Here is a 57,671-nt window from a genome sequence, read left to right as displayed (position 1 = left end):
GTCTTGCCCTCTTTTCTTAGCTTACAAAATAGATCAAGTATGATCCTCTCATTTGCCTCGTCAAGGTTACCAGTTGGCTCATCTGCTATTAAAATTTCAGGGTCGTTTATGAGCGAGCGCGCGATACAAAGGCGTTGTTGCTCACCACCACTTAGCTGACTTGGTCTGTGTGTTAGCCTGTGAGAGAGACCAACTGCCTCAAGCGCCTTTTTAGCGTCCTCTTCATCGACTGAGCTGTGATAATACTGCGCTATCATCACGTTTTCAAGCGCGCTAAGATATGGCACTAGGTGAAACTGCTGAAAGACAAGTCCGATCTTTTCACGTCTAAATTTAAGCGTATCATCGGCATTTAGGTTGCTCGCATCATCGCCGCCAAGCATATAAACGCCGCTACTTGGAGTATCCATTAGAGAAAGGATATTTACAAGCGTACTCTTACCACTACCGCTTGGTCCCATGACGCTGACCCACTCGCCCTTTTTAACCTCAAAACTTATATCATCAAGTGCTTTTACATCGCCAAAAATTTTACAAATATTTTTAAGTTCTAGTGCATTTTGCATATCATTCTCCTCTTAGTGTATCTGCCATTTTGTTATTAAGTGCCCGCTTAATCGGGTAAAACGCTGCGATCGCTGCAAAAAGAAGTGATATGACCACAGCTACTGGGATGCTTAAAATTCTAAAATCAATACTAGAATCAAATATCGCATAACCTAAAATTTGAGCTAGTAGATAACCTAAAAACGCTCCGACTAACGCTGAGATGAGCGCTGTCACAAATGTTTCAAAGCCAAATAGCCTTAGCACGTCTTTTTTGCTTGCGCCTATGGCTCTAAGAAGCGCGATCTCCTTTGAGCGAGAGAGCAAGATAGCACTAAGCGTTGTGTTTACGCACATTGAAGTAATGAGCAAAATAACAAGGCTAACAAGAGCCATTAAAAGTTTGATCTTTTCTAAGATATAGCCCTCAGACTTTGAGACCTTTGCCACTGGTTTTGCAGCTATTTCATCATTGCTTATAGTCTTTGCAAGCGATGTTATCTCGTCAAAGTTACCAAGCACAACAGCTTCAGCATAGTTTATTTTGCCAGCTTTATTTGAAATTTTCTGAGCCAAAGATAGCGATGTGATCAAAAGAGCATCCTCTTTGTCGCCACTTGCCACTACGCCTTTTATCTTTACATTTATGCTCTCATTTGAGCCAATGGCACGAATTTCTATATCATCGCCTGCTTTAAAGCCAGCTTGACGAGCAAGATCGACGCCTATTAGCACGTTTTTATCGTCAAAATCAACATTTATCATAGTTCCATCTCTAACATCTAAAAACGGCTTAACCTTTTTTAGATTGCTAAATTTTGTCCCCATGACGATGGCATTTGTCGGACCGATATTTGCCTGAGCAAAGAGATAACCGCTCTCGCCTAAAAGCTTGTCTTTTGGCACTTTAGCGATCATTTCGTTATAGGTTTTTTCGCTCATATCATCACTTGTCGCCATATCTTTTGGAGCAAAGATCATATTTGCACCATAAGTTTTTAGCTCGCGTGAGACCTTTGAGTCGATGTCCAGATAGACATTGACAAATGCCGCACACACGCACGCTCCAAGCAAGATCGAGATCACGATGACCATAACCCTTGATGAGCCATTTTTTAGGCTTTTGTAGATAAGGTTGTAAAAGAATTTGCTATTTGCGGTCATATAGCACCTCCGCAGGTAGTAAATTTATGACGTTTCTCATTGGCATTAGCGAGCCAACGACTGAGATGAGCAAGGCAAACGCCACGCTAATTGGCAGCACGATCCATGCTATGCCTATGCCGTGAGAGAAGATAATGTAAGACATCACGTAGCTTAGCGCGTATCCTAAAAATGCACCAGTTATGCCTGCAAAAAAGGCAACCACAAGGCTCTCGCTAGCAAAAAGGGCGTAAATTTCAAAGTTGCTTGCACCAATGGCTTTTAAAAGGCCGATCTCTTTTTTACGGCGGTAAATTTCACTTGTCATTAGCGATGTTATGCCGATGGCTGAGACCACAAGAGCGATGATACTAACGATACCCATTAGGCTTTGAATTTTCTTTACGATATTACTCTCAGCGTCGCTTACTTGAAGGCTAGCTTTTGCGCTAACGTTTGGTAAATTTTCTTCTATCTGAAATGCGATCGATCCTGCATAAGCTGAGCAGTACCATTTGTCGTACTCTGCGCTATCAAGGTTGTCTAAATTTCTTCTTGCTTTTAGCGATAGGTCATTTTCTGGGATCGTCATGGCTGAGACCTCAGCTTTTGTGTATGAGCCAGCGTGTCCTGAGAGATCGCCAGCAAGTTTGAGCGAGCCTATTAGCTTATGTGCCTCATCGCTTGCTCCTTTTAATATACCAACCACGCTAACCTCTTTTGTGCCGTTTTTGCCTACAAGGCTAAGCTTGTCGCCAACTTTTAAATTTTTAGCCTTTGCAAGCTCATCTCCTACTAAAATTTCATCCATGCTCTCATCTTTTGGCCAAGCGCCCTCAACACCCCAAAATCCATACAAACTCTTAACGCCTGTGCTAAATTCTGGCTCATCTTTTAGTCCGATATTTTTATCAAAATATGTCCCCTCAAAGCTAAACTCATCGCCCTTAGCGTCTTTTACCTTTGTCTCTAAAAACGGAGCAAAAGCGACGATATTATTTCTCCAAAAGATCTCTTTTATCTTGTAGATATCAGCCTCTGGGAGTAAATTTTGTGATTTTAGTGGGGTGAAATTTTTACCCTCGATCTCGATGCTTAGGCTCTCACCGCGTGGTAAAACGACGATATTTGAGCCATATCCTCTAAGCTCGCTTGCCACTTGATCGCCGATTTTTAGCGTGATATTTAGCATGCAAGCTATCAAAAGAGCAGCTAGCAAGATGGTGATAAACGCCATCGTCTTTTGCACCTTTGAGCCAGTGATCGAGCTTTTTATCATTCTTAGTTGCATATTTTTCATTTTAACGTTCCATTTGTTTCTACATATTTTTCTGGATTTGCTTCAAATTTCGCCTGAGTTTCGTTGCTCTCAAAGAAATATGTGCGTCCATAGTATAAATATGATCTTGAATCAAGATTGCTCACCTTTTTGTGACTAACTGGGTCAAGCACCATCTTTTCGACAACCTTGCTAAAGTAGTTTGCTCCTGCGACGATCGTTTTGTAATCAACTATGATATTTTTACCATCGAAGGTAAATGCCATAGGGATCGGGTTACAACCGCCCTCTTTGCCAACTGACGGCAAGAAAATTCTAACATTACAAGAGATACAAATAAGATCATTTCCTCTTTTTATATAGCCCATATCGCCACAAATCATACACGAGTCAAAGACGATGACAGGAGATGGGCGGTCGCTAAAGCGGTTTAGCAAGAAAAATCTTATCTGCTTGCCCTCATCTGTGATGTAGGCAAATCTGTGAAGTTCGTTATCTTTTAACATATCAACATCAAATATAAATTTATCTCCCACTGGCTCAACCAAGACTGGCTCTGAAATTTGAGGTGGGCGAGATGCGTAAAGGTCATAATAAAGCGAAAAGCCAAGCGCTATTAAAACGCTGCAAAATGCAAATTTTGCATTGTCAAAGACATTTTCTCTAATGGCTTTTGTAAAGCGGTATTTGATAGAGCCAAACGTGCTCTTATCGATACTTTTTGGCATAAAGCAAAGTGCGATGATGCATAAAAGTAGGATCACAACTATATAAAAATAGGCACTAAATTCTGTGACATAGATGCCTTTTGCGCTGATAGATAAAATTTGAGAATTTAACTCGCTACTTATCTTTAAAGCGCCTGCACGTAAAAGCTCGAGTGCAGTTTGCGAGCTTCTATCGACTAGCAAAAATACTAATGTGATAAGAGCTAAAATTTTAGCTAGTGATGATGGGATGCTTGCTTTTAAATTTGAAATGAAGAAAAATAAAAACAGCATCAAGATCATCGCAAAGATCATCAAAAAGAAGCTAATGACTGAAAGCGTGTCAAGCAGCTCGCCGCCAAATAGTGGGAACAAAGCGCTACTTGAGCTATAGCCAAAGCCAAAGCCGATGCCTAAAATAAAAAATGTTACGATTTTTGCTATCTTAAGCTCGAAAAATATCCATAAAACGCTAATTAGTAGAAAAACCAGTGTCACTGAATCTATAAAAATTTTAAACTGGTCATCAACAAGCGCATGACGAGCAGCTTTAAAGATAAGCACACCAGCAACAACGCCAAGAAATGATGGTAAAAAGATCGTTTTTAAACTTTTGCCATTGTTATTTAAGGCAGCAAAAAGCGTAAATCCAAGGAGGGCTAAAAAGACCTGATAGAAGTAAATTGACATAACTAAACCCTATGAGAATTTTTAAAAAGGGGCGAAAACGCCCCAAAGTGATTATTTAACAGGACCACCTGTCCATTGAAATTTATAAGTTGTTGTGAAAGGTTCAAACCATTTACCAACACCAGTCTCTTTGTCAGCGTGGCGACCAAAGCCTTGTTTTTCTGGATTGTCGATGTGGAATTTAAGCTCATAGTTACCAACGCCTGTATCCATTTTTACGTTAGCGCCGTAGTGTGGGCCATCGCTTGCAACCATTGGCATAAATGTACCTTTTTTAGTTTTACCATTATCAAGGTTTTTTAGTTCATAGTTGATCTTTAGATATGGGATCCACTCGCCTTCGCCAAAGCCGTTTTTGTTGCCTTTTATAGCGTGGATGTCAGCCTCTAAGTGAAGATCAGCCAAACTTGGAGCTAGATCAACGCCTTTTGGCTCCATGTCGATTGGCTCAAGATAAACTGCAGCTATCTCCATGCCATTAGCCTCTACAGGCTCGCCGATTGGGTGCTCTCCAGCAAGTGCAAAACCAGCTGCTAGACTAAGTGCTAGAGCTGAACTAAGAATTTTATTCATTTCCTCTCCTTTTAATAAGATTAGTTTTTATTTTGTTTTGATTTCATAATAACGATGCCTATAATTAGGGCAAGCACCATAATGATCTGAGGTACTAAGCTCTCGTAATATGGCATAAGTCCTAGCCAGTCTCTCATCCAGTCAGGAAAATTTAGTCCTTTTATGATAGTTGGGATGAAAATTTTGCCCTCAACTAGCTCACCAACGCCCTTGCCAACAAAGACGATCGACATGTAAAAGATGATAGCTGATGTAAATATAAAAAATGGCTTAATAGGAATTTTAATAGCGAAAATTTTAAATAAGAAATAGACTATTAAAAGAACGATAAGACCTACAACAAAACCAGCTGCGATCATTGAGTAGCCAGCTGAGTCTTTTGCGTCAAAGATAAGCGCTTGATAAAATAGCACTGTCTCAGCGCCCTCTCTAAATACCGCTAAAAATACAGTCCACCAAAGCATCGTGCTTGAGCCACTTGAGATAGACTCAGATAAGTGAGATTTGATATAGTCGTTCCATTTTTTAGCGCCAGCATTTGAAAGAAGCCAGAAGCCAACATAAAATAGAAGTCCCACTGCAACAAGCATCGTGATGCCTTCCATAAGCTCTCTTTTTTGACCTGCTGCCTCGCCAAAGATGATGTTCATTATCCAAGCCATAACAAAGCTTAAGATGACAGCCACGCTAACTGAGCTATATACGACCTTACCCATAGCTTTTGCATTGCCAGTTTTTACAAGATATGCAACGACGGCTGCAACGATGATAAGAGCTTCAAAACCCTCTCTTAAGATGATAGTTAGTGCCCAGATAAATAGTGTCCAAGGTGAGCTTGAACCGCTAGTTTTCTCAAGTGCGGCTGCTAGCTGAGATGACATCTTGCTTGCACTCTCTTCAAGTGTTTTTTCGTCTGCACCTGATTTCATAAGGGCTACAAGGTTACCAAATGTAGCTTCAATAGCTGTTTTTAAATTTACATCTATCGCACCTACTTTGTTCTCCATGCCGCTACCTTCAAACTCATCAAAGTAGATGTCTTGGATATCGCCCATAGCTTTAGCGCTATTGCCACCTTTGTAAAGCGCGATGGCTGCTTGAATTTTGTCATTTATGTTTTTAACAGTTTGAGTGTAGTCTGTGCCGCTATCTTCGCTGCTATCGCTAGATGCTGCGCTACTCATATCAACTTTTGCTAGTTTTACTGTTTCAGCTGGGAGTTTTGCAACGGCATCATAAGCTAGTTTTTTGATCTCTTCTAGTTTTGTTTTAAAATCATCTTTTGTTATGCCATTTGTGATGCCACTGATCGCTTCACCCATCTTTCTTTGGATGTCAGCATCTATGCTTTTGCCATTTTCTATATATTGGCGAACGGCGATTTCAAGTTGAGTGTTTCTATAATCATTAAATTTAGCATCTTGGACAGAATTTTTAGCATCATCTTGTTTATCGCCCTCGTAGCTTGCTATGGCTTTATCCAAAGTAGCTGATAAATTTTCAAATGCCACCTTCCACTCAGGGATAAATTTAGAAGTATCATAGCCACTTGCAGCAGCTTGTGCTGGGGTGTCTGAGTACTCGCCAACAAGCTTATGTCCATTTAAAATAACTGGCAAAACTTCAGCGATTTCGCTATTTATCTGATCTATTCTTTTTTGCACATCATCTGGTGCTTCGCCAGCTTTTATCGCCTTTCTGATCTCGCCAAACTGCTTCTCCATAGAGTAAGCTTTTTTCTGACCTAAATTTATTCTGATGCCAGCTTCGACATCTTCAAACAGACCAAAATAAGCATTTTGAGTATCGCTAACTGCTTGCTCGACGTTGCCAGCTCTATACTCTGTTATTACTTTTTGTAATGACTCTTTTATCTGAGCTGCGACTTGTGTGTAGTCGTCATTTTTTGCCATCAGCCAAACTGGCAGTAGCATGATAAGCATAAATTTAAAAAATTTATTCATTAATTAAACCACCTGTGAGATTATTTTAAAGCGAAATATTACCAAGGCTTTACTTTGATTAAAATAAAAACGATTATCATAAAAGAATGTAAATTGAAAGCACAAATAATATTTTTTACAATCTAATAATCAACTTTACGTAAATTTAGGGCTTTAAAAGAGTAGATCAAAATTTCATATCGAGATAAAAAAGTTATATATTTTTGCTAATTTTAATAGATAAGAAAAATTATTGATGAAATTTTAGATTATAAAAATCATAAAGATAATTTAAATTTTATAAATTTAAAAGGAGAGCAAGCGCCCTCCTTAGTGTTATACGTTTAGTCCTGTATTTCTTAGCATAACGCGTTTGCGATATACATTTGAAACCTCAGCAGCGTCGCCAACTAAAAGTGCGTTTGTAGCACAGATAGCCGCACACATAGGCACTTTGCCCTCAGCCATTCTGTTTTGACCGTAAAGCTCTCTCTCCTCGTGTGAGTTAGTTGGCTCTGGACCGCCTGCACACATAGTACATTTATCCATTACGCCTTTTACGCCAAATGCCCCGTCTTTAGGGAACTGCGGCGCACCAAATGGACAAGCATATAAGCAGTATCCACAGCCTATACACTTGTTTTTATCGTGAAGCACGATACCATCAGCTCTAATATAGAAGCAATCAACCGGACAAACTTGCTCACAAGGCGCGTCGGTGCAGTGCTGGCACGCGATAGTGGTTGAAACCTCTTTGCCCTCGATACCATCGTGAAGTGTGATAACCTTTCTTCTATAAATTCCTACTGGAAGCTCGTGAGCAGAAGAGCAAGCGACTTGACATCCATAGCAGCTGATACATCTATTAGTATCTACAAAAAATTTCATTCTTGCCATTTTTCTCTCCTTACTCTTTACCTAAGGCGTCTCTCTCGCCATACTCGTGATAAAACGATGTTTTAAAGGTATTCTCTTCAGCTTTTTCTATGCGGCAAAGACCTGCATTAAATTCTGAAATTTGAGTAACAGGGTCAAATCCGTAGTTAGTAACTGTGTTAAAGCTCTCGCCAATAACATAAGGCTTAGTGCCCTCTGGGTAGCGAGCTGAGAGATCGACACCTTGCATAACACCAGCGAAGTTGTAAGGCATACAAATTCTATCTGGAGTTACCATATAGCTGTGATAGCATCTTACTTTGATCTTCGTGCCTTGTGGGCTGTGGATCCACATCATATCGCGATCTTTTATGTCGTATTTTAAAGCAAGCTCAGGGTGAACGTTAGCAAACATCTCAGGCGTGATAGCTGAGAGGTATTTACTAGTTCTTTCTATCATTCCCGCACCACTTAAATTTACGACGCGTTGCGTGCTAAATACGATAGGAAACTCTTTTGACCAGTCTTTTGCTTGTTGCTCTGACTTAAATTTAGTAGAAACACGGAAATTTCTAGCTTGATCATCAAATGTCGGATACTTTTGGACAAGATCCCAGCGTGGTGAGTGGATAGGCTCTCTATGTTTTGGGATAGGATCAAGAAATTCCCAAACGATAGCCCTAGCCCTTGCATTACCATACGGCACGACGCCTTTTTCACGGCATTTTTCTAAGATGATACCGCTGTAGTCCATGCTCCAGCTTGGTCCTATCTTAGCCCTCTCTTCTTCTGTTAGGGTGATGCCTAGGACTTTTTCTATATTATCTTTTGTGATTTGTGGGTAGCCACCTTTTATAGCTGAGCCAACAAGCGTGCTCTCTTCGCTAGCTAGCTGACTAACGCCGTTATGCTCTAAGCCAAAGCGGTTTCTAAAGCCAGAGCCACCCTCAGCATAAGGCTTGCTCATATCATAAAGTATCGGTGTGCCAGGGTGTTTTTCATCCCATGCTGGCCATGGCTTGCCGTAGTACTCGCCTTTTACCTCGCCACCAAGACCTATTAGCGTATCTGGGTCAAATTTATCCCAGTTTGCTTGGTGACGTCTAAACATCTCAGCAGTTCTGCCGCCATAACCGATAGAATTTCCAACCCTTGCTATCTCGTTTGTCGCATCATCTGGCCATACAAAGTCATCTTTTACTTGTTTTAGCTCTCTATCTACGACAGCCATCTTCATGCCTTTTACGTATTCATCGTAGAAGCCAAATTTCTTAGCAAATGCAAACATAACTTCGTGATCGCCCTTGCTCTCATAAAGTGGATCAACGACTTTCGTTCTCCACTGACCTGAGCGGTTTGTAGCGTTTAGGTGACCTTCGTTTTCAAAGGCAGTTGCCACTGGTAAGATATAAACGCCATCTTTTCTATCTGAAAGGATAGAAATTTCATTTACAAATGGCTCAGCAACTACGATCATATCTAGTTTTGAAGCTGCTTCTTGGATTTTAGCTAGGTGTGCCATAGATGTAAGGCCAGTTCCTTGAACCCAAAGAACTCTTAATGCGCCACTGCTAAATGTATTTTCCTCTTTTAAGACGCCTTGCCACCATTTTGAAAGTGACCAGCCTTTTTCATTTCTCCAGTTTCTATCCTCTGGATTTTTAGGATCGTGGTAATAATACTCTTCAAAAACAGTATTTTTAACTGGTGTGCCGCCTTGTTTTGGCTCTTTAGTTGAGACTGCAAAGCGTTTGATAAACTCGTCATAATCAACACCCCAGCCTTGGCAGTAGTACTTCCAAGATGCGTCAGTTAGTCCGTAATACATCGGCAAGCTATCTGAGAGGTTACACATATCGGTTGAGCCTTGAACATTGTCGTGACCACGGATGATGTTACAGCCACCACCTGGTTTGCCCATGTTGCCTAGGATTAGTTGAAGTATAGGTAAAATTCTCGTATTTGAGCTACCAACTGAGTGCTGTGTGATACCAAGTGCCCAGATCACTGTGCCTGGTTTTGTGTGAGCTAGGATATTTGCAGCCTCTATCAGCTTATCAACTGGCACGCCTGTAACGTCAGATGTGACCTCTGGTGTCCAGTGCTCAGCCTCTTTTGCTATCTCGTCGATGCCGTAAGTTCTATTTTTTATAAATTCTTTATCTTCCCAACCATTTTTTAAGATAATGTGGATAAGTCCATAAACAAGCGCTATATCAGTGCCTGATCTTTGTCTTAGGTATAGATCAGCGTGTGCGGCTGATTTTGTAAAGTTTGGATCAGCTACGATCACCTTTGCGTTGTTTCTATCTTTTGCTTGCAAAGTGTGCTTCATACCGCCAACTGGATTTGCCACAGCTGGGTTTGCACCTATTATAAATATACATTTTGAATTTGCAGCCATATCTCCAAAGTGGTTTGTCATCGCGCCATAACCCCAAGTATTCGCCACACCGGCGACTGTTGCGCTATGTCAAATTCTTGCTACGTGGTCGTTGCTGTTTGTGCCCCAAAACGCAGCAAATTTTCTAAAGTAATATGCTTGCTCGTTGTTAAATTTCGCAGATCCTAAGAATATAACGCTATCAGGACCATCTTCTTTGCGGATCTGAAGCATCTTATCGCCGATCTCATTTACAGCTTGATCCCATGAAATTCTCTGCCATTTGCCATCAACCTTTTTCATAGGATATTTGATGCGTTGTTTGCTGTGTGTAAGGTCGATCTGATCGATACCTTTTGAGCAGTGTGAGCCTTGAGATATCGGGTGAAACATCGCCATATCTTGGCGAACCCAAACACCATCTTGTACCTCAGCCTCGATACCACAGCCTGCTGAGCATATAGAACAAATAGTTCTAACCTTTTTTGAGCCAGGGAAAGGATCTTTTATCTCCTCTGCGCTAGCGTGTCTTATCGTATCATTTTGTCCAAAAGCCATTGTGGTGCCAGCACCTAGTGCGGCTAGCTTTAAAAATGAACGTCTTCCTATACGTGCATCACTCATGGTTATCTCCCTTAGTATGCGATTTTATAGTAGGTTTCCCAGTTCTTGCTTTTTTTATAAAGCACCTCTTTTTTGTTAGACTTGCCTACGACAACGCCATTGTCATCAGGAGCCAAGTCATCGCTAGTCACTTTTGCTACGGCTGAGACTGCGAGTACTCCGCTGGCAGCACCGACTTTTAGAGATTTTTTGAGAAAATCTCTTCTTGATCCTTGCATTTTTCCTCCTTATGCCTCAAAATTTTTGAGAAATTTGGTTCAATAATATGTAAAATTTGCATATTTAGAATTTCTAAAATATCGCAAATAGCCTATTTTAGGGCATTTTAGCGCCATAAAGTTAAACTATGTAAATTTAGCATATTTCTAAGTTAAGCAAAGTAAATATAAAAGTTTAATTAAGAATGTTAAGTATTTATTAAAAATATAGTTAAATATACTTTAAATTTATGAAATTTATTTGTGATAGAAATTCTAGGGAGAGCTCCCTAGAAAATGTTATTTTAGATCGCTTTTATTTACGATAAATGGCACTGATCTAACGCCAGCTGCAAAGTATTTTTTGCGCAGATTATCGATCTTTGCGACATCATCTTTGCTAACGCTCTTATCATCTACATTGTAGTCTTCAGCGTAGTATTTTCTTAAAATTTTAACCTTATCGCTGTCACTCTTAGCAGATTTTGCATCTTTGTAGATTAGTGAGCTTTTTTGAAGTGATGAGATGTCATGGACTGGAGTTAGGACGATCTCAACGTTGTTATCTTTTAGCGTTGTCTCGATCTTTGCTAGTTCAGCCCTGCAGTATGGGCACTCAGGATCTGAAAACATTATGATAGTTGGCTTTTTAGGGTCGCTACCAAGAACGATGATGTTTGCCTTGTCTTCATCTTTATAAATTTTAGAAATTCCCTTTGCGATGACCTCTTTTTTCACTTCAGCGAGGTATGATTTTTGCTCTTTTAGATCGATCACGTCTGGGAAGATGAAGTCACCTTTTGTAAAAACGATCTCATCTTGTGAGTTGCCATCTTTGCTTAGTTTTACCACGACAGCTTCGATGTCGCCTGCCACTTTGTGACGATCGGCTACCTTTACTTTTACGCTGCTATCAACCATTTGAGAGTAGAAGTCCTCTATTTGCTTATCGCTTGCTGCCATTAGGCTAGTTGCCGCAATGACTGAGGCTAAGATCACTTTTTTCATTTTTATCCTTTTTAAAAATTTGGCGGATTATATTTGCTTTTTGTAAATGAATACTAACTGCGAAAAACCCTATCATTTCCTTGCTTCATTATGTCACTCTCAAGATCGAGCTGCTCAAGGTAGGCGATTACATATTTTCTACTTAAATTTAGCGCATCCTTGGCATTTGTGACATTTACAAAGCCTTGATTTTTTATGATCTCTCTTAGCTTATCAAGTGCCATTTTTAGTGAATTTCTAGTGATAAAAAGGTTATGCTCCAGCCTTATGACCCTGCCCATTGCAGTAAGTTTTTTAAGGGCATTGTCGCCACTAACCCTATCGATCTCTAGATCATCATATATATTATATGGCGCTGTTGGGGCTAGCTTGCCACTTTCTAAAATTTCATAAATTTTCTCTTCAAGCCTTACTTTTAGCTTGCTAAGATCAACGCCTTTTTTGGTATATACACCGCTATCTTTGGCGATCAAATTTGCACTTTCAAGCTCGTCAAGCGCTTTTTGGGCTAAATTTTGGCTAGCCCAAGCAAGTTTTAGGCTGATACTTTGAGCTGAAAAGACAGCAAATTCATTCTTTTCTATCATAAATTTAATGGCTGATTTTATCCGCTCAACCGCGCTTAGATCGTAGATATTTAAAGCCTTTTCATCGACAAAGACGTTTGAGACTTTTTTGGCCACGGCTATGGCTTCTTCGTGATTTAGACCAAATCTTTGATAAGAAGAGATGATGCCAAAGCCATTTTTGTGAGCCTCTTTTAAGATAGAAAAAGCTTCAACAAAATCACGCTTTAAAAGTGCAGCTAAAAAGAGAATTTTGCCAGCCTTTTTTAGTGGCTCAAGCACAGGGTTTAGCACTCTGCCGCCACCTATCACGCGCGCATCTGAGATAAGCACAAAGGCCTCGTCAAATTTCAAAAACATATCGCTTTGAAATTTAAAGCTCACAAAGTAGCTATCATCTTTTTGGCTTAGTATTAGCACCTTTGCGGGCACATTTTTAGCGCCCACGCAAAAAGTTACGCTTTGTGAATGTATCAAATTCTTAGCAGTTACGACCGCATCAACCTCTCTAAATCCCCTAAAAAAGCCCTTTTTGCTAAGTAGCTGACCCTTTTTTAGCTCACTAAGCTCTATGCCAGTTAGATTAAGCGCCACGCGGCTGCTAACTCCGGCGCTATCAACGAATTTATCGTGGCTTTGCACGCTTCTTACTAGCACCTCTTTGCCAGCGTCGTAGTTAAAAAGCTTCTCATTTTTACTAACGCTTCCCTCTATAACGGTGCCAGTTACGACATTTCCGATACCTTTTAGACTAAAAACCCTATCGATGTAGTATCTAAAAACACCCTCCTCATCGCGCTTTTTGGCTCTTAGCGTAAAGAGGTAGTTTCTAAGCTCATCGATGCTCGCCTTATCCTTTATGCTAACGGCAAAAATTTCTAAAATTTGCAGGTTTTTAAATTTAGAAATTTCATCTCTTATCTCTTGTTTTCTTAAATTTATGGTGGCCTCATCTACTAGATCACACTTTGTAAGCGCTACGATTATAGATTTCACGCCAAGGAGATTTAAAATTTCAAGGTGCTCCAAGCTTTGGGGCATAAGTCCGTCATTTGCCGCCACCACAAACAAGCACGCGTCAAAGCCATACGCGCCACTTATCATCGTTTTTATGAGATTTTCATGTCCTGGCACGTCGATAAACGCGATATTTTCATCATTTTTGCTTAAATTTGAAAAGCTTAGATCGATCGTTATACCACGCTTTTTCTCCTCTTCAAGATTGTCCCCCTCAAAGCCGTTTAGCTCCTTTATAAGCGCGGTTTTTCCGTGGTCGATATGCCCTGCTGTTCCTATTATTAAACTCATTTTTCTTCCGTTTCATTTATTATTTTTATTAGCGTCTCTACATCCTCATCAAGAAGCGACCTGAGATCTAGCATAAATTTGTCATTTTCTATGCGCCCGATCACCCTTTTTTGCCTAAATTTTAGCTCGTTTAAATTTGCGTCACCGCTGAGCGCAAGTGCCACGCTTGGGATCTTTTTATTTGGCATCGCCCCACCTCCCACAAAGGTTTGTGTGCGCACTATCTCAAGCGGAGTTTTTAGGCTTTTATTTATAAAATTTGCCAAGCTTTCAAGCTCTTTTACGCTTTTGTGAAGCAGTTTTTGCGTGGTGATTAGCTCAAATTCTTTATTTAGATAGGCTTTCATGCTCTCAGCCAAAAGCGAGATGATCACTTTATCGACGCGAAGCATCCTTAAAAGCTGGTTTTTCCTAAGCTTTGCGATGAGCTCTTTTTTGCCGACAATTATGCCGCACTGCACCGCACCAAGCAGCTTGTCGCCACTAAAGCTAACTAGCGAAACATCTTTTAAATTCTTTAGATCTGGCTCGTTTTTGTCAAGATTAAATGGTAAATTTCCGTAAAATCCACTGCCAAGATCAAAATAATCTATCAAATTTCGCCTGCTTGCTAGCTCGCTTAGCTCATTTGCCGTGGTCTCTTCGCTAAAGCCAACGATGTCAAAATTTGATCTATGAACCTTCACAAGCATCGCTGTTTCACCACTTATCGCCTCTTCGTAGTCTCTTAGCCTGGTTTTATTTGTAGTGCCGACCTCTTTTAAGATACAACCTGCATTTGCCATCACTTCTGGCACTCTAAAACTACCGCCGATCTCGACTAGCTCGCCTCTACTAACGACCACTTCTCTGCCCTTTGCAAAGGTGTTTAGCACCAAAAATACAGCGCTTGCGTTGTTATTTACAACGATGGCGTCCTCAAAACCAAATGCTCTTGCTATTAGCGAGCCAACGTAGTCGTATCTGTTGCCGCGGCTGCCTGTTTTTAGGTTGTATTCAAGGTTAGAATATCCTGTGATAACAGGTGTTGCCCGCTTTAAAATTTCTTTATCGATAACGCTTCTAGCGAGGTTTGTATGTATGGTGACGCCAGTTAAATTTAGCACCCTTTGAAGGCTTGCTTCATTAAATTTATAGTACTCATCTAGGATCAAATTTATTATCTCTTCGCCGCTAAAACTTGCATTTTCATTTAAAATTTTAGCCCTAACCTCATCTAAAATTTGCCTTGCAAGCATAGTGACTAAACTCGTATCAAGCCCCAAAAATGCTTCACTTTTTATGATCTTATCAACTTGTGGGATATTTCTTAAATCGTTCAATTTGCGCTCCTAGTAAGTTAGTTTTACCAAGGCGTGATTTTAACATAAAAATATTATAAATTAAAACTTAGAGCAAAAAGAAGGATATAAATTTCAGAGTCTATTAATCCCATTAATATTAGAATAAGCCCGTTTTTGATAATAGGAGAAACAATGAAAGAATTTGGCTTTTATAACGATTTTGACGATACTTTGATGCTAAATGAGCAGATAGAGATCAACAACGAAAATGGCGACTATCTAGTCTCAAACTCTCCAAAACTAAAAGCAAACATCATCGCACCTGAGATAAATTTCTACCTTAAAAATACCACCGCAAGCGTCTTAGAAAAAGCCAAAAACACACTTTTGCTCTACGAGGCAAGAGCTAGCGCCTTTGACATGGCAAAGGATGTGGATTACGAAAAAGAGATCGGCAAAAATGTTGTCATAGTAAGCAACTCAGGCCGCGAAGAGCTAGGAAATTTACTAAAAGAAAATGGCTACAAAGTGATCGAGCTCACGCACTTTGAGGTTAAATTTATATATGGCGCAGCTGGCGAGCTAAGCGTTTTGGTGCTTAGAACAAATGATGAATTTGAGGTTGATTGCGACTTTTTCTTAGTTGAAAACGCAAGGGACTATATGCTAAAGCAAAGCGGCTGCTACGAAATTTCAGGACTAAAAGATGAAAAAGTGCTTGAAATTTTAAATGCAAAAAGCCCAAAATTTAGATACAAAAGCTTTACGCAATACGACTCTTCAATCTGCCAGTATCACGAGCGCAGGACTGAAATTTGCGGTCGTTGCGCCGAGGTTTGCCCAACGGTTGCTATCTTAAAAGAGGACGAGACAAAGCACCTTATCTTTTCAGCAATAGACTGCACAAACTGCGGAAACTGCATCAGCGTCTGCCCTAGCGGCGCGCTCGACTACACGCTCATGCCACAAAGCTCATTTGCCACTATCGCTAAGCTTTACAAAGATAAGACCGCTCTCATCGTATCTGAGGAGATAAATTTAGAAGAGCTTAACGTGAGCCTACCACAAAATGTCCTACCTTTTGTCATCCTAGCCCCACATCTACTAAGCCAAACGCACTTTTTGACGCTTCTTCAAGAAAGTGGCGCAAGTGTGATTTTATATAGCAAGAGCCTTGGCAAGGGCGAAAAGGACGCCATTAGCATCTTAAATCAAATTTATGAGCTTAAATTTAAAGAGCAAGCGATATACCACGCAAAAGACAAGGCTGAGCTTGAAATCGCGCTTAAAAAAGCAAAACTAATAGCTGGCTCTCAGCACTCAATAAACGAATACGCGCTGCCAAAGAGAGAAATTTTTGCCAAAAGGCTTGAGTTTATCGTGGGTGAGAACGATCTTGGCGTGGTAAAAAGTGGCGAGATGATAAGATATGGCGAGGTTAAGATAAATGCCGATACCTGCACACTCTGCCTTAGCTGTGTCGGCGCTTGTAACGTAAGTGCTTTGGTGGCTGATAAGAAGACAAATTCGATTTTATTTAACCCAAGCGTCTGCACCGCCTGTGGCTACTGCGAGCTAAGCTGCGCTGAGAAAAACACCATCTCGCTTGAGGTTGGCAAGCTAGCACTTAAGCCTGAGAGCTTCGTTTATAGCGAGCTTGCGCATGATGAGCTATTTGCTTGCGTGGAGTGCGGAAAAGAGTTTGCGACTAAAAAGGCGGTCGAGAAGATCGCAGCGATCATGCAGCCACGTTTTGGCAACGACAGAGCCAAGATAAAAGCTCTTTACTGCTGTGCCGACTGCAAGGCAAAGATCATGGTGCAAGCCCAACTAAACGCGATGAGAGAGGATCTGCTAAATGGATAAAAACATCACAAAAGCAAGGGCATATTTTTACGAATTTTTAGCTTATCCGCTATTTTTTCACACGAGCGATGAGAAATTTGCAAGGTGGAGAGAGCAGCTAAGCTACCTAGCGCAAAATCCTTTGAGCGAGCAAAGCGCGGAGGCATTTGCAAATTTAAAAGAATTTAGCTTTAAAGAGCTTGTAAATGAGCAAAATGACGTTCTTTTTGGCTTTACAAATATCCCTTTAAGCGCCTCATTTTATGAAGAGGGCAGAGATAACGGCGCGGCTAGACTTAGGGTGATACACTGCCTAAAGCTTAGCCCATATAGGCGTGATAAGGAGCTTTGCAAGGATAGCGAGGACTACGTTGGATTTATATTTTTAGCGATGGCGACATTTTTAAGTGATGAATTTAATGGCGCAAAAAATATCAGCGACAAGCTCTTTAATGAAACTTTAAATTTATTTATAGATGAGTTTGGCTCGCTACTTTTGGCTCATAAAAATGCAAATTTCTTCCGCTCATATGCGATCATTTTAAAAGACTTCATCGAGCTTGAAAGAGCTGTTTTAAGCCTAGAGGCACCAGCCAAGCCACAAGGCGATAGCGTTGCGGTTGCTGCGCTTAAAAAAGAGCCTTATCAAAGCAAGATGCCAACTTTTAAAACTAAGCTTCACTGGGAGGAATTCTCCCCAGTCATCTCACACGAGTTTAAAGACTAAAATGGTTAAATTTGCTCTTACTCGAGCTAGGAGTAAATTTAACATCCGCTTCAATTTGTTATCTTGATATTTTATGATTATTAGCAATTTGGTAGTAAGCTTCTTTAAATTTTTTACAAAGGATTTACAATGGTAATGACACACTACATGGAGCTTTTATCGCTCAATCAACCTTACAATCTAATCCTCTTCATGGTGATACCTGTGGGGCTTACGGAGCTTTTAGTGGCGATGGAGTTTCTCACTATGTATCACATGGATAGCGGCAAAAATGCTGGCTTTAAGGCTGTTGGCAAATTTGCTGGCATAGTGCTTGGGGTCTATTTTACAGCTCTTGTGATCTATTTTATGGCAAAAATTTATCCAAGTATAAAATGGCGTGGATATGCCGATGTCATCGCTGTCTACTCATATCTCATCAGCGTCATACCACTTCTTGGCATCGCGCTTTTAGAGCTAAATTTGATCTACAAAAACGCAAGCGAAAAGGCAAAGCTAAAGCTTCACTTTTGCCTACTCATATTTGCCTTGATCGTCGCACACGTCGCAATGATATTTGGCATGGTTGATCCTACCATAACTGGCTACAAGGCTGAAAACGGTGAGATGGGTATGCATATGAATATGCCAATGAACATGCCAGCAGATATGCCAATGCACGATCACCACAAGATGATGCAAAATATGGGTGAGATGCATATGAATATGATGATGCAAAATATGAGTGATGATAACTCAACTAATATGCACATGCATCACTAAATTTAAAAGCTCCAAATTTACTCTTTAGAGCTAGCTAGCAAGATCTCTCTAGGTCTTGCTTCAAGCTCTTTTACCTGCGTATCTTTGGGATTTATAGCGATCTTTTTAAATTTCTCTAGCCTGCTATCAAGCCCACCTTGACCGCTCACGCTTTTAACGACCTCATTGAAGTTATCATTTACCGATCTCACCGAGTTTCCAAGCCTATTTAGCTTCTCGACGACGGTGCAAAATTTCTCATAAATTTCATTTGCGCTTTTTAAAATTTCCTTCGCCTCTTTGTTGCCATGCTCCATGCGCCATAAATTTGCCACCACACGAAGTAGCGGCATAAGCGTCGTGTGCGAGACTAGCACCACTTTTTTCTCATAGCCGTAGTTAAATAAATTTGGATCAAATTTCAAAGCCTCCAAAAATGCCGGCTCAACTGGCACAAACATCAGCACAAAATCAGGGCTTTTGACAAGCGATGAGTAGTCTTTTTTAGCTAGCTCGTCGATGTGCTTTTTTATCGAAGCGATGTGCTCGCCAAGGGCGATTTTGCTCTGTGCCGGGTCAGCCGCAGCGACCGCCTTTTCGTAGGCATGGAGTGAGACTTTGCTGTCTATTATCATCTGTTTGTCGTCTGGGAAATTTATGACAAAGTCTGGTATGAGCTTCTTGCCGCTCACGTCAAAACTCTCTTGTGTAGTGTAGTGCGTGCCCTTTTCTAGCCCCGCAGCCTCCAGTGTGCGCTCAAGCTGCATCTCACCCCAGTTGCCAAGGACCTTGTTGCTGCCTTTTAGCGCTGTGCTTAGCGAGTTTGCCTCTTTTGACATATTTTTGCCAAGCTCGACCACCTCTTTTAGCTGCGCGCTAAGCTCGCCTGCGCTCTTTTGCGAGTCGCTGTGGGCGTCATTTACCCTCTTTTCAAAGCTTGTTATCTTCTCTCCAAGTGGCGTTAGCAAGAGCTCAAGCGACTCTTTGCTGTTTTTTGAGAAATTTGCACTTTTTTCTTCAAATATCTTATTTGCAAGGTTTGCAAACTCTAAATTTAGCTCGTTTTTTACCTTTTTTAAATTCTCTTCTTGCGATCTTAGGATGTTTTCTTTGGCCTCGATCTCGCTTTTTAGTGCGACGATAGCGCGTTTTAGCTCGTTTTCACTCTCGTTTGATCTTTTTAGCTCGTCCTCTTTTGCGCTAAGCTCGCTTTGTAAATTTAAAGATAGCGACTTTGCCATCTCAGCCATCTTTGTCTGGCTGCCAAGCTCCTCGTTTAGGCGCCTTAGCTCGCGCTCTAGCTCGTCCTCTTTTTCATCTTTTTGTTTGAGCGAAATTTTATACTCGTCTAAATTTTTAGCTAGCTCATTTATCTTGTCGCTACTTGCTTCAAGCTTTGCTCTTTGCTCGATATTTAGCCGCTCGCTATCTTTTAGCTCATCTTGTAAATTTTCTAAAGCTTCTCTTTGTTTTGCATTTTTCAAATTTGCATTTATCAAAAAAGCTACCAAGATAACGCAAACAAGCGCAAAAGCTGCCACCAAAATATATAAATTTTCTATCGTTAGCACCGAAATTTCCTTTTAAATTTTAGCTTTATTATAGGTGAAATAGCTTTAAATTTAAAGGGCATTTAAGCCCTTTTGAGAGTTTATTTATTTAGATAGGCAGCCAGCCAGCACAAAAATATAAAGACAAAGATAATGGCTGACATGATAAGTGGCGTCGTGGTCGTAAAGAGTGCTAGCATGGCTGATGAGACGATACCGCTTCCATATTGCAGTGAGCCAATGAGAGCATTTGCTCTGCCTTTCATCTCTTGAGGTACTTGATTAAGAGCGGCTGCGTTTGAGCAAGAGGCGATGATACCGTTCATACTAAAGACGAAAAACATAGGTATGATAACGCCCCAAACTCCGGCGATACCAAAAAATGTAAGCGCTAAAAGCAAAGCCGCAGCGACAAAAGCGACTGTGCTTGAGGTGATAAGAAGCGAATTTAGGCTAAATTTATTGACCAAGCTCTTGTTTAAAAAAACTAAGCGCCGCCACACCAAGTATATTTACGCCAAACAAAAAGCCATAGTACTTGCTCGGTATGCCAAAATAATCTATATAAACAAACGACGATCCCGTGATAAAGGCGTATGCTGCGATGTAAAAGAAAGTTATACTTAGAGTGTATTTCATAAATTTAGCATCTTTTATAAGCACAAAATAGCTCTTAAACGAGTTTATCATCGGCTCTTTTGAGCGCTTCTGCTGTGGCAACGTCTCTGGTAAGAAGAAGATAAGGATAAACAAAAAAGCACTTGCAGCTGCCATTAGCCAAAATATCCAGTGCCAAGTGCCAATCTCTAGTAATGCGCCACCAAGCAGCGGTCCTATGATAGGAGCTGCAGCCATGATGATGACTAAGCTTGAAAGCATCTTTGCAGCTTCGCTATTTTCAAAAACATCGCTGATCATCGCACGGCTAAGCATAGGTCCCACGCACGCGCCTGTGGCTTGAAAGATACGCCAGATTATCACTTCGCTCATGCTTTGTGACATGGCACATCCGATGGAGCCAACGACAAAGAACGCCATACCGATAAATAGCGGGAGTTTTCGCCCTATCCTGTCGCTAATGGGCCCCCAAACGAGTTGCGCGATGGCAAAACCGATCAAAAAGCCGGTGATCGTTAGCTCCGCATCGCCATGAAGCTGCCGCTCCATCGTAGGCATGGCAGGCAGATAGACATCCGTTGATAGCGATGTGCAGGCCATTAGACCGCTTAGGATGACTAAAAACCAGATAGATGTTTTTGTTGATTGCAAGATTTCCCCTTTTTTAGCTGCGATTAAGATTTCGTAGATATAGCATAAATTTACAAATTGGTAGCTTCAAGCGCCACAAATGAGCTTGTGGCGTAAATTTAGAAAATTTCTTTGGTGGAGTGAGGTAAATTTATCAAGGTTTTGTTTGGCGAAGAGGTTTAAATTTAAAGGCAAAAATTAGGCGAAGTGACTTTTATCTAGACGAGTTGGTTTTAAAATTTTTAGGCAAGAGCTGCCAATCTGGTAATTACCAAACAAAAAATTTAATAGAACTCTAGCGAAGTGTTTTTCGCTTAGACGAGGTGAAATTCGATTTTTAAGCGGAGCGTGTTATTAAAAATTTAAATGCCACAAAGTCTCTGATGAAGTATCGTGAGATGGATTTAAATGTTTTCTACTTCGCTTCGCTCGTAACTAAACAGAAGAAGTAAATTTCGCTTTAAGGCTAGACTTATACACGCTATTGTGAAGCAAAGATGATCTACATAATGGCGAAATTTAATAAATTTAGGCGAAGTATTTTTCGCTTAGACGAGGCGGTTTTAAATTTTGTGATGGGAGTTACCGAGTGGGTAATGACCGAGCAAAATTTAAAACCAACGAAGTATAAGTAGAAAAAGACAAGCCTAATAAGTCTAAATTTTAAACTTCGTATCTTTCTCCTGGCTTCATTTCGATGATCTCCCATGGCAATCCCTGCTTATTTAGCTCGTCCATGAAAGGTTTTGCGTCAAAATTCTCCATATTAAAGACGCCTTTTCCGCTCCAGATGCCTTTTGCCACCATCATTGAGCCGATCATCGCTGGCACGCCTGTGGTGTAGCTAACAGCCTGCGCGCCTGTCTCGGCGTAGCAAGCCTCGTGGTCGCAGACGTTGTATATATAGACTTGGCGCTCTTTGCCATCTTTTAGCCCACGTATCACGCAGCCGATGTTTGTTTTGCCTTTTGTGCGAGGGCCAAGGCTTGCAGGGTCAGGTAGAAGCGTCTTTAAAAACTGGATCGGCACGATTTTCATGCCGTTATGCTCGACCTCATCTATGCGCAGCATTCCCACGTTTTCTAGGCACTTCATGTGGGTTAGGTAGCTTTGTCCAAAGGTCATAAAAAAGCGAATTCTCTTTAATCCTTTGATATTTTTTACTAAGCTTTCTAGCTCCTCGTGATAGAGCAGATAGCTATCTTTGACGCCAACTTTTGGGTAGTCCCACTTAAACATTATCTGCATCGGCTTTGTCTCGATCCACTTGCCAGCCTCCCAGTAGCGGCCATTTGCGCTAACTTCGCGTAAATTTATCTCTGGGTTAAAATTTGTCGCAAATGGATATCCGTGATCGCCAGCGTTGCAGTCTAGGATGTCGATCTCGTGGATCTCGTCAAATAAATTTTGCTGTGCATAGGCGCAAAATACGTTTGTCACGCCTGGGTCAAAGCCAGAGCCAAGAAGCGCCATGGTGCCAGCGTTTTTGAAGTCGGCGTCCTTCGCCCACTGAAGCTTATACTCAAATTTTGCGGTATCTGGGTGCTCGTAGTTTGCGGTGTCGATGTAAGGTATGCCAGCCTTTACACAAGCGTCCATAAGAGTTAGGTCTTGATACGGCAGCGCGACGTTTAGAAGCAGATCAGCCTTTGTTTGTTTGATGAGCTCCACCACGGCCGCTGTGTCGTCAGCGTCGATCTGCGCGGTATTTATCTGCACGCCAAGGCAATCTTTTATAAATTTAGCGATCGCGTCGCACTTGCTTTTTGTGCGGCTTGCTAGGGTGATATTTGTAAAAACGTCCGAGTTCATCGCACATTTTACGGTTGCGACTTGGCTAACGCCGCCTGCTCCGATGATTAAGATATTTGACATTTTTGGCTCCTTAAAATTTTAGTGATTTTAGCAAAGTTAATATAAATTTCTAGCTTCAAAAGGTAAAATGAGCCAAATTTTAAAGGTAAAAAGATGAAGAAAATTTTGCCATTTTTAGCGCCTATTTGCCTCTTTGCAAATAGCTGTGACGAGCTGGTGCAAGAGAGCGTAAATGAGTTTTATAAAAGTGATAGAAATTTGGAGAGAGCCATAAATTTAGCCGAGCAAGCAAGCGAGGCATGCCTAAAGGCTGGCGATACCGATCAGGCGATCACTTCGCTCATAAATGGTGCCAGCATCTGCCTGGTAAATAAAGAGCCACAAAAAGCGCTTGAGCTCGCGGCAAACGTTAGCGACAAACTGCTACTAGCTCGCTCTTATCAAAACATAGGCGCAGCAAAAAAGGCGCTAGGCAAATACGACGAGGCGCTTGCTGGCTTTTATGAAGCTCAAAAAATTTATGACACCAACTCAAATACGCCGATGCGTGACGAGCTGCTTTGCATAAAGTCCATCGGCAGCACCTACTACCTAAAAAACGACTTTGACAAAGCCCATGAGAACCACCTTTTAGCGCTAAATTTACTTGATATCACGCCAGAGTTAAGTAGCAACGAGCTTGTGCGCTCGGAGCTTTTAGTAGAGCTTGCTAACGACCTAGCAAAGCTTGATGGAAAAGATCAAGCCGCCAAAAACTACAAAGAAGTGCTTGAAATTTTAAAAGGCAAGGAGCAAAACCATCGCGCGCTTGGTCTTTTGGAACGAGCCAGCAAGGGGCTAAAGGAGCTTAACTAAAGTTTTTCTTTAGGCTCTTTAATACGAAATTTGCAAGCTCGAGCCCCTTTGAGCGGTGAGAAATTTTAAGCTTTGTCTCGTTATCTAGCTCGCCAAGCGTCTTTGTAAAGCCATCTGGGATAAAGAGTGCGTCGTAGCCAAAGCCGTTTGTGCCGCGCTCCTCGTCTATCGCTTCACCGTACATAAAGCCATGCGTCGTGTAGTCGCCAAATTTTGAGCTAATAGCGATACAGGCGGTGTAGTGAGCTGGTGAGCTCTTTAAATTTAGCGCCTTTAGCTTGCTAATTAGCTTTGCTCTGTTGTTTGCGTCATTTGCGTTTTTGCCGCACACTTTGCCATTTTCATCAAGGTCAAAGTAGCGCGCAGAGTAGATCCCTGGCTCGCCACCAAGCGCATCCACACTGATGCCGCTATCATCGCTAAGCGAGATAAATTCGTCCTCAAGCCCTTGCTCTTTAAGCTTTGCAAAGACGGCTCTTGACTTTATGAGTGCATTTGCTTGAAAGCTGCTGCCATCTTCAACGATCTCAAATGGCTTTACAACCTCACTTAAAGCGTAAATTTCATAGCCTTTTAAAAACTCTTTTATCTCTTTTACTTTGTCTAAATTTGATGTCGCAAGCACGATTTTCATCGCAAAACTCCTTGATTTTTGGGCGTATTTTACAAAAAAGTAGATTAAAATTTTTAAATTTAAATTAGTGTTAAAATGATAAACTTAGTCCTTTTAAAAATAAGGGAAAATTTATGTTAAAAAGCGTTTTGCCACTATCTTTTATCGTAGCTAGCAGATTTTTTGGGCTTTTCATAGTCCTGCCAGTTCTTAGCCTCTATGCGCTAAATTTAAGCGGCGCAAATGAGTTTTTAGTGGGGCTAATAGTAGGCGTCTATGCGATCTCACAGATGATATTTCAAGTGCCTTTTGGCGCTTTCTCAGATAAGATCGGCCGCAAAAAAGCCCTAACCATCGGTCTTTTGATATTTGTTGCTGGCTCTATCGTCTGCGCGCTGGCAAGTGAAATTTACACGATGCTTTTTGGTAGATTTTTACAAGGTGTGGGAGCCGTGGGGGCCGTGGCAACTGCGATGATAAGCGACTTTGTGGCTGAAGAAAACCGCTCAAAAGCCATGGCGATAATGGGCGCTTTTATAGGGCTTAGCTTCACGCTTTCGATGGTGCTTGGACCGCTTCTTGCCAAAGACTACGGGCTTTCAAGCCTCTTTTATCTAAGCGCCGCTCTTAGCTTGCTTTGCGTCGTGCTACTCTACACCGTCGTGCCAAAAGAGATAAAAGTGAGCGCAAAGGCTGAAAAGGTGCCATTTGGCAAGCTATTTTTACAAAAAGACTATATGATCATAAATTTCACCTCTTTCATGCAAAAGATGCTCACAAGCATCGCATTTTTGGTGATCCCGATCGTTTTAGTAAAAGAGTATGGCTATGAGAGCAGCGAGCTTTACAAGGTCTATACACTTGGCGCTGTGCTTGGCTTTTTAGCTATGGGGTTAGCTGGCGCTTTGGGCGATGGCAAGGGGCTTAGCAAGGTCATCTTGATAGCTGGCACGCTGCTTTTTGCCCTAACATACGCCATTTTTGCCCTTAGTTTTACGAAATTTATATTTGTGCTTGGCATCGCGATATTTTTTATAGGTTTCAACCTTCACGAGCCAATCATGCAATCAACCGCGACCAAATTTGTAAAATCCTCACAAAAAGGCACCGCTCTTGGCATCTTTAACTCATTTGGCTACTTTGGTAGCTTCGTTGGGGGCGCGTTTGGCGGATACATCATGCACACCTTTAACTTTAAAGTGCTTGCCATCGTCTGCGTGGTGCTTTGCGTCATCTGGCTTGTTTTGCTATTTAGCCTGAGTGATCCAAGAATCTTTAAAAATATCTACCTAAGCCCAGAAGCGAGCTTAAATTTAGAGCTTCTAAACAGCCAAAAAGGCGTGGTGGATTATTATAAAAATGAGAAAAATCAAGTGATCAAATTTGACTCTCGCCTAACAAGCGAGGCGGCCTTAAAAGAGAGCTTGAAGTTTTGATCTACGACGTCGTCATCGTTGGTGCTGGCGCTAGCGGGCTCTTTTTAGGGGCAAATTTAAAGGGCAAAAAGGTTGCCATTTTAGAGAAAAACAGCAGCGCTGGCAAAAAGATCTTAGCAAGCGGTGGCGGCAGATGCAACATCACAAACCGCTTTGTAAGCGCCAAAAACTACCTTGGCGAGCAAAAATTTATAGAGCAAATTTTAAAAATACTAAGCCCAGATCAGGTTTTGAGATTTTTTAGTGAGCTTAAATTTAGCGAGCAAAAGCAAAATCAGTTTTTCTGTGATAGCGGTGCAAAGAGCGTTTTGAGCCTGCTTTTAAAAAGGCAAAATGCAGATATTTTTTATAACAAAGAGGTTCTTGGCGCTAAAAAAGTAGATGAAATTTTTGAAATTTTGACAAAAGATGAGAAATTTAGAGCTAGAAATTTGGTCATCGCAAGTGGCGGACTAAGCTACAAAACCCTTGGCGCAAGCGATATTGGCTACAAGGTAGCTAGCGAATTTGGCCTTGAGCTCTCACCTACCACTCCTGCTCTAGTTGGCTTTAGCGTGCAAAAAGATGAGTTTTGGTTTAAAGAGCTTAGTGGCGTTAGTCTAAGTGCAGATGTAGTGATAAATGACAAAAACAAGAGCCATAAATTTAGTGGTGATGTGCTTTTTACGCATAGAGGCATAAGTGGTCCAGCGATACTAAACGCTTCACTTTTTTGGCAAAAGGGTCGAATTTGCATAAATTTTCTGCCTAAATTTAGTGAGAAAAATTTAGTAAATGGTAAAAAGCAGCTTAGCTCGGTTTTACCTTTGCCAAAGAGATTTGTGCTGGAGTTTTTAAGAAATTTTGGCTTAAAAGATAGAGCGTTTTATGAATTTAGTGATGATGAAAAAAATATCATAAAAAGGCTTTTTGCATATCATTTTGCCCCAGCTGGGACATTTGGCTTTGAAAGGGCTGAAGTTACAAAAGGTGGCGTAAAAACAGAGTTTTTAGATGAAAATTTAGAGTGTAAAAGCGTAAAAGAGCTTTACTTTATAGGAGAAGTTTTAGATATCACTGGTATGCTTGGCGGATATAACTTGCATCTAGCCTTTGCAAGTGCTTTAAAGGTAGCTAGCGCTTTAAAAAATAGTTAATCAAATAGAAAGTGAAATTTATAGTGGCAGCCAAAACTGCCACTAAATTTACTATCTCTCTCTTAGATACTCTTGCAAGCTTTTTACTTCAAGTGCTTTGCCAGTTTGAACTGTGCTTAGCGACTTAGCAGCTGCAAGTGCTGCGCGGATAGTTGTGAAGTATGGGATCTTAAATCTAAGCACATTTTGGCGGATCTTTTTGCCATCATCCACGCTTGATTTAGTATCGCTTGTGTTTATAACAAGTGCGATGTCACCATTTTTTAGCCTGTCTTCGACGTTTGGTCTGCCCTCACTTATCTTATATACAAACTCAGCCTCCACGCCAGCTTCGCTTAAAATTTTATGCGTACCACCAGTTGCGACAATGCTAAAACCAAGCGCTATTAGCTCTTTTGCAAGATCAGGCGCGTAAGATTTATCAGCGTCAGCTAGCGTTAAAAATACCCTGCCCTTGCTTGGCAAAGTGTTGCTAGCAGCGATCTGGCTCTTTGCAAACGAGCTTGCAAAGTCGTGGCTGATACCCATGACCTCGCCCGTGCTCTTCATCTCAGGGCCAAGGATGAGATCGGCGCCGCTTAGCTTGTTAAATGGCAGCACGCACTCTTTTACGCAAACATGCGAACTTACGCGAGGTTTTAGGATGTCGCCATCTTCATAAACAACATTATAATCATCATAAAATTTAAGTGCCTCACGTAAATTTCCCTGCCACATAACTCTTGTAGCTACCTTTGCCATAGGCACGCCAGTGGCCTTGCTCACAAACGGCACGGTCCTGCTCGCGCGAGGATTTACCTCGATCATATAAAGCTCGTTTTCATAGATGGCAAACTGGATATTCATAAGACCGACAACGCCTAAATTTAGCGCTATATCTCTGGTTTGCTTCTCCACTTTTTTTATCATCTTATCGCTTAAACTCATCGGTGGCAATATGCAAGCTGAGTCGCCAGAGTGAATTCCAGCCTCCTCGATATGCTCCATTATAGCTCCGATATATACCTCTTTGCCGTCACATATCGCGTCTACGTCGAGCTCTTTTGCATCTTGTAAAAATTTATCAAGTAGCACTGGCGAGTGGTTGCTAACTTTGACCGCTTCACTCATATACTCTTTTAGCTCGCTCTCATTATGCACCCTTCTCATCGCCCTGCCGCCAAGGACGTAGCTTGGACGAACAAGCACTGGATAGCCGATAGTCGCGGCCTTTTGCAAGGCTTCTTCTAGGCTAGTAGCGGTGTCATTTTTAGGCTGAAGGACGCCTATTTTATTTATAAATTCGCTAAATTTCTTTCTATCTTCGGCCACGTCGATCACTCTTGCAGTTGTTCCGATGATCTTAGCGCCGATCACGCTTAGACGTTTTGCAAATTTAAGCGGAGTTTGACCTCCAAAATGCACGATCACGCCGTCTGGCTTTTCACGCTCGATGACTGATCTAACGTGCTCAAAATCAATCGGCTCAAAATACAAAATATCGCTCGTGTCGTAGTCGGTTGAGACGGTTTCTGGGTTGCAGTTATACATTATCGTTTTTATGCCAAGGTCTCTTAGGGCGTAGCTTGCGTGCACGCAGCAGTAGTCAAACTCTATGCCCTGGCCGATCCTATTTGGACCGCCGCCTATTATCATCACCTTTTTAGCCTCTTTTGCTAGCTCTTTTTTAGGAAATTTAGTGATATTTGTGGTTGAGTAAAGATATGGCGTTAGCGCCTTAAATTCGCCCGCGCAAGTATCGACCTCGTTGTATTCAAGCTCGATGCCAAGCTTCTGCCTAGCAAAATAGATATCATTTTGGCTAAGCTCAAGATCGTCTTTTTCATTTATAAGCACAGCTATCATCTTGTCTGAAAAGCCCATACTTTTGGCCTCTCGTAGCAGCTCCTCGTTGTTTAAGATATCCATGTCGATCTTATCTTCAAATTTAACTATCTCATAAATTTGCTCCAAAAACCAAGGGTCGATCTTGCTAAACTCATGCACCTCAGCCACGCTAAAGCCATCTCTAAAGGCTTGCGCTAGATATAAAATTCTCCTCTCATTTGCATTTCTGATGCCATAAACTAAGGCGTTTTTCTCTAGGCTAAGGCTATTAAATCCGCAAAGATCGCGCTCTAGGCTGCAAAGTGCCTTTTGGATACTCTCTTTAAATGTCCTGCCAATGGCCATAACCTCGCCAACCGACTTCATCGCAGTGCCTAGATATGGGTTTGATCCTGGGAATTTCTCAAATGTAAAACGTGGAATTTTTGTCACGATGTAGTCGATCACCGGCTCAAAGCTAGCAGGCGTGCCTGTGATGTCGTTTTTGATCTCATCAAGGCTAAAACCAACTGCAAGCAGCGTCGCAACCTTTGCGATCGGGTAGCCAGTAGCTTTACTTGCTAGTGCTGAGCTTCGGCTAACGCGTGGGTTCATCTCGATAACGATCATGCGGCCAGTTTTTGGGTCTATGGCAAACTGCACGTTGCTGCCGCCAGTATCAACGCCGATCTCACGAAGTATGGCAAAGCTAGCATCACGCATAGCCTGATACTCTTTATCTGTGAGTGTGAGTGCTGGTGCGACCGTGATACTATCGCCCGTGTGAACGCCCATTGGGTCGAAATTTTCGATCGAGCAGACGATGATGCAGTTATCGTTTCTATCTCTGATGACCTCCATCTCATACTCTTTCCAGCCAAGCAAGCTCTCTTCTATCAAAATTTCATGTATCGGGCTTGCGTCAAGGCCAGTGTTGGCTAGCTCTTTAAATTCGTCCATATTGTAAGCCACGCCGCTTCCTGCACCACCAAGTGTGTAGCTAGCTCTTATGATGAGTGGAAAGCCTATCTCGTTTGCCGCATTTATCGCGTCGTCCATGTTATAAGCATATCTACTCTCAGGCAGGTCCATGCCGATCTTTTGCATGGTCGCTTTAAAAATTTGTCTATCTTCGCCCTTTTTTATCGCTTCTGGGTTTGCACCAAGAAATTTGACATCCTTTAAAAGGCCGCTCTCAAAGACCTCCATAGCGGCATTTAGTGCCACTTGTCCGCCCATCGTTGGCAAAATGGCGTCAATTTTTTCTTTTTCGATGATCTTTAAAATGCTATCTTTTGTGATCGGCTCTATATACGTTGCGTCGGCGAAATTTGGGTCAGTCATGATGGTGGCTGGGTTTGAGTTGATAAGCACTACGCGGTATCCAAGCTCTTTTAGTGTCTTGGCTGCTTGCGTGCCTGAGTAGTCAAATTCGCAGGCTTGACCGATGACGATAGGGCCTGAGCCGATTAGCAAAATGGTATTTATATCTGTTCTTTTTGGCATCATTTTTCCTTTGTTACAACGTATAGGTAGTTTGGTATGTTTAGCTTCGCATAGGGCTCAACTATCACGCTTTGATAGGAGCTCTCTTTTAAAATTTTACTCACGCGCCCTACTGGCACCCCACTAAAAAATATCCCGTCAAGCCCGCTCGTAAAGACCTCATCGCCCTCTTTTGGGCTGAGCCATTGTGGGATAAATTTCACCATTATTTGGCCTTGATTTCCATGCGCGACGCCTGGAATTTTCTCATTTCCTATATAGACTGCAAATATACTTTTTGGGTCATTTTGCAAGTATGCTAGCGGCTTGCCGTCTTTTGCAATGACGATGCCAGCACTGCTTCCTTGATAGATGAGACCGTAAATTTTATTTGGGTCGTATCCTTCAAACTCGCTTATCCAAATTTTATTATAATCCCCGATATGCACATAGCTAAGCCCTTTTACTAGCTTGACAGCTGGGGCGTAGGCAGTCGAGTTTTTATCTTTTAAAATTTGATTTAGCTCGTTCGCAAAAGTAGATAGAAGCGTAGCTGAGCGCTCTAGCTCTTTGTTTTGCGCTCTTAGTTTTTCTATCTCGCTAGCCTGCCTAAAATATTCATTTATATAATCTTTCACGCTTTTGGCAAAATTGTCGTATGAATTTATAGCGTAGTTGCTAAATTTAATAGAGATGTTGCTTAAAATTTCGCCTTTAAACATCGAGGCGCCAGCAAGCAACGCTATAAAAACAAAAAGAACAATCTTACTCTTCATTTGTTAGCTGTTGTAAAAGTCCGATCTCTTGAAGTGCCTTGCCTGTACCTCTAGCAACAGCAAGAAGCGGCTCATCAGCTACAAATACTGGAAGCTTAACGATATCAGATAAGAACTTATCAAGCCCTCTAATAAGCGCTCCACCGCCAGTTAGCACGATACCAGTCTCGACGATATCACCAGCAAGATCAGGCGGCATCATCTCAAGCACGGTTTTAAGCGCATCTGCGATCTCTTTTAGCGGCTCTCTCATCGCCTCTCTCACATCCTCGCTTGTTAGCTCAACCCTGCTTAAAAGGCCGCTCACTTGGTCGCGTCCTTTTACCACTACGCTTAGCTCTTTTTCAAGCTGCACAGCAGAGCCCACAGCGATCTTTATCTCCTCGCCTGTTCTCTCGCCTATTAGTAAGTTGTATTTTTCTTTTATGTAATTAACTATGCTGCTATCTATCTTATCGCCAGCTGTGCGGATAGATTTTGATATTACCAGACCGCCAAGTGAGACGACACCGATCTCCGTCGTACCACCGCCGATATCAACTACAAGGTTGCCTTGTGGCTCGCGAACTGGTAAATTTGCTCCGATCGCCGCTGCCATAGGCTCTTCTATCAAAAATACCTCTCTTGCACCAGCACTTAGTGCGCTCTCTCTAACAGCCTTTCTCTCAACCTGAGTAAGTCCGTAAGGAACTGAGATGATGATCCTTGGGCGTAAGAAATTTTTCCTTCTATGGGTCTTTTCTATAAAGTAGCGTATCATCCTCTCTGTCATGTCAAAGTCCGCGATAACGCCATCTCTCATCGGTCTTATCGCCTCGATGTCGCCAGGAGTTTTTCCCACCATCTCTTTTGCAGCGTGACCGACTGCTAGAATTTTTTGTTTTCCATATTTTTCACGTCTTACCGCAACAACTGATGGTTCATTTATGATTATTCCCTTATCTTTTACCAAAACCAAAGTGTTTGCCGTACCTAAATCAATACCCATATCACTTGAGAAAAAACCTATAACCTGATCTAAAAACATCTATTTCCTTTACGCTGTTAATTTATTGTGCTTTACCAAAATCGGCTTTGCCTTATCTTTTACCGTCTCTTTTGAGATCACGATATCGTAGTCTTTTAGCTCTGGCAGATCATACATTATATCTGTCATGAGCTCTTCCATTATACTTCTAAGCCCTCTTGCTCCGGTCTTTCGCTCGATAGCAAGGCTCGCTATCTCTTCAAGCGCTTCATCGTCAAATTTAAGCGTAGCGCCGTCGATCGCACAGAGCTTTTGATATTGTTTTAATATCGCATTTTTTGGCTCGGTCAAAATTTTAACCATATCCTCTTTTGTTATCTCATTTAAAGTAGCCACCACGTGAAGTCTGCCGATGAGCTCTGGGATGAGGCCGTATTTTACAAGGTCATCTGGCTCAAGCAGGCTTAGTAAATTTTCTTTTTCGTTTTTGCCACGTTTTTCTTGGTTAAATCCAAGTACGTTTTTACCAACTCTGCGCTCGATGATGTCAAGAAGCCCGTCAAATGCACCGCCGCAAACAAATAAGATATTTGTCGTATCTATCTGGATGAAATCTTGGTTTGGATGCTTTCTGCCGCCTTTTGGTGGGATATTTACAACGCTACCTTCGATGATCTTTAAAAGCGCTTGCTGCACGCCCTCACCTGAAACGTCTCTTGTGATGCTTCTGTTTTCGCTCATTCTAGCGATCTTATCGATCTCATCGACAAATACAATGCCCTGCTCCGCCTTTTTCACGTCGCCATTTGCAGCTTGCAAGAGCCTTGTAAGGATATTTTCAACGTCCTCGCCGACATATCCAGCCTCAGTTAGGCTTGTCGCATCGCAAATCGCGATAGGCACGTCAAGAAATCTCGCCAAAGTCTGAGCCATCAAGGTCTTGCCACTTCCAGTTGGACCAACAAGCAAGATGTTTGACTTTGAAATTTCGGTGTCGTCTTTGATGTCGCTTTGTTTAAAAATTCTCTTATAGTGGTTATATACGCCGACGCTAAAGACCTTTTTAGCCCTATCTTGACCGATCACGTAGTTATCAAGTACTGCTTTTAGCTCCTTTGGTGTGAGCTTTTGGTACTCTATCGCCTCATCGTTTTTACTCTCTTCTACACTTGTATCACCATGTATCATATCGTATGCTGCTGCTATACAGTACTCGCATATATAGGCGTTTCCTTCGATATCTGCTAATAATCTTCTCTCAGCAGACTCAGCCTCGCCACAAAAATTACACTTTCTAGCCATTAATCTCTTCCTTTTGCAAGCGGAATTCCTCTTGTCGTTTCTAATATAAATTTACACATTTTTTTAACATTTTCGTCGCTGGTTTTTGCGATCATCTCATTTGCTTGATCTTTTAGGCTGATGCCTTGATTAAACAAAAATTTATAAGCGCGAACAAGCTCTTCAACCTGCTCTTTGTCAAATCTACGCCTAATGCCGACTAAATTTAAGCTTCTTATATAGGCTCTGTTGCCCTCAGCTAGGCAAAATGGCACTACATCTTGGCTTAGCGCGCTTGCGCCTGCGACCATGCAGCTCTCACCCACTCTAACAAACTGATGAATAGGTGTAAGACCGCCCACAACAGCGTAGTCGCCAAGCTCGACGTGGCCTGCTAGAGTTGCATTATTTGCCAAAATGACGTTGCTGCCTATTATGCAGTCGTGTGCGATGTGAGAATATGCCATGATAAAGGCGTTATCGCCGATCCTTGTTATACCATCGCCCTTGTGCGTGCCTGAGTTTATCGTGCAAAACTCACGTATAGTTGCGTGCTCACCGATGATGACGCCAGTATCGACCTCATCTTTATAGCTGATATCTTGCGGGATGTCGCCCACGATCGCGTAGCTAAATACACGAGAGTTATCACCGATCCTCGTCTTGCCAAGCACCCTTGCGCCTTGTTTTATCGTGACGTTGTTGCCAAGGACCGCATCTTTACTTACAAATGCATAAGCCTCGATATTTGCGTCATCTCCAATGATCGCTCCATCTTCTATAACTGCTGTTTGGTGGATATTTTTCATTGTCTCTCTTTTTCTTAAGCAAAAGCCTATTTATCGACTATCATCGCTTTAAGTTCAGCCTCGGCGCATAGCACATCATCGACGTATGCCTTGCCCTCAAGCACCCAGATATTGCCTTTATGTTTTAATACATTTAATCTATACTCTAGCCTATCTCCAGGGCGGACTGGATGGCGAAATTTCGCTCCGTCTATGCTCATAAAATAGACCACTTTGTTCTCGATGCCAGCTTGATGCTCATCGCTCATACTCTTAAACGCTAGCACGCCGCCAGCTTGCGCCATACCCTCAATGATCATCACGCCAGGATAGATCGGGTGGCCTGGGAAGTGCCCCTGAAATATCGGCTCGCCAATGGTTACATTTTTATAAGCGACGATGTTTTTTGCAGGCTCTAGCTCGACAACTCTATCGATAAGCAAAAAAGGAAATCTATGTGGGAGAATTTTTTGAATTTCTACGACGTCTATCACGTTTTAGCCTTAGTAATGTAAATTTTGGCAGATTGTAACAAATTTATACTAAGAAAAAAATTATTAGCCTCTTTTAAAATCTCTGAAATTTAGCCTTAGTAGGTCTAAATTTAGCTCTCTAAAACCAAAATTTCTTCGCTGTCGTTGTAAAAAACAGCCTTTGCGTAAATTTCGTAGCTGCCCTTTTTGACCTCGTCTAAGATGATGATAGGATTTTGCGAAAACTCCCCGCATATCTGCCTACGAAATTTCATCTCAGCGTCAAGCTCAAGCGGCTTTTTACAAAGCTCATCAACGCTTTTAAATTTGCTATTTGTAAATTTATTAAAGCGCTCTATGCTCATAAATATCGCGCCCTCTTTTAGCTCATCGTCCATTTCGCAGTCGCGCTCTACATTAAGCTTTAAATTCTCTCTTTTAAAGCCAGAGTAGAGCACAAAGTAGCTTGGCACCACAACTCCATCAAATTTAACACTAGCGCGCAAAAGCCTGTAGTTTAAAAATCGCCTTCTAAAAAGGTGAAATTTCTCACCTCTCGCCTCGCAAAGGCGCACCTTTTTGTAAAGCTCAAGCCTAGCCTCAATGCTTCCATAAAGTGCCCTTGCGTGCAGCTCGCTCATTAGCTCACTTTGGGGCAAATTTTGCGAGTCGCGCTGTTTTTTTAGCGCAAAGACACAGCCGCAGTAGTTTTGATGATAGAGTTTGTCCTTTTTAGCGAGGATAAACTGCTCGCTTGTGCCGCCATTTTTTCTATAATCAACCGCAATCGCTTCTAAATTTAAGCCAGCCACCGCCTCATCAAGCGCCTTTTTAAGCTGAGAAAAGTCCTTTTTTGGGCTCATCAAAAGTGTTGTCGTGATCTTATTTAGACCAAGCTCTATCGCCTTTTTAGCTGAGTCTTTCATACGAAAATCAAAGCAGTATTCGCACCTTTTGCCCTTTTCTGGCTCATCTTCAAGCCCTTTTGTGCCGCCAAGCCACGCTTCGTAGTCGTATTCGCCACATATTAGCTCGATGCCAAGCTTCTCGCAGCTTCGCTTCACGTCCTCAAAACGCAGTAAAAATTCGCTATACGGATGTATGTTTGGATCGTAAAAATAGCCTACTATTCGCTCATTTGGATGATCTTTTCGTAGGCGCTGTAAAAAGTAGTGGCTATCGACCGAGCAGCAGATATGAACTAGCAAATTTGACCTTTTTTGCTTGCATTATATCAAAGTTTGGAGTCATAAAATCTAGCTGCGTCAAGGTATTTTTTAAGGACATTTTGGCTTGCAAGATCTTCAAATTTACCAAAAGCCACTTGCTTGCCAGATTCGATTATTAGCACCTTTTGCGCTATCTTCATCGCGCTTAAAATATCGTGCGTGATAAAAATAATGCTGATCTTTTCATCCAAGCTTAAAAGCAAATTTATGATCTTTTGCTTCGTCTCATTATCAAGTCCGCTTGTTATCTCGTCGCAGATTAGGATTTTTGGTTTTGAAAGAAGCGCTAGCAGTATCCCAACCCTTGTCGCCTCGCCGCCACTTAGTTGTGATGGATATTTCTCTAAAATTTCATCTTTTAAATTTAAATTTGCCAGAAGCTCTTTAAGCTCATTTTCGCTAAAGCTAAGCTTAAGATATGACCTCACATGAGCGATGGCGGTTTTTACTTTTAGCGCTGGATTTAGGGCTTGTTTTTGGTTTTGCAAGATATATCTGATATCTTTTTTTAGCTCATTTTTGTCCGTGATCTCTTCATTATTTATATAAATTTTGCCCCCACTTTTTGGCTCACTAAATGATATGAGCTTTGCAAGCGTGCTTTTACCACTGCCACTTTGGCCCAAAATGGCTAAATTTTCGCCATCATCAAGCTCGCAACTTATCCCCTCTAAAAGGTGCAAAACTTCAGCTCTAGCGTTAAAATGCTCCTTAAAACTTAAACTTTTTGATACGTTTTCAAGCCTGATTTTCACGCATTTTCCTTTAAATTTAGCCGCCCATCTTTCATCTGCCAAATTTCATCACTAAGATATTTTGTCAGCGCCTCATCGTGCGAGATAAAAATGACGCTCATCTTGCCTTTTAGGCTCTCTAAGATGCCCGCCACGTGGCTACCGCTAATGCTATCAAGCCCGCTTGTTATCTCGTCGCAGATTAAAATTTTTGGCTTCAGGCAAAGCGCCAGAGCGATCTGCACACGGCTCGCCTCGCCGCCACTTAGCTCGTATGAGTATTTGTGCCAGATGAGATTTGTATTACCCAGCCCAAACTCCCTAAAATAAGCAAATGCAAGCTCTTTATTTGTTTTATTATCGCCGCCAAGATAGGCGTTAAAGTGATCGCCCACGTTTAAGAGCGGATGAAGACTGGCAACGGAGTTTTGAAAGATGAGCGCAGCAACCTTTTTTCGGTGCTCTTTTAGCTCATTTTGGCTAAGTTTTAAGATATCTTTTTTATAAATACTAAATTTATCCGCTCTCACTCTAAAATCATCATCAAAAAGCCTTATTAAACTCTTTGCAAAGAGCGATTTGCCACTGCCACTTGCACCTGTGATACCTATAAATTTACCCTCGCCCATGGCAAAATCAAGCTCACGTAAAAGCTTCTTATCCTTATAAAAAACGTTTAAATTTTTAATCTCTATCATATTTTTATATTGCCATTTTTTGAATTTGACGTGATGATCGAGGTTGCAAGGATGAGCAAAAAGAGCGTCACGCCAGGGAAAAGCACCATCCACCAAGAGCCCAGAAAAAGCGCCTCTTTGCTCTCATTTAGCATGATGCCAAGGCTTATTTTATTTGCGTCGCTACCCACGCCAAAAAAGCCAAGCGTGGCCTCCATAACGACAGCGTTTATCGCGTTTATGCCAAAGATGCTAACTATTAAATGCTTTAAATTTGGCAAAATTTCAAAGCAAATCAGGCTAAATTTACTAGCCCCGTTTATCACAGCTTGCTCGGCGTAGTCGCACTTTTTACTAAGTCTTAAGTTTTGCATAAAAACTTTTGCGCCCTGCATAAACGAGCAAATAGCGATGATAAAAGAGGTTATAAGCAGATCTCCGCTACTAAATGAGCTAAAAAGCATGATGAAAACGATGTTTGGGATACTTAAAAAGGCATCAAGCCCCTTATCAAAAAGACTCTCACAAGCTCTGCTCTTGCTCGTGCCAAAATATGCGTAGATGAGCGAGAAAAGCGTCGTTAAAAAACCAGCTAGCAGTAAGATAAGAAGCGAGTTTTTAAGCGCGTAGGCCACTCTTATGAGATTGTCCCTGCCTAGGATGTCAGTGCCAAAGATGTGCTCGCCGTTTGGGGCTAAATTTACCGCTATAAAGTCAGTGAAATTTGGCTCAAATTTAGAAAAAAATGGCGTCACAAAGGCAAATGTGACAAGTGCCAAAAAGACAAAACAGGCTAGGAAAAATATGACTTTTCTCATAAATTTCTCTTATCTGCCAAGATAGCGAAAATTTTAGCCAGTAAATTTGCAAAAACGACAAAAACAGCCGTTAGCAAAATGGTCGCAAGTGCGACTGGATAGTCTTTGGCGATGACTGCATCAAGGCTAAGCTTGCCTATGCCCGGAAATGAAAAAATGCTCTCAATGACGTATGAGCCAGCAAAAACGCCAGCCACAAGGGTTGCGAAATAATAGACTATGTCGGTGCTTGCGTGCTTTATGGCAAAGAGATAGATTTTGCCGCGCCCCAAACCTCTAGCGTGAGCCGTCTGGATGAAGCCCGCGTTTAGGCTTTGATTTAGCCTGTCTCTTACAAATTTCACGTTTGCGCCAAGGTGTGGCAAGATGATGGCAAGCGTTGGCAAGATGATAAATTTAGCCCCCACCCCGCTAGAGCCTAGCTCGTTTGCGCCAGAGCTTGGCAGCACGTTTAGATAGACGCTAAAGATAGCTATTAGCACGAGTGCGATATAAAAATGAGGGAGTGATGCCAGCAAAAAGGAGCTAAAGTTTATAAAGATATCGGCAAATTTATTTTTATAAATGGCGCTTAAAAGCCCCAAAAAAAATGACAAAAAAACTATCAGAAAAAATGAGGCAAAAAATAAGATAAGCGAGTTTAAAAGCCTCTCTTTAATGAGTAAAAAAACGCTCGCCCCGCTTACAAAACTAGTGCCAAAGTCCCCCGTGACAAAGTGAGCTAGCCATCTAAAATACTGCACAAAAAAGCCATCTTTTAGCCCCAAATTTTCTAAAATTTGCTCTTTTATAGCCACGCTCACCGCCTCACTTCGCAAAAACATCGCGTCAGTGACGTTTCCTGGCAAAAAATATATGAGCAAAAATAGAAAAAATGAGATAAAAAACAGCAATCCAAGGCTTGAGATCGCTGTTTTCAAAATGGCTCTAAACAAAGTTTTTATCCACTATTTTACTTGCCACTCTCTTATGTTCCATAAAAATCCAGCCCCATGGTGGCCTAAAATTTGCGTCTTTATGCCTGAAATTTTGTTGTTAAAAACGAGCGGATAGTCGAGATAGGCTATAAAAATGTAAGGTGGATTTTCAAAAAGTGCTTTTAGAAATTCTTTGTAGTATTTTTTCCTAAGCTCCACGTCCTTTGTATATCTTGCGTTTTTTAGGGCAAGATCGACGTTTGCGTCCTTGTAGTGGCTAAAATTCCAGCCATTTTCATTGACATCGATGTCAGCAAATCCTCCAAAAATTCTATATGTGTGAAAGTCTGGATCAAACGGGCTTCCCCAGCCGATCACAAAGCTATCAACCTTGCTTATGCTAAAGGCTGTTTTTGGCTTTGCATAGGCTTTGGCTCTTACGCCAAATTTCTCAAACTCGCTGCTTAAAATTTTAGCTAGATTGACCCTTAAGATGTCGTTATTAAAGGCGTAGATGTCAAAGCCAAGCTCCTTGCCGTCCTTCTCAAAAAAGCCAGCCTTATTTTTCTTAAAGCCGCTTTTTTCAAGTAGCTCCCTAGCCTTTTGCGGATCGTAGCTAAATTTAAACTCCTCATCATTTGCAAAGCTTTTTTCTATCGGGTTGTTCGCTACGCTTGCATATCCGTGAAATAGTTTTTTAACTATCTCGTCTTTATTTACGGCGTAGTTTAGGGCGATCCTTACATTTTTATCTTGAAAAAGAGGATCATTAAAGTTAAACATCAAAGCTCTATAGTCTGCACTTTTAAACTTAAGCAGGCTTAATTTTTTATCATCTTTTATGAAATTTACACCAGTTGGAGAGATGAGCGCAACGTCGATCTCACCGCTTTTAAGCCCAACGAGCCTTAAATTTTCATCGCCAACTATCTTTAAAAATAGCCTTTTTATCTTTGGCTCACCTTTATAGAATTTATCATTTGCCACAAACTCCAAGCTTTCATCTTTTTTCCATTTTACTAGCTTGTATGCACCAGTGCCGATAGGGGCGTCATTAAATTTATCAGTTGCGATATCTTTGCCCTTTAAAATGTGCTCAGGCAAAACGCCAAAGCTAAGCGCATCTAAAAACGGCGGAAAAGGCTCTTTTAGCGTGATCTTTATCTTATAATCGCCTAAAATTTCAACGCTTTTTACCACCTCGTAGTTTGAGATAGCAGGCGCGTTTAGCTTCTTATCTTGAGCCGCTTCGATGGTAAATTTAACGTCCTTTGCGCTAAATTTCACTCCGTCATGCCAAAAAGCATCATCTCTTAGCTCAAAAATATACTCCAGCCCGTCATCGCTCACCTGCCAAGACTTGGCAAGCTCAGGCACGACATGGCTATTTTCATCGTGGCTAGTAAGCCCAGAAAAAACCAGCGAAAGCGTAGGATCGTGGTCCTCGTCGTAGAGTGGATTTATACGAGGTGTTTGCTCCTCGATAGCGACCACAACGGCATTTTCATTTGCATAAGCAAAGGCAGAAAACAACAAAAACAATAAAGCCAAAAATCTCTTCATCACTCGCTCCTTTGTTTAAAAAATATTTGACGAATAGTAATACGAAATGCATAAAAGTATTATTAAGATAAGTGTAAATTTAATGTATAGAAAATTTGCAATTTCTAACTATCTTTTAACCTTTTTTAAAGTAAAATCAGGGCTCATTTTAGCTGACAAAAAGGTAAATTTCACAATGGATAAAAAGAAAAAAATAGCCCTAATCACCGGCATCTGCGTAGTCTCACTTTTACTTATTTACACGCTTCTTGGCTTTTTTGGTCTGCCTTATGCTATCAAAAATATCGCGCCAAAATACCTAAAAGACTACAACGCAACGCTTTTTGTAAGTGATGCTAAATTTAACCCATTTACCTTCGAGCTAAACGCTACAAATGCCGAGCTAAACACCACTTCTCCGCTTTTTAGCACAAAGCAGATCGACCTTAAGCTAAAGCCATTTTCTATCTTTAAAAAGCTAGTTGAGATAGACATTTTTAGGCTAGATGAGCCAAAAGTAAAGATCGCAAGAGATAAAAAAGCAAATTTTAACTTTAGCAATTTTATAAGCGATGATAACGCAACCAGCGAAGATAACAGCACCAGCTCGATAAATTTCGCACTAAATAACGCAAAAATCATCAAAGGTTCATTTTCTTATAGCGATCAAAATTTAACAAAGCCATTTAATGTAAGCTTTGATGATATAAACTACGAGCTAAGCTCACTAAATACGAAGAAAAATAGCGCTGGCAGTCACATCTTTGACTCAAACTCAAGCCTAGCACACAAGATCGATCTAAATGGCGATATCAAGCTAAATCCACTAAAAATAGAGGGCAACGTCAGCATAAAGGACTTTAGCATAAAGCCAGTTGCGATAAGTTTTATCGATAATGACACGTTAAATCTTAAAAATGCCATTATAAACTTAAAGATAAACTACGCTTTAAATACCGATGAGAACGCAACTGGGATAAATTTAAAAGATGGCTTTTTAAATGTAAAAGGACTAAGCCTTGATGAAGGCGCAAATGAGCTTAGCCTTGGCGAGTTAGAGCTTCCAAAATTTGATCTTGATAGTAAGATAGCTGATAAAACAGAGGCTGAGCTAAATTTAAGTGCCATAAATTTAAATGATATATCTTTTAAAAATGCTATCACCGCAAGCGTAAAATCACTAAATTTAAATGATATCTCGCTTCTTGCAAATTTAAATGAAAAAAGTGAGCTAAACGCCACAGCCAAGCTAAAAAACATAGGTGCAAACGCTCTTAAAATAGATGAAGCAGATAGAAATTTAGCAAATTTAAAAGATATAAATGCTTCAAATTTAAATCTAAATTTAGCAAATAACAAAACCACTCTAACGCTTGAAAAAATAGTACTTAATGGCATAAATGTGCCACTTAGCAAAAGCGCAAATGCAAATGTAGCAAGCGCTGGCGTGACAAATACAAATTTTACAATGGATGGCAACAAAAGCCTTGCTAGCCTTGATGAGCTAAACGTAAAAAACATAGAGCTTAAAGCAAAAAATAAAGATATAGCAAGCGTCGCTGATGTGGGGATAAAGAGCATAAGCTTTGATCTTTTAAAAATGGCTCTTGGGGTTGAAAATGTAAGCATAGATAGAGCGAAATTTAGCTCAGAGCTAAGTGAGAATGGGCTAAGCGCTGTAAATGAGCTAGGATTTGGCGAGCAAAAGAGCGCAAAAGCTACAAAAGCGGCAAAACACACTAAAAAAGTAGAGAAAAAGGCTGAAAATAAAAGTGCTTCAAAAAGCAAAGAAAATGAGTTTAAATTTGATGTAAAAAATATAAGTGTAAATAACGCAGATATCGCTTTGACGCACCTTTTTGAAGGCGAAAAGATCACTCATAAATTTGATAATCTTTTTGTAAAAGTAGCAAATTTAAGTAGCGATTTTAGCAAGCCATTTGACGCAAAAGTGGCGATGAAAAGCTCACAAAAGCTAAATTTGGATGTTGATTCGAAGATAAAGATCGAGCCACTTGACGTGAGTGCTAAAATCAAGCTAAATGATACAAATTTACCAAAGTATTTTGCCTACGCAAAGCCATTTTTAGAGGCCGATCTAGCTAGCGGACAGCTCGAAAGTAGCGCTGAGATAAGCTACGCAAAAGATATCAAAGCAGACGCAAAAGTTAGCATAAAAGATATAAGACTAAATGGCAAAAAAGCTGAAAAACTGGTCGCCTTTAAAAGCCTTGATCTTGAAAAAATTTCATTTGCCAAAAATGACCTTGCCATAAGCGGAGTGAGCTTAAATTCGCCATTTATCAAGGCTCATCTAAGCAAAGAGCGTAAATTTAACCTATCTCAGATCGTAAAAGAGGATAAAAATAAAGCTAAAACTGAGGCAAAACCTGAGAGCAAAAAAGTAGTTAGCAAAAAAGAGGACGAGCTAAAATTTAGCGTGAAAAACTTCTCTTTAAAAAATGGCGAGGTTGATTTCTCGGACGCATCGCTATTTATGCCATTTGCCACAACGATCTCAAAGCTAAATGGCAAGCTCACCGACATCGATAAAAAGCGTCCAAGCTCAGGCGAGTTTCAAGGTGTGGTTGGCAAAAATGGCTTTGCACAGATCACTGCAAAACTCTTTCCGTTTGAGCTAAAGCAAAATACTGATATAAAGCTTGACTTTAAAGATATCGATCTAGTTAACGTGACACCTTATAGCGGGCAGTTTGTGGGCTATAAGATCAAAAAAGGCAAGCTAAATTTAAACCTAAACTATAACGTCATCGACTCAAAACTAAATGGCTCAAATTTTATAAATTTTGACTCTCTTATACTTGGAGAGAAGGTTGAGTCAAAAGATGCTGTAAATTTACCACTTTCACTTGCCATCTCGATACTTAGCGATCAAAATAATCAAATAAACATCGATCTGCCAGTCGAGGGAAATTTAGACGATCCTGACTTTAAATATGGCGGCGTCATCTGGGCTGCAGTGAAAAAGCTCTTTGCCGACATCACGCTAGCTCCATTTAGATTTTTAGGCAACGCCCTAGGACTTGGCAACAAAGATCTTAGCTCTATTGATTTTCTTGCAGGAAGTAGCGAGCTTATAAGCTCAGAAGCGCCTAAGATAGCTGATTTCATAAAGCTAACTGGCTCAAAACCTAAGATGAAACTTAGCATAACGCCAACATACTCAAAACTCGATGAGAGCTTTTATAAAAACAAAAAACTAGATCAAAAGATCAATCAAATCATCGCTTCAAGCGGCAAAGACTACATCGCAGTTTTAAATGAGCTTGTGCCAAATTTAAAAGATAGAAGCGAAAAAGCCTTAAGAGAAGAGGCGCTAAAGGGCATCGAAGTCGATAAAGCAAAACTAGTAGAGCTAGCAAATGAGCGTGCAAATGCGGTAAAAGAGGCGCTTATAAAAGCTGGGCTTGAGGCTGGCCGCATAAATATAAACGATGCAACAAGCTCAGAGCCTAAGCAAAACACCTACACAAGCGTGCTAATGGGAGTGGCGAACTAAATTTCATTTATTTCGCTGCTTCTTGCATTATAGACAAACCAGCTAAGAAGCATAAGCATCATAAATGCCCCAAAAATAAGGCTTGCGTAAAAGTATAAATTAAAATCAGCTCCTAGCAAATTTGCGTTGTGAAGGGCGATCATAACGCCAGCTAAAGCGATTAAGTAGCCAATTAGCTTGATAATGAAAATTTTAGGATTTACAAGGATCAGCAAAAGGCCACAAAGTATGATGCCAAGGGCTATTTGTAAATTTGAAACGTCAGCTTGAGCGTTTGAAGTAAGTGTTAAAAAACCAGCTAAAAGCGCCATTAGTATCATCAAAACTGCATAAACCGCCCTGCTTCGTCCAAAGCCATACATAAAGCAAACAAAGCCCTTATTTTGCCTGTTATAGTCCATTTTTCGCTCCTTTTGGAAGTTTGCTTATTTTAATGCCAAATTCTTAAATAACGGCTTTAATCTGAAATTTCACTCATTTTGGCTAATATTTTGCATCTTAAAAAAGGAGCAAAAATGCCTTATGTTAATATCAAAATAGCAGGCCCAGAGCCTACAAAAGAGCAAAAAGATCAAGTTTTTAAAGAAGTAACCGAGACGCTTGTAAGAGTGCTTGGCAAGAAAAAAGAGGCAGTTATGATCTTTATCGAAACTCACGACGCTGGCAATATCGGCGTAGGTGGCGAGAGCGTAGAGGACAAAAGAAAGGGGATGAAATGAGCGAATTTAGCAAAGCAGACATGGAAAGAAAGATAACGCTTGAAGTTGGCGATAAAGCGCCAGAGTTTGAAGCGCTAAATCAAGATGGCGTAAAGGTCGCACTAAAGGACTTTATAGGCAAAAACGTGGTGCTTTACTTCTACCCAAAAGACAACACTCCAGGCTGCACGACTGAGGCTTGCGAATTTAGCGCAAACTACGATCAGTTTATCAAAAATGACACCGTCATCATCGGCGTTAGCCCAGATAGCGTAAAGTCGCATGTGGGCTTTATAGCAAAGCAAAATTTAAAGCACATCCTCTTAAGCGATGAGGATAAAGAAATTTCAAAGCTTTATGGCGTTTGGCAGGTCAAGAAAAACTACGGCAAAGAGTATCTTGGCATCGCCAGAAGCACCTTTGTGATCGGCAAAGACGGCAAGATAGTTAAAATTTATAAAAGCGTAAAAGCCAAAGACCACGCCGCAAAAGTGCTAGCTGATCTAGCAAAATAAGGTAAAAAATGACCAAATTTTTTAATACCATTATAAAAAGTCCATTTATAAATATATTTGTGGTTACAACGCTTGTAATGTTTATCGCAAATATCTATAAAATTTACTTTTTTGAAGGAACTGACCGTATAGCTCTTATGCATATGGCAAGAAGCTTAACTACTATATTTTTATTAAATTTAGTTATTACACATGTTCTTTACTTGCTAAGTCGTGGGCTGTTTAAAGGGCTTTATCTAGTTTATGCACTAATAATTTTTATTCTATGTTTTATAAATTTTTTCACTTTAACAAGTTTAAAAACAGATATAAATATAGCAATAATAGATAGTGTGCTACACACAAATCCAGATGAAGCCGGTGAGTTTTTCCAGACATTTTTTGAAGCTAAATATCTAGTAGTTGCTATACTTTTGTGTATCATCTTTTACGCTATGACAAGATATAAAAGATCTAACACAAAAGAATTTAGCCGAAAAACTATCATTGTCCTTTCGGTAATTTATATAGCTTTTGCAGCTGTATTCTTTACAAAATCAGCAATGAGAATATCGTCTAATAAAGCTGATAGAGCTATAAGTAAGCTCTCAGAACATATCCTGATAAACTACGCTTTTGTTTTAAAAAAATATCTTTTAGATGATAATTTTTTAGCTAGCAATAAACAAATTTTAAAAGATTACGACGTATCTAAAGCAGCAAATCAAAACATAAAAGCTGAGCAAAAAGTAGCAAATGTAGTCTTTGTGATCGGTGAAAGCTTACAAAGAAATGAGATGAGCGTTTATGGCTTTGGCTTGCCGACTACACCAAATTTAATGGCATTAAAGCAAAGTGGCAATGCCATAATCTATACAGATACTACCGCCCCTGACACATATACAAATGGTTCTCTTTCAAAGGTTTTAAATTTCTCAAACTATGAAAGCAAAGAGCCTTGGAGCAAGAGTTTAAACATCGTTGATATGTTTAGTCTAGTAGGATACAAAACAGCATGGATAAGTAATCAAAGCAATATAGGCGGATACTCTACAACACAAAAAAGCGTTGCAGATAGAAGTGATATCACATTTTTTACACAAAAATTTGCATCAGCTACAAATTATGCCGGTAGAGAAACAGATGGTATACTTTTGCCTGAAATTTCAAAGATAAAACAAAGTCTTGGAGAGTCACATTTTTATATCATTCACCTAATGGGAAATCACTTTAAATACGACCTAAGGTATCCAAAAGATTTTGCAAAATTTACAGCCAATGATCTACAAAATAAAATGAATCCTGGGCAAAAAGAGAGCTTTGCCTGGTATCTAAATAGCGTACTTTATAATGACTACGTGATAAATGAAATTTATAAAATTTTCAAAGACGATGAAGCTTTGATAGTCTATCTTTCTGACCACGGCGAAGCTCTTTTTGAAATAGATGGCATAAGAGGTCACGGCATGATAAACCGCTTTGTTTTAGAAATTCCGCTTATATTTATAGGAACTGATAAATTTAAAGCAAAATATCCACAAATTTGGCAAAAACTTGAAGTAGCAAAAGATTATAAATTTATGAGTGATGACATCATTCACACTTTTTCTGACATCGTAGGCACAAAACCACTTGAATATAACGCATCAAGAAGCTTAATAAGTGGTGAATTTAATACGAGTAGAAAGCGCCTAGTAAATGGTACTGACTATGAAAATATCAAAAATGTAAAGCCGCAATGGTAAATGACAAAAATAATAAGGAGCAAAGATGAAGCTTATAAAAATGCTAATTTTAAGTGCGTTTTTTGCGCTAAATTTATCAGCACTGACTGAAGGTGTGGAGTATCAAACTCTAGCAAAACCGCTTAACGTGCCTAAAAACTCAGTCGTTAAGGTCTTTAGCTACGACTGCCCTCACTGCTATAAATTTGACCGAACGATCACAAGAAAGCTGATGTCAAAGCTTGACGGGGTTAAATTTATCCCATATCACCTAAGCACCAAGGGCAAGCTTGGAGAGACTACAAGTAAAATTTTCGCCGCTCTTATATCGATAGACGAGGCAAATGGGACTGATCTGCTAAGCGATGAGTCTAAATTTAAGCAAGCTAAATTTGCGATCTATAAAGCAAGGCACGATGAAAAAGATGACTTTAATGACGGCAAAGATAAGCAAAGATTTATAGATCTAGCGCTAAATGCGGCTCACGTGAGCAAAGACGAATACGAAAAAGCGCTAAGCTCAGATCGTGCAAAAGAGCTTTTAAACGAGTGGTTTGCCTCTTATGATGTAGCAAGTATCAGCGGTGTGCCAGCCTTTGTGGTAAGCGGAAAGTATCTGATAAATTTAAGCGCAGCATCATCGATCGATGATATGGCAAAGACGATAAAAGAGCTTTTAGATAAGTAACTTTAGCCTAAAATTTACGGACATTTTGGGCTTAGAAATGTAAATTTAAAGCAATTTTAGATAAACTCGGATCAAATTTCTAAAAAAGAAAGGTTTAATTATGAACGCTTCAGAATTCATCTGGATGGATGGAAAACTAGTAAAATGGGACGATGCAAAAGTACACGTTCTAACTCACTCTTTGCACTACGCTAATGCTGTATTTGAGGGCACAAGAGCTTATAAAACAAAAAAAGGTCTAGCTATTTTTAGACTCAAAGACCACACAAAAAGACTTTTAAGATCAGCAAAAATGACCGTTTTAAACGTGCCTTACACAGAAGAAGAGCTTGAAAAAGCGCAGATCGAACTACTTCGCGCAAACAAATATAACAGCAACGTCTATATCCGCCCACTTATCTTTTTAGGATACGGCGTGATGGGCGTAGCGCACACAAAAGCACCGGTTCAAACCGCTATCGCTTCATGGGAGTGGGGTGCTTACCTTGGTGATGAGGGCCTAGAAAAAGGCATCAGGGTTAAAATTTCAAGCTTTGCCAAACTAGCTCCTGCTGCTCAAATGAACAGAGCAAAAGCTAGCTCAAACTACCTAAGCTCTCAAATGGCAAACTACGAAGCAAAAGAGGCTGGATACGACGAGGCGCTACTTCTTGACAGCGAAGGCTTTGTAGCTGAGGGCCCAGGCGAGTGCTTCTTCATCGTTGAAAATGGCGCATTGATCACTCCACCAAATGACAACAGCCTACTTAGCATCACCCAAGATACAGTCATAAGACTTGCTCACGATCTTGACATCGAAGTAAGAAGAGAGCGCATCACAAGAGATCAGGCATACACAGCTGACGAGGCATTTTTCACTGGCACTGCAGCTGAAGTAACGCCGATAAATAGCATAGACAACCGCATCATCGGCAACGGCGCTAGAGGCGAAGTGACAAAGAGACTACAAAAAGCTTACTTTGACGTAGTTTATGGTCTAAACAAAAAATACGAATCATTTTTAACATATATTTAAGATTTAAAGGAACGAAATGCCCGCTGATTTAAATGATTATTTCAACAAAAAAAAGCCAGGTAATGACAACAGGAGCTCAGGTCAAAATAATGACAAAGAGCCACCTTTTAAAAAGGATTTTAAAATGCCAAATATACCAAGTGGCTTTGGCAAATTTGGTGCGCTAGCCTACATCATAATCGCCATTATCGCGATCCTTGCTATCACTCAGCCATTTAAAGTGATACACTCAGGCGAGGTCGGCATCAAAGCCACAGCGGGTAAATATGAGCCAAATCCTCTGCAACCAGGATTTCACTTCTTTTTGCCATTTATCCAAAATATCATTGTAGTTGATACCAGAGTTAGGATCATCAACTACACTTCAGGCGAGGACATGGGCGAGAGCTTGCAAAAGTCTTATCAGGGAGCTGGAATTTTACGCAAAAACTCTATCTCAGTTTTGGACGCTAGAAATTTACCAGTTAGCATCGATATCACCGTGCAGTACCGCCTAAATCCAGAAAATGCACCACAAACTATCGCATCTTGGGGTCTTAGCTGGGAGAGCAAGATCGTCGATCCTGTCGTGCGTGACGTGGTTCGCAGCATCGCTGGTAAATACACAGCCGAAGAGTTGCCAACTAAAAGAAACGACCTTGCTAGGCAGATCGATGAGGGCATAAGAAAAGACATCGACTCTCAGCCAAACAAGCCAGTCGAGCTTCTAACTGTGCAGCTTCGTGAGATCATCTTGCCTTCAAAGGTAAAAGAGCAGATCGAGCGCGTCCAGATCGCTAAACAAGAGGCCGAGAGGACAAAATACGAGGTCGAGCGGGCAAATCAAGAGGCTCTAAAACAAGCTGCCCTTGCAGAAGGTAGTGCAAAAGCTGCTATCATCGAGGCAAAAGGTAAGGCTGATGCTATCAAGATCGAGGCTGATGCGACTGCGTATGCAAACAAAGAGATCGCAAAAAGTGTCGATCAAAATTTACTAAATTTAAAGCAGATCGAGACGCAAAATAGATTTAACGACGCTCTTAAAGAGAACAAAGATGCCAAAATTTTCTTAACACCTGGTGGAGCTGTGCCAAATATCTGGCTAGATGCAAAAGATAGGGCAAAAGCTAGCTCAGTTAGCGAAAGGTAAAAATGAATAGCGTAGCAAAAAGTATAGACTGGCAAAAGGTTGGTGGATTGCTCCCAGTGGTGGTTTGCGATCACGCTACAAACGAGGTTTTAATGCTTGCTTATATGAACGAAGAAGCACTAAATTTGACTCTATCTAGCCGCTACGCTCACTATTTTTCACGCACTAAAAATAGAATTTGGAAAAAGGGCGAAGAGAGTGGCAACACGCAAGAGATCAAGTCTGCGTCACTAGACTGCGACAACGACACTTTGCTTTTAAAAGTCGTTCAAAATGGAGGCGCAGCTTGTCACACTGGGGCAAGATCTTGCTTTTTTAACGAGATAAATTTAGAAAATTTAGAAATTTCTGATCAAAAAAGCGAGGTTAAAAAGCCAAGCTACGGCGTCCTTGATGAGCTTTATCACGTTATAGAGGATAGAAAACTAAACGCAGATCCGCAAAGCTCATACGTAGCTAGCCTTTTTAAAAAGGGTGAAAATCAAATTTTGAAAAAAGTAGGCGAAGAGGCAGGCGAGTTTATCATGGCTGCAAAAGATCTTAGTTTTGCCAAACAGACAAAACAAGACGTACAAAAAGCAAAAGATGACCTCATCTACGAAGCAGCCGATCTTTGCTTTCACGCGCTTGTCGCACTTTCATCTCACAATATCCATCCAGATGCCGTCAAAAACGAGCTTGCAAAACGTTTTGGCATGAGCGGTATCGAAGAAAAAAGATCGCGAGATGTTAAATAGCATCAAGCATAACATACTTTTTATACTTCAAAATGCCAAACTTATCGACTTTCTAGCCTATGGCTGGGTCTTTTTGGCCTTTATATTTATCGTGCTTTTAGGAATTTTTGTCGCGATAAAGTCGTGGTGGCAGATAGGATTTTTATTTATCCTAGCTGGTTTTTTAGGACTTTTTGCAGGCAACTACTACGCAAACAAATATATAAATGAAAATCTAAGACCAGTTAGCATAAGCAAAATAAACACGAAACAGCTTCAATATGTCGATGCGTTGATGGTTGATTTTAACATCACAAATAATTCAAACTACACATTAAACGTTTGCAAAATCGAGCTTGGCTTCTACCTTGGTTCAACGCAAAGCACGAGAAATTTTCTAAATTCACTAAACCCTTTTGCCAAAAAACGGATCATTTTAAATGAAGTGCTTTTGCCAAAGCAGAGTAAGCAGATAAGAGAATTTGTCAATGACTTTGCCTTCATTGACTACAATATCACCAAAAAAGCGGAGTGTTTTTGATGAGTTCAAACTACTTTACCATCGTTCATATCATCGTGCTTTTTGCGATCGCACTACTTTCTATTTTATTTCTTGTGCTATCGCTTAGAGCTGAGCGAAAGCTATTTTTATCACTACTTTTTACAAACATTTTGGTCTCAACCACGCTTGCCATTTTTTTGATGCTAGTTCTTGATAAATACACCAAAAAAGGCATAGTCGAAGGCGTAAAAAGCGAGCGAGTGTTAAGAAATGAAAGCATTGTATTTCGCGGTCAAGTAAGAAATGTCGGTAAATTTACCATTAGCAAATGCACCCTTACAATTAAGCTCATTAATCAACCGCTAAATAAAAACGATCTTGGCGGCGAGGCGCTATTTAAACCAAGTGGGATCTCATTTTTCTCATGGGTCTTTGGAGGCGATGAGGACGAGAGACCAAACACTGTGGCATATAAATTTGACGTAGCTCAAAATTTGCCAAAGCAAAAAGCGGTGCCATTTACTGTGACTATGCCCTATCCGCCATATTTTAAAAATGGTATGAATATCACAAAACTTAGTTGCTACTAATAAATTTAGATAAATTTTTAGTATTTATTGCATTTTGTGGTTACAATCTGGCTAAATTTCTCTTAAATTTAAAATAGCTCAGCTCATAAAAATTTGGCTTATATATAAAATAAGAAATTTTAAACCAAAGCCAAAAGGCAATGGTTTAAAATTTAGTTTTAATGTCTTGAAAGATAGTTTGTATCGTAGTTGTTGCTTAAAAAGTCTTTGTTTTCCATCATGGCGATGTGAAAGTCTTTTGTTGTTTTGATGCCGCTTATTATGAGCTGATCAAGAGCAACTTTCATCTTGTGGATCGCTCTATTTCTATCAGTGTCCCAAACAACGAGCTTACCGATCATACTGTCATAATACGGCGGTATAGAGTAGTCTTGGTAGATGTGGCTATCCATTCTCACGTTGCGGCCGCCTGGGCAGACATATTTTGTGATCTTGCCAGGGCACGGAGTGAAGGTGTTTGGATCCTCAGCTGTGATCCTGCACTCGATCGCATGGCCTTTTAGCTCGATGCTCTTTTGTGACGGTAGCTTTTCGCCCTCGGCCACTTTTATCATAAGCTCGATGATATCAAGTCCGCTTACCATTTCGCTTACTGTGTGCTCGACTTGGAGCCTTGTGTTCATCTCGATGAAGTAAAAGTCTAAATTTTTATCAACCAAAAACTCAAACGTACCTGCTCCCTCGTAGCCGATAGCTTTTGCCGCTTTTATGGCAGTTTCGTGCAACCTCTCTCTTGTTTTTTCATCAAGCAAGATAGCTGGGCTCTCTTCGATCAGTTTTTGGTGACGGCGCTGCATAGAGCAGTCACGCTCGCCTATGTGAAGCACGTTGCCGTGGCTATCGCCGATGATTTGAACCTCGATGTGGCGTGGATTTAGGATATATTTTTCCATATACATCGTGCCATCGCCAAATGCGCTCATCGCCTCGCTCTCAGCAGACCAAAACGCTTTTTCTAAATCAGCCTCTTTTTCAACCACGCGCATACCACGTCCACCGCCGCCTGCCGCAGCTTTTAAGATGACAGGATAGCCGATCTTTTTGGCTAGCTCTTTTGCAGCTTTTGTATCAGCCACAGCGCCGTCTGAGCCAGGGATGACTGGCACGCCAGCTCTTTGCATGACTTGTTTTGCCTTGCTCTTGTCGCTCATCAAAGCCATCGCAGCAACGCTTGGTCCAATGAATTTGATCTTATGATGTGAGCAAATTTCAACAAAATTTTGATTTTCACTTAAAAAGCCATAACCTGGGAAGATAGCGTCTGCTTCGCTGATCTCAGCTGCGCTTATGATAGCTGGGATATTTAGGTAGCTATCGCTTGAGCGCTCTTTACCGATACAAATAGCCACATCAGCGTATTTTACGTAGAGTGCGTCTTTGTCAGCGGTTGAATAAACCACAACGGCTTCTTTACCCATCTCCTTTATCGTTCGCAAAGCACGAAGAGCGATCTCACCGCGGTTTGCGATTAAAATTCTTTTTAATTCCATTAATTTTTCTCCACGCCAAATAACGGCAATCCAAACTCAACTGGCTGTCCGTCAGAGACTAGCATCTCAGTGATCTGGCAGTCAAATTCAGCCTCGATCTCGTTCATGATCTTCATAGCTTCGATGATGCCCACTACATCGCCTTTTCTCACTCTTTGACCTACTTTTACAAATGGTGCAGCGCCTGGGCTTGGAGCAGCGTAGAAAGTACCTACCATAGGAGATTTTATGCTATCTTTTGGCGAATTTGCAGCTGGTTTTACCTCTGAGCTAACGACAACATTTACAGGTGTTGGCGCTGGAGCTGCTGTTTGTGCCGCGGGCTTTGCAGGTGCGCAATAATCAGCAAATTTCTCTACCTCGACCTCAAAATCACCACTTTTTATCTTGATATGATTCATCTCCATACCATTAAAAAATTCGATAAGCTCTTTTATATCTTCTTTTTTCATAGAAAATTCTCCTAAATTTTTATATAAGCCCCTAATTGTAGCGAAATTTAAATAAATTTAATTTTTAGCTGGCATAAAATTTGTGCTAAATCCTACTTTTTTCTAGCAAATTTATAATAAAAAATAAGATAAAACTAAGCACAACTAAAACAAGACTTAAAGTGAGTGCCTGATCGTTTCTGCCATCATAGACTGCGTTGTAGATAGCAAGTGAGATGGTGTCTGTTTTGCCTATGATATTGCCACCTAAAATAAGCGTTATGCCAACCTCGCCAAGCCCTCGCGAGAGCGCTAGGATAAAGGCTGCTGCCACACTTTTTGCGATGCTTGGGAAAAGTACTAAAATGGCTGTTTGAAATTTATTTTTACCAAGGCTGTATGCTGCTTCACTTAGGCTTTTTGAAAGTGAGCTAAGCGCTGAGGATACTGGCTTTACAAAAAGTGGCAATGAGGCTATGAAAGCAGCTATAACAAGGGCTTTAAAGCTAAAGACGATCTCTAAATTTAAAGCCTTGCCGATGATGCCATTTTTGCCAAGCAGATAAAGTAGCAAAAATCCAGTCGCAATGGGTGGAAATATGAGCGGGAAGGTGACTATCATCTCAGCAACTGCTTTAAATTTAGAGCTACTAAAAGCTAAAAAATAAGCTAGAGCTAGCCCAAAAATAGCAAGCAAAAGCCCCTGACATAAAACGACCTTTATGCTTAAAAATAGCGGATCAAAAAGCCAAGCGAGCTCTTGCAAATTTCGCCCTATCTTATGCCAAATTTAGCGTAAATTTCTTTTGATCTCTCGCTTTTTAGCTCGTTTATAAATTTCTCGCAATCAGCCTTTTTCTCACACCCTTCAAGCTTTACAGCTACGATGTTTGCAGGGGCATAAAGCGCCTTATCTATCAAGATAAAACTACCAAATTCATCCTTGTGCGCGTTTAGCTCAGTTTGGTTGATAAAGCCAGCATCAACTTCGCCGTTTAATATATAGGTAACGACCTGTGGCACGCCTGCAACTGCTAAAATTTTATCCTTTAGCTCGCCCTCTAAATTTGCTTTTTGCATAAACTCACTCGCTCTCTTGCCATAAACTGTCTTTGCCGCGTCTGGCATAGCGATTTTTGAAAGCGTTTTTAGCTCGTCAATTTTTTCTATTTTTACGCCCTTTTTAGTAGCTAGCACCAAGGCGCCAGAGCCTAAATTTACAAATTCTGAAATTTTTAGGTCAGACTTTTTCAAAAAGTCCTCATCACCCACGATCACGTCAGTTTTGCCCTCTTTTGCCTGCGCCATGATCGCTTTGATGTTTGCAAAAGAGGTGTCAATATTTACGCCATCTTTTTTGAGATTTTGCGCGACCGCCTCGACTATCTTTTTATATCCACCGCCCGCACTAACTAGCAAATTTTCATTGCCAAATGCAAAAATAGCGGCCATTAAAAGCAAAAACTTTTTCATATTTTTCCTTTAAAAATAAAATTTCAAGATTTTATAAAATATACTCTTATATATTCTTAAAATATATTTTTACAATTTTATTCTTTTTCGCCAAATTTCGCCAAAATGGTATAATCTCGCAAAAACAAAAGGACAGACATGAACGAACTTGAGCTAAAGATGCAAGGCAAGATAGATAGGCTAACAGATAAGACTTTTAGGCTAGATCCTAGGATCGGCGAGGGCTATTTCACGGCGAAATATTTTCTAAAAGTAAATGAGATAATTAAGCAAAACCTGCCTGATCAGCACGTGACGATGCAGTTTTTCCAAAGGCGTGATGACATCGTGCTTTGCGGTATCGACGAGGTTTTAGCTATCATCAATAAATTTGCCAAAAACCCAAGCGAGCTTGAAATTTACGCGCTTGATGATGGCGATATCATAAACGCAAATGAGCCAGTTTTAAAGATAAGCGGCAAGTATGAAAATTTCGGCTTTTTAGAAAACGTGATCGACGCGACGCTCACTAGAAGAAGCTGCGTGGCGACAAACTCCAGAGACGTGATAAAAGCAGCAAATGGCAAGGACGTCTTTAGCATGGCAGACAGACAAGACGACATATGCACGCAGCCAGGCGACGGCTATGCTTCATTTATCGGCGGTATAAAAAAGGTCGCCACAGACGCTCAGGGCGAGCTTACAGGGCTAAAAGGCGGTGGCACCATGCCTCACGCACTCATTCAAATGTGCGGCGGAGACGTGGTGAAGGCTTGCCAAATTTATGCTAAAACCTTTGAAAACGAGCAGATCACAGCACTAGTTGATTACAACAACGACGTGATAACAGACGCTTTAAAGGCTGCAAATGCCCTAAAAGAGAGGCTTGGCGCGGTTAGGGTTGATACTAGTAAAAATTTGATAGATAGGTATTTTGAAGGCAAAGATACGAGTAAATTTGACCCGCACGGCGTTTGCAAGGAGCTTATATTTGCCCTAAGAGAGGCGCTTGATAAAGCTGGCTTTAAGCACGTTAAGATCGTCGTTAGCTCAGGTTTTAATCCGCAAAAAATGAGCGAATTTGAGAAATTTAACACCCCAGTTGATATTTACGGCGTGGGAAGCTATCTTGTTAAAAATGACATTTGTGGCTTTACAGGCGATCTAGTCGAGCTAAACGGCAAAAGCGAGGCTAAATTTGGCAGAAAAAATTTCGCTTCAGATAGGCTAAAAAGAGTGAAATTTTAGGAGAGAGGATGAAATTTATAAAAATTTTAACGATTCTGTCGCTTTTGCTAACCGCTAGCACCGCCGCAAACTACGCTAACGCCTTTGAAAAGGTTGGTATCCTTGAGGACGGCGTTTACCGCTTTAGGCAAAATGGCGCAGGGCTCAAAAAAGACCTGCTCGTAAAGGTGATCTCGGTGCAAAACTTAGAGAGCTCACGCAAAAAGATCATCTCCATGCTAAATATCCCTAAAAAGTCTAAAATAAATGACTTTAAATCAAGCGATGCAGGCGTGATTGTCTGGCCATTTTACGAGTTTGAGGGCAAATTTATAACGACAATAATCGTTGAAAATATAAAAAAAGAAGATAGCGATCAAAAACTACTTAAGATGCTTGAACTTAAGCATCCGTTTTACTCAACGCTCCAAGCGCGAAGAAAGGGCGCTAAAGACGCCATAGACGTGAAATACGTGCTAAATTTCAAAGAGGCAAAGCTGGTAAAATCGTTTCAAAATCGCCCTTAAAACTTTATTTTAAATAAATTTCATTAAAATGGCGTAATCAAAAAAAGGATCATCTTTGCACAATCTAAAAACTATAAACGTCGCTCACTCGCCGGACGCTGATGATATTTTTATGTATGCCGCGGTCAAATTTGGCTGGATTAGCAGTAAAAATTTAGCCTTTACATCAAAGGCGCTTGATATAGAAACACTAAACGAAGAGGCGCTAAAAGGTACTTATGAGGCAACGGCGATCAGCTTTGCGCTCTATCCTAAAATTTGCGATGAATTTGCACTTTTACGCTGTGCGGTGAGCTTTGGCAACGGATATGGTCCAAAGCTTATCAAGCTAAAAGATAAGCAGCTAAAGCGAAATTTCAAGGTCGCTCTCTCTGGCAAAAACACGACAAATGCTCTACTATTTCGCATAGCCTACCCAGAGGCAAGGATCGTTTATAAAAATTTCTTAGAGATCGAAAATGCCGTGCTTAGCGGTGAGGTCGATGCTGGCGTGCTAATACATGAAAGTATCTTAAATTTCTCAGACCAGCTCTGCGTGGAGCGTGAGATCTGGGACATCTGGAGCGAGCTAAATGGCGAAAATTTACCGCTTCCACTTGGTGGCATGGCACTTAGACGAAGTCTGCCCATAACCGACGCGATCGAGTGCGAGAGAGTGCTTAGCGAGGCCGTTAGGATCGCCACTTCGCACAAGCCATTTTTATCTCACATGCTAATGGAGCGAAACCTCATCAGAGTTGGCAAAGAGGAGCTTAAAACGTATCTAAATTTATACGCAAATGACGAGTCAATAAGCATGAACGAAACGCAGCTAAAAGCGCTAAATAAGCTATATCAAATAGGCTATGACAAAGGCTTTTTTGAAAAAGCTATCGACGTAAAC

General features: G+C 40.8%; 54 protein-coding genes and 1 pseudogene (2 of these 55 cut by a window edge). 20 read left to right on the top strand and 35 right to left on the bottom strand.

The window, feature by feature from the left end:
• The 13 genes and pseudogenes from CYO89_RS04295 to selA form a co-directional block, all read right to left on the bottom strand.
• On the bottom strand, nucleotides 1–566 hold the 5' portion of the coding sequence (locus CYO89_RS04295; protein WP_004317741.1) for an ABC transporter ATP-binding protein. The gene continues 124 nt to the left of window position 1, outside the view; 566 of the gene's 690 nt are visible here — the first part of the coding sequence; its start codon is at nucleotides 564–566; the stop codon falls past the left edge of the window.
• A 1-nt stretch (nucleotide 567) separates the two neighbouring features.
• Nucleotides 568–1,710: an ABC transporter permease gene (locus CYO89_RS04290; protein ID WP_103597259.1), complete on the bottom strand. Its 1,143-nt coding sequence runs from the start codon at nucleotides 1,708–1,710 to the stop codon at nucleotides 568–570.
• Entirely contained in the window at nucleotides 1,697–2,989 is a 1,293-nt protein-coding gene (locus CYO89_RS04285) for an ABC transporter permease (RefSeq protein ID WP_009294899.1), read from the bottom strand. Before CYO89_RS04285 ends, CYO89_RS04290 begins: the two co-directional genes overlap by 14 nt.
• Nucleotides 2,986–4,365 (bottom strand): Fe-S-containing protein, encoded by a 1,380-nt coding sequence (locus CYO89_RS04280; protein ID WP_103597258.1) that lies wholly within the window; start codon nucleotides 4,363–4,365, stop codon nucleotides 2,986–2,988. The genes CYO89_RS04285 and CYO89_RS04280 overlap by 4 nt, the downstream gene beginning before the upstream one ends.
• 51 nt (nucleotides 4,366–4,416) lie before the next feature.
• Nucleotides 4,417–4,938: an iron transporter gene (locus CYO89_RS04275; protein WP_004317727.1), complete on the bottom strand. Its 522-nt coding sequence runs from the start codon at nucleotides 4,936–4,938 to the stop codon at nucleotides 4,417–4,419.
• 20 nt (nucleotides 4,939–4,958) lie between these two features.
• Nucleotides 4,959–6,902: an FTR1 family iron permease gene (locus CYO89_RS04270; protein ID WP_103597257.1), complete on the bottom strand. Its 1,944-nt coding sequence runs from the start codon at nucleotides 6,900–6,902 to the stop codon at nucleotides 4,959–4,961.
• A 315-nt stretch (nucleotides 6,903–7,217) separates the two neighbouring features.
• On the bottom strand, nucleotides 7,218–7,778 hold the full coding sequence (gene fdh3B / locus CYO89_RS04265; RefSeq protein ID WP_103597256.1) for a formate dehydrogenase FDH3 subunit beta: 561 nt from the start codon (nucleotides 7,776–7,778) through the stop codon (nucleotides 7,218–7,220).
• Nucleotides 7,779–7,788: 10 nt separating this feature from the next.
• On the bottom strand, nucleotides 7,789–10,455 hold the full coding sequence (locus tag CYO89_RS04260) for a formate dehydrogenase subunit alpha (protein ID WP_258032529.1): 2,667 nt from the start codon (nucleotides 10,453–10,455) through the stop codon (nucleotides 7,789–7,791).
• A gap of 48 nt (nucleotides 10,456–10,503) precedes the next feature.
• Nucleotides 10,504–10,698: pseudogene (locus tag CYO89_RS10565) on the bottom strand (hypothetical protein); the annotation flags it as partial.
• A 77-nt stretch (nucleotides 10,699–10,775) separates the two neighbouring features.
• Nucleotides 10,776–10,982 carry a twin-arginine translocation signal domain-containing protein gene (locus CYO89_RS04250; RefSeq protein WP_004317725.1) on the bottom strand — a complete coding sequence of 69 codons (207 nt, stop codon included), beginning with the start codon at nucleotides 10,980–10,982 and terminating at the stop codon, nucleotides 10,776–10,778.
• Between the two features lie 279 nt (nucleotides 10,983–11,261).
• A complete protein-coding gene (locus tag CYO89_RS04245) occupies nucleotides 11,262–11,969 on the bottom strand; it encodes a thioredoxin domain-containing protein (protein ID WP_103597254.1) in 708 nt (235 codons plus the stop codon).
• A 53-nt stretch (nucleotides 11,970–12,022) separates the two neighbouring features.
• Nucleotides 12,023–13,843 (bottom strand): selenocysteine-specific translation elongation factor, encoded by a 1,821-nt coding sequence (gene selB, locus CYO89_RS04240; RefSeq protein ID WP_103597253.1) that lies wholly within the window; start codon nucleotides 13,841–13,843, stop codon nucleotides 12,023–12,025.
• Complete coding sequence (selA, locus tag CYO89_RS04235; protein WP_103597252.1) at nucleotides 13,840–15,165, bottom strand: L-seryl-tRNA(Sec) selenium transferase; 1,326 nt, start codon at nucleotides 15,163–15,165, stop codon at nucleotides 13,840–13,842. Before selA ends, selB begins: the two co-directional genes overlap by 4 nt.
• A 153-nt stretch (nucleotides 15,166–15,318) precedes the next feature.
• Here selA and CYO89_RS04230 point away from each other — a divergent pair, with 153 nt between their 5' ends.
• The 3 genes from CYO89_RS04230 to CYO89_RS04220 all read left to right on the top strand — a co-directional run bounded on the left by CYO89_RS04230 (nucleotide 15,319) and on the right by CYO89_RS04220 (nucleotide 18,460).
• Nucleotides 15,319–16,992 (top strand): 4Fe-4S binding protein, encoded by a 1,674-nt coding sequence (locus CYO89_RS04230; protein WP_103597251.1) that lies wholly within the window; start codon nucleotides 15,319–15,321, stop codon nucleotides 16,990–16,992.
• On the top strand, nucleotides 16,985–17,698 hold the full coding sequence (locus CYO89_RS04225; RefSeq protein ID WP_103597250.1) for a TorD/DmsD family molecular chaperone: 714 nt from the start codon (nucleotides 16,985–16,987) through the stop codon (nucleotides 17,696–17,698). Before CYO89_RS04230 ends, CYO89_RS04225 begins: the two co-directional genes overlap by 8 nt.
• Before the next feature lie 129 nt (nucleotides 17,699–17,827).
• Complete coding sequence (locus tag CYO89_RS04220) at nucleotides 17,828–18,460, top strand: DUF6803 family protein (RefSeq protein ID WP_103597249.1); 633 nt, start codon at nucleotides 17,828–17,830, stop codon at nucleotides 18,458–18,460.
• A 17-nt stretch (nucleotides 18,461–18,477) separates the two neighbouring features.
• On the opposite strand, the gene rmuC is transcribed toward CYO89_RS04220, so the two are convergent.
• The 3 genes from rmuC to CYO89_RS10455 form a co-directional block, all read right to left on the bottom strand.
• On the bottom strand, nucleotides 18,478–20,010 hold the full coding sequence (gene rmuC / locus CYO89_RS04215) for a DNA recombination protein RmuC (protein ID WP_103597248.1): 1,533 nt from the start codon (nucleotides 20,008–20,010) through the stop codon (nucleotides 18,478–18,480).
• An 80-nt stretch (nucleotides 20,011–20,090) separates the two neighbouring features.
• On the bottom strand, nucleotides 20,091–20,459 hold the full coding sequence (locus CYO89_RS10460; RefSeq protein WP_009294817.1) for a hypothetical protein: 369 nt from the start codon (nucleotides 20,457–20,459) through the stop codon (nucleotides 20,091–20,093).
• Nucleotides 20,449–21,258 carry a Bcr/CflA family efflux MFS transporter gene (locus tag CYO89_RS10455; RefSeq protein WP_219809426.1) on the bottom strand — a complete coding sequence of 270 codons (810 nt, stop codon included), beginning with the start codon at nucleotides 21,256–21,258 and terminating at the stop codon, nucleotides 20,449–20,451. Before CYO89_RS10455 ends, CYO89_RS10460 begins: the two co-directional genes overlap by 11 nt.
• 476 nt (nucleotides 21,259–21,734) lie before the next feature.
• On the opposite strand from CYO89_RS10455, the gene CYO89_RS10340 reads away from it, so the two are divergent.
• Entirely contained in the window at nucleotides 21,735–21,872 is a 138-nt protein-coding gene (locus CYO89_RS10340; protein ID WP_181001881.1) for a hypothetical protein, read from the top strand.
• Nucleotides 21,873–21,900: 28 nt separating this feature from the next.
• Here the strand turns inward: CYO89_RS10340 and CYO89_RS04205 are convergent, their stop codons facing one another.
• Complete coding sequence (locus tag CYO89_RS04205) at nucleotides 21,901–23,112, bottom strand: saccharopine dehydrogenase family protein (protein ID WP_103597247.1); 1,212 nt, start codon at nucleotides 23,110–23,112, stop codon at nucleotides 21,901–21,903.
• A gap of 93 nt (nucleotides 23,113–23,205) precedes the next feature.
• Between CYO89_RS04205 and CYO89_RS04200 the strand changes: the two genes are divergently transcribed.
• On the top strand, nucleotides 23,206–23,907 hold the full coding sequence (locus tag CYO89_RS04200) for a tetratricopeptide repeat protein (RefSeq protein ID WP_103597246.1): 702 nt from the start codon (nucleotides 23,206–23,208) through the stop codon (nucleotides 23,905–23,907).
• Here CYO89_RS04200 and CYO89_RS04195 read toward each other — a convergent pair.
• Nucleotides 23,900–24,541 carry a non-canonical purine NTP pyrophosphatase gene (locus CYO89_RS04195; protein WP_103597245.1) on the bottom strand — a complete coding sequence of 214 codons (642 nt, stop codon included), beginning with the start codon at nucleotides 24,539–24,541 and terminating at the stop codon, nucleotides 23,900–23,902. The two genes, CYO89_RS04200 and CYO89_RS04195, sit on opposite strands and share 8 nt — an antisense overlap.
• 113 nt (nucleotides 24,542–24,654) lie before the next feature.
• On the opposite strand from CYO89_RS04195, the gene CYO89_RS04190 reads away from it, so the two are divergent.
• Nucleotides 24,655–25,956 carry an MFS transporter gene (locus CYO89_RS04190; RefSeq protein WP_103597244.1) on the top strand — a complete coding sequence of 434 codons (1,302 nt, stop codon included), beginning with the start codon at nucleotides 24,655–24,657 and terminating at the stop codon, nucleotides 25,954–25,956.
• Complete coding sequence (locus CYO89_RS04185; protein WP_103597243.1) at nucleotides 25,953–27,092, top strand: NAD(P)/FAD-dependent oxidoreductase; 1,140 nt, start codon at nucleotides 25,953–25,955, stop codon at nucleotides 27,090–27,092. The genes CYO89_RS04190 and CYO89_RS04185 overlap by 4 nt, the downstream gene beginning before the upstream one ends.
• Nucleotides 27,093–27,143: 51 nt before the next feature.
• On the opposite strand, the gene carB is transcribed toward CYO89_RS04185, so the two are convergent.
• The 12 genes from carB to CYO89_RS04125 form a co-directional block, all read right to left on the bottom strand.
• Entirely contained in the window at nucleotides 27,144–30,404 is a 3,261-nt protein-coding gene (gene carB, locus CYO89_RS04180) for a carbamoyl-phosphate synthase large subunit (protein ID WP_103597242.1), read from the bottom strand.
• The gene (mreC, locus tag CYO89_RS04175; RefSeq protein ID WP_035142556.1) at nucleotides 30,404–31,159 is read right to left on the bottom strand and encodes a rod shape-determining protein MreC; all 756 of its coding nucleotides are present in this window, start codon (nucleotides 31,157–31,159) and stop codon (nucleotides 30,404–30,406) included. Before mreC ends, carB begins: the two co-directional genes overlap by 1 nt.
• Nucleotides 31,149–32,186, bottom strand: coding sequence for a rod shape-determining protein (locus tag CYO89_RS04170; protein WP_002939972.1), 1,038 nt, complete (start codon nucleotides 32,184–32,186; stop codon nucleotides 31,149–31,151). The genes mreC and CYO89_RS04170 overlap by 11 nt, the downstream gene beginning before the upstream one ends.
• Nucleotides 32,187–32,195: 9 nt before the next feature.
• Complete coding sequence (gene clpX / locus CYO89_RS04165) at nucleotides 32,196–33,428, bottom strand: ATP-dependent Clp protease ATP-binding subunit ClpX (RefSeq protein ID WP_021088133.1); 1,233 nt, start codon at nucleotides 33,426–33,428, stop codon at nucleotides 32,196–32,198.
• The gene (gene lpxA / locus CYO89_RS04160; protein ID WP_103597241.1) at nucleotides 33,428–34,216 is read right to left on the bottom strand and encodes an acyl-ACP--UDP-N-acetylglucosamine O-acyltransferase; all 789 of its coding nucleotides are present in this window, start codon (nucleotides 34,214–34,216) and stop codon (nucleotides 33,428–33,430) included. The genes clpX and lpxA overlap by 1 nt, the downstream gene beginning before the upstream one ends.
• 26 nt (nucleotides 34,217–34,242) lie before the next feature.
• On the bottom strand, nucleotides 34,243–34,689 hold the full coding sequence (gene fabZ / locus CYO89_RS04155; protein ID WP_004317884.1) for a 3-hydroxyacyl-ACP dehydratase FabZ: 447 nt from the start codon (nucleotides 34,687–34,689) through the stop codon (nucleotides 34,243–34,245).
• Nucleotides 34,690–34,799: 110 nt separating this feature from the next.
• Entirely contained in the window at nucleotides 34,800–35,876 is a 1,077-nt protein-coding gene (locus tag CYO89_RS04150; protein ID WP_103597240.1) for an epoxyqueuosine reductase QueH, read from the bottom strand.
• 26 nt (nucleotides 35,877–35,902) lie between these two features.
• Nucleotides 35,903–36,652: an ATP-binding cassette domain-containing protein gene (locus CYO89_RS04145; protein ID WP_103597239.1), complete on the bottom strand. Its 750-nt coding sequence runs from the start codon at nucleotides 36,650–36,652 to the stop codon at nucleotides 35,903–35,905.
• Nucleotides 36,649–37,329 (bottom strand): ATP-binding cassette domain-containing protein, encoded by a 681-nt coding sequence (locus CYO89_RS04140; RefSeq protein WP_103597238.1) that lies wholly within the window; start codon nucleotides 37,327–37,329, stop codon nucleotides 36,649–36,651. The genes CYO89_RS04145 and CYO89_RS04140 overlap by 4 nt, the downstream gene beginning before the upstream one ends.
• The gene (locus CYO89_RS04135) at nucleotides 37,326–38,126 is read right to left on the bottom strand and encodes an ABC transporter permease (protein ID WP_103597237.1); all 801 of its coding nucleotides are present in this window, start codon (nucleotides 38,124–38,126) and stop codon (nucleotides 37,326–37,328) included. The genes CYO89_RS04140 and CYO89_RS04135 overlap by 4 nt, the downstream gene beginning before the upstream one ends.
• Nucleotides 38,123–39,046: an ABC transporter permease gene (locus tag CYO89_RS04130; protein ID WP_258032525.1), complete on the bottom strand. Its 924-nt coding sequence runs from the start codon at nucleotides 39,044–39,046 to the stop codon at nucleotides 38,123–38,125. The genes CYO89_RS04135 and CYO89_RS04130 overlap by 4 nt, the downstream gene beginning before the upstream one ends.
• Nucleotides 39,047–39,073: 27 nt before the next feature.
• A complete protein-coding gene (locus CYO89_RS04125) occupies nucleotides 39,074–40,606 on the bottom strand; it encodes an ABC transporter substrate-binding protein (protein WP_103597235.1) in 1,533 nt (510 codons plus the stop codon).
• A gap of 175 nt (nucleotides 40,607–40,781) precedes the next feature.
• Here CYO89_RS04125 and CYO89_RS04120 point away from each other — a divergent pair, with 175 nt between their 5' ends.
• Nucleotides 40,782–44,105 carry a DUF748 domain-containing protein gene (locus CYO89_RS04120; protein WP_103597296.1) on the top strand — a complete coding sequence of 1,108 codons (3,324 nt, stop codon included), beginning with the start codon at nucleotides 40,782–40,784 and terminating at the stop codon, nucleotides 44,103–44,105.
• Here the strand turns inward: CYO89_RS04120 and CYO89_RS04115 are convergent.
• Nucleotides 44,102–44,506: a hypothetical protein gene (locus tag CYO89_RS04115; RefSeq protein WP_103597234.1), complete on the bottom strand. Its 405-nt coding sequence runs from the start codon at nucleotides 44,504–44,506 to the stop codon at nucleotides 44,102–44,104. The two genes, CYO89_RS04120 and CYO89_RS04115, sit on opposite strands and share 4 nt — an antisense overlap.
• A 114-nt stretch (nucleotides 44,507–44,620) precedes the next feature.
• Between CYO89_RS04115 and CYO89_RS04110 the strand changes: the two genes are divergently transcribed.
• From CYO89_RS04110 to CYO89_RS04070, 9 genes are all read left to right on the top strand, one after another.
• Nucleotides 44,621–44,824 carry a tautomerase family protein gene (locus CYO89_RS04110; RefSeq protein WP_009295389.1) on the top strand — a complete coding sequence of 68 codons (204 nt, stop codon included), beginning with the start codon at nucleotides 44,621–44,623 and terminating at the stop codon, nucleotides 44,822–44,824.
• A complete protein-coding gene (bcp, locus tag CYO89_RS04105) occupies nucleotides 44,821–45,318 on the top strand; it encodes a thioredoxin-dependent thiol peroxidase (protein ID WP_103597233.1) in 498 nt (165 codons plus the stop codon). Before CYO89_RS04110 ends, bcp begins: the two co-directional genes overlap by 4 nt.
• Nucleotides 45,319–45,326: 8 nt before the next feature.
• Nucleotides 45,327–47,042: a phosphoethanolamine transferase gene (locus tag CYO89_RS04100; protein WP_103597232.1), complete on the top strand. Its 1,716-nt coding sequence runs from the start codon at nucleotides 45,327–45,329 to the stop codon at nucleotides 47,040–47,042.
• A gap of 25 nt (nucleotides 47,043–47,067) precedes the next feature.
• Nucleotides 47,068–47,709, top strand: a complete 642-nt coding sequence (locus CYO89_RS04095) for a thiol:disulfide interchange protein DsbA/DsbL (RefSeq protein ID WP_012140436.1) — start codon at nucleotides 47,068–47,070, stop codon at nucleotides 47,707–47,709.
• A 100-nt stretch (nucleotides 47,710–47,809) separates the two neighbouring features.
• Nucleotides 47,810–48,724 (top strand): branched-chain amino acid transaminase, encoded by a 915-nt coding sequence (locus CYO89_RS04090; RefSeq protein ID WP_002939975.1) that lies wholly within the window; start codon nucleotides 47,810–47,812, stop codon nucleotides 48,722–48,724.
• Nucleotides 48,725–48,740: 16 nt separating this feature from the next.
• A complete protein-coding gene (locus CYO89_RS04085; protein WP_012140437.1) occupies nucleotides 48,741–49,853 on the top strand; it encodes a prohibitin family protein in 1,113 nt (370 codons plus the stop codon).
• Between the two features lie 2 nt (nucleotides 49,854–49,855).
• Complete coding sequence (gene hisIE / locus CYO89_RS04080) at nucleotides 49,856–50,590, top strand: bifunctional phosphoribosyl-AMP cyclohydrolase/phosphoribosyl-ATP diphosphatase HisIE (RefSeq protein ID WP_103597231.1); 735 nt, start codon at nucleotides 49,856–49,858, stop codon at nucleotides 50,588–50,590.
• Nucleotides 50,580–51,110, top strand: coding sequence for a DUF2393 family protein (locus tag CYO89_RS04075; protein WP_103597230.1), 531 nt, complete (start codon nucleotides 50,580–50,582; stop codon nucleotides 51,108–51,110). Before hisIE ends, CYO89_RS04075 begins: the two co-directional genes overlap by 11 nt.
• A complete protein-coding gene (locus CYO89_RS04070) occupies nucleotides 51,110–51,661 on the top strand; it encodes a DUF2393 family protein (RefSeq protein WP_021088134.1) in 552 nt (183 codons plus the stop codon). Before CYO89_RS04075 ends, CYO89_RS04070 begins: the two co-directional genes overlap by 1 nt.
• A gap of 158 nt (nucleotides 51,662–51,819) precedes the next feature.
• On the opposite strand, the gene CYO89_RS04065 is transcribed toward CYO89_RS04070, so the two are convergent.
• The 4 genes from CYO89_RS04065 to modA all read right to left on the bottom strand — a co-directional run bounded on the left by CYO89_RS04065 (nucleotide 51,820) and on the right by modA (nucleotide 55,055).
• The gene (locus CYO89_RS04065; RefSeq protein ID WP_004317853.1) at nucleotides 51,820–53,151 is read right to left on the bottom strand and encodes an acetyl-CoA carboxylase biotin carboxylase subunit; all 1,332 of its coding nucleotides are present in this window, start codon (nucleotides 53,149–53,151) and stop codon (nucleotides 51,820–51,822) included.
• Nucleotides 53,151–53,603, bottom strand: a complete 453-nt coding sequence (accB, locus tag CYO89_RS04060; protein ID WP_103597229.1) for an acetyl-CoA carboxylase biotin carboxyl carrier protein — start codon at nucleotides 53,601–53,603, stop codon at nucleotides 53,151–53,153. Before accB ends, CYO89_RS04065 begins: the two co-directional genes overlap by 1 nt.
• 85 nt (nucleotides 53,604–53,688) lie before the next feature.
• Nucleotides 53,689–54,348, bottom strand: a complete 660-nt coding sequence (locus CYO89_RS04055) for a molybdate ABC transporter permease subunit (protein ID WP_103597228.1) — start codon at nucleotides 54,346–54,348, stop codon at nucleotides 53,689–53,691.
• A gap of 8 nt (nucleotides 54,349–54,356) precedes the next feature.
• Nucleotides 54,357–55,055 carry a molybdate ABC transporter substrate-binding protein gene (gene modA / locus CYO89_RS04050; RefSeq protein ID WP_103597227.1) on the bottom strand — a complete coding sequence of 233 codons (699 nt, stop codon included), beginning with the start codon at nucleotides 55,053–55,055 and terminating at the stop codon, nucleotides 54,357–54,359.
• Nucleotides 55,056–55,193: 138 nt separating this feature from the next.
• Here modA and CYO89_RS04045 point away from each other — a divergent pair, with 138 nt between their 5' ends.
• The 3 genes from CYO89_RS04045 to CYO89_RS04035 all read left to right on the top strand — a co-directional run.
• Nucleotides 55,194–56,282, top strand: a complete 1,089-nt coding sequence (locus CYO89_RS04045) for a nicotinate phosphoribosyltransferase (RefSeq protein ID WP_103597226.1) — start codon at nucleotides 55,194–55,196, stop codon at nucleotides 56,280–56,282.
• Between the two features lie 8 nt (nucleotides 56,283–56,290).
• Nucleotides 56,291–56,788 (top strand): chemotaxis protein, encoded by a 498-nt coding sequence (locus tag CYO89_RS04040; RefSeq protein WP_103597225.1) that lies wholly within the window; start codon nucleotides 56,291–56,293, stop codon nucleotides 56,786–56,788.
• A gap of 112 nt (nucleotides 56,789–56,900) precedes the next feature.
• Nucleotides 56,901–57,671: the 5' portion of a menaquinone biosynthesis family protein gene (locus CYO89_RS04035; RefSeq protein ID WP_430516208.1), read on the top strand. Its footprint extends 45 nt past the window's final position; the window shows 771 of its 816 coding nt (coding positions 1–771); the start codon lies at nucleotides 56,901–56,903; its stop codon lies beyond the right edge, outside the window.

Source organism: Campylobacter concisus, from assembly GCF_002913765.1.
Taxonomy (GTDB): Bacteria; Campylobacterota; Campylobacteria; order Campylobacterales; family Campylobacteraceae; genus Campylobacter_A; species Campylobacter_A concisus_BB.
The sequence above is the reverse complement of the archived record's forward strand: the minus strand, read 5'-3'. Positions and strand labels throughout refer to the sequence as shown.

Bases quoted from the DNA above. Each gene is read 5' to 3' on its own strand.
- CYO89_RS04290 (WP_103597259.1), bottom strand. From the start codon at position 1,710: ATGACCGCAAATAGCAAATTCTTTTACAACCTTATCTACAAAAGCCTA.
- CYO89_RS04285 (WP_009294899.1), bottom strand. From the start codon at position 2,989: ATGAAAAATATGCAACTAAGAATGATAAAAAGCTCGATCACTGGCTCA.
- CYO89_RS04280 (WP_103597258.1), bottom strand. From the start codon at position 4,365: ATGTCAATTTACTTCTATCAGGTCTTTTTAGCCCTCCTTGGATTTACG.
- CYO89_RS04275 (WP_004317727.1), bottom strand. From the start codon at position 4,938: ATGAATAAAATTCTTAGTTCAGCTCTAGCACTTAGTCTAGCAGCTGGT.
- CYO89_RS04270 (WP_103597257.1), bottom strand. From the start codon at position 6,902: ATGAATAAATTTTTTAAATTTATGCTTATCATGCTACTGCCAGTTTGG.
- fdh3B (WP_103597256.1), bottom strand. From the start codon at position 7,778: ATGGCAAGAATGAAATTTTTTGTAGATACTAATAGATGTATCAGCTGC.
- CYO89_RS04250 (WP_004317725.1), bottom strand. From the start codon at position 10,982: ATGCAAGGATCAAGAAGAGATTTTCTCAAAAAATCTCTAAAAGTCGGT.
- CYO89_RS04245 (WP_103597254.1), bottom strand. From the start codon at position 11,969: ATGAAAAAAGTGATCTTAGCCTCAGTCATTGCGGCAACTAGCCTAATG.
- selB (WP_103597253.1), bottom strand. From the start codon at position 13,843: ATGAGTTTAATAATAGGAACAGCAGGGCATATCGACCACGGAAAAACC.
- CYO89_RS04230 (WP_103597251.1), top strand. From the start codon at position 15,319: ATGAAAGAATTTGGCTTTTATAACGATTTTGACGATACTTTGATGCTA.
- CYO89_RS04225 (WP_103597250.1), top strand. From the start codon at position 16,985: ATGGATAAAAACATCACAAAAGCAAGGGCATATTTTTACGAATTTTTA.
- CYO89_RS04220 (WP_103597249.1), top strand. From the start codon at position 17,828: ATGGTAATGACACACTACATGGAGCTTTTATCGCTCAATCAACCTTAC.
- CYO89_RS10340 (WP_181001881.1), top strand. From the start codon at position 21,735: ATGATCTACATAATGGCGAAATTTAATAAATTTAGGCGAAGTATTTTT.
- CYO89_RS04205 (WP_103597247.1), bottom strand. From the start codon at position 23,112: ATGTCAAATATCTTAATCATCGGAGCAGGCGGCGTTAGCCAAGTCGCA.
- CYO89_RS04200 (WP_103597246.1), top strand. From the start codon at position 23,206: ATGAAGAAAATTTTGCCATTTTTAGCGCCTATTTGCCTCTTTGCAAAT.
- CYO89_RS04195 (WP_103597245.1), bottom strand. From the start codon at position 24,541: ATGAAAATCGTGCTTGCGACATCAAATTTAGACAAAGTAAAAGAGATA.
- CYO89_RS04190 (WP_103597244.1), top strand. From the start codon at position 24,655: ATGTTAAAAAGCGTTTTGCCACTATCTTTTATCGTAGCTAGCAGATTT.
- carB (WP_103597242.1), bottom strand. From the start codon at position 30,404: ATGCCAAAAAGAACAGATATAAATACCATTTTGCTAATCGGCTCAGGC.
- mreC (WP_035142556.1), bottom strand. From the start codon at position 31,159: ATGAAGAGTAAGATTGTTCTTTTTGTTTTTATAGCGTTGCTTGCTGGC.
- CYO89_RS04170 (WP_002939972.1), bottom strand. From the start codon at position 32,186: ATGTTTTTAGATCAGGTTATAGGTTTTTTCTCAAGTGATATGGGTATT.
- clpX (WP_021088133.1), bottom strand. From the start codon at position 33,428: ATGGCTAGAAAGTGTAATTTTTGTGGCGAGGCTGAGTCTGCTGAGAGA.
- lpxA (WP_103597241.1), bottom strand. From the start codon at position 34,216: ATGAAAAATATCCACCAAACAGCAGTTATAGAAGATGGAGCGATCATT.
- CYO89_RS04140 (WP_103597238.1), bottom strand. From the start codon at position 37,329: ATGATAGAGATTAAAAATTTAAACGTTTTTTATAAGGATAAGAAGCTT.
- CYO89_RS04135 (WP_103597237.1), bottom strand. From the start codon at position 38,126: ATGAGAAAAGTCATATTTTTCCTAGCCTGTTTTGTCTTTTTGGCACTT.
- CYO89_RS04125 (WP_103597235.1), bottom strand. From the start codon at position 40,606: ATGAAGAGATTTTTGGCTTTATTGTTTTTGTTGTTTTCTGCCTTTGCT.
- CYO89_RS04120 (WP_103597296.1), top strand. From the start codon at position 40,782: ATGGATAAAAAGAAAAAAATAGCCCTAATCACCGGCATCTGCGTAGTC.
- CYO89_RS04115 (WP_103597234.1), bottom strand. From the start codon at position 44,506: ATGGACTATAACAGGCAAAATAAGGGCTTTGTTTGCTTTATGTATGGC.
- CYO89_RS04110 (WP_009295389.1), top strand. From the start codon at position 44,621: ATGCCTTATGTTAATATCAAAATAGCAGGCCCAGAGCCTACAAAAGAG.
- bcp (WP_103597233.1), top strand. From the start codon at position 44,821: ATGAGCGAATTTAGCAAAGCAGACATGGAAAGAAAGATAACGCTTGAA.
- CYO89_RS04100 (WP_103597232.1), top strand. From the start codon at position 45,327: ATGACCAAATTTTTTAATACCATTATAAAAAGTCCATTTATAAATATA.
- CYO89_RS04095 (WP_012140436.1), top strand. From the start codon at position 47,068: ATGAAGCTTATAAAAATGCTAATTTTAAGTGCGTTTTTTGCGCTAAAT.
- CYO89_RS04090 (WP_002939975.1), top strand. From the start codon at position 47,810: ATGAACGCTTCAGAATTCATCTGGATGGATGGAAAACTAGTAAAATGG.
- CYO89_RS04085 (WP_012140437.1), top strand. From the start codon at position 48,741: ATGCCCGCTGATTTAAATGATTATTTCAACAAAAAAAAGCCAGGTAAT.
- hisIE (WP_103597231.1), top strand. From the start codon at position 49,856: ATGAATAGCGTAGCAAAAAGTATAGACTGGCAAAAGGTTGGTGGATTG.
- CYO89_RS04075 (WP_103597230.1), top strand. From the start codon at position 50,580: ATGTTAAATAGCATCAAGCATAACATACTTTTTATACTTCAAAATGCC.
- CYO89_RS04070 (WP_021088134.1), top strand. From the start codon at position 51,110: ATGAGTTCAAACTACTTTACCATCGTTCATATCATCGTGCTTTTTGCG.
- CYO89_RS04065 (WP_004317853.1), bottom strand. From the start codon at position 53,151: ATGGAATTAAAAAGAATTTTAATCGCAAACCGCGGTGAGATCGCTCTT.
- accB (WP_103597229.1), bottom strand. From the start codon at position 53,603: ATGAAAAAAGAAGATATAAAAGAGCTTATCGAATTTTTTAATGGTATG.
- modA (WP_103597227.1), bottom strand. From the start codon at position 55,055: ATGAAAAAGTTTTTGCTTTTAATGGCCGCTATTTTTGCATTTGGCAAT.
- CYO89_RS04045 (WP_103597226.1), top strand. From the start codon at position 55,194: ATGAACGAACTTGAGCTAAAGATGCAAGGCAAGATAGATAGGCTAACA.
- CYO89_RS04040 (WP_103597225.1), top strand. From the start codon at position 56,291: ATGAAATTTATAAAAATTTTAACGATTCTGTCGCTTTTGCTAACCGCT.